This is a genomic window from Undibacterium sp. TC4M20W (assembly GCF_049340245.1).
Lineage (GTDB): Bacteria > Pseudomonadota > Gammaproteobacteria > Burkholderiales > Burkholderiaceae_D > Undibacterium.
Map to the genome: position 1 here is coordinate 1 of NZ_JBMPPI010000041.1, position 46,060 is coordinate 46,060.

The window sequence follows — 46,060 nt, forward strand, 5'->3', positions numbered from 1 at the left end:
AGCAAGTATTGGCAGTAATCCAGTCGGCTCGGACGTTTTGATGTCATGTCCCTTAGTTTACTGACTTGAAAGCTGCTTTGGGTTTACATCATTTTTAAAATAGCTCACTTTTTTTGCGTAAGTCCTATTAATGATTGGAGTGATGGTGGAGTTGTTTTCGCCATTGCTGATAACAAGCCAGATAATGAGTACGAGATTGTATGAACAGATTCCTCGGATTTGTATCGGCTTATAGATGGCCAACAATTGCCGAAAGATATCTCTCGATTCGACAACTTCAGTGTGTGGGTTGCAGATCGGGTGGAATTCGAAAGAGAAAATACGTTTTAACGTACCGATGTTACTGTCCCCTCATTTTGCCATCACAACTGGTGCGTTGTAAGAACCTCACCTACCAGTTTCGGTGTAAGCATCTCGGGACAGGCATAGTCATATCATTCATATCCTTGCTTGTTAAAACAGCTTCGCGCACGTAGTACTCACTGTTAGAATTCTCAGGCAGCCCAGGCATACTTTAGCGTTGCTTCATTTAAGCGTTCACGGCGAATTAATGCGCTTTATTGCCTGGGCTTGCACCTTCTTTGCCATTTGCTTATGCATGGCTTCACGGGCGTAACTTGGCACCCTTGCATCTGGCAAGCTGACATGGGCCGCGCGTTCTGGTGAATTTCAAAAAATCCTCACTACGTCTCAATCGACGGTGGCAAATAATAATCATTTATCTTTATTGCCAAATAATAATCCTGTATATTTGCTTGCAAATTCCCCGTAAGACCTCCCTCCAGAAAGGATACCTGTATGCACCATGCATTGCGTAGTTCTTTGTTTCTGCTGGCTTTGATCGGTGGCCAGGCTGTTGCCTCGACCAGTCATTCTTTGGGTATAGAGCGCAAGCAGTATGGCGAGTCGATTGCCTATGACATGAATGCAGCAGGGCAGGTTGCTGCCGTCATCAAGGAAAAAGATGGTACGCCTCACGCCGTGTTCTTTGAAAAGGGTAAACTTGTCAAACTGGAGTTGCCGGGCGAAACCGAGAGCGAAGCCAAGCGCATCAATGATAAGGGCGAGATCGTCGGTTCATCAAAAAAAGGGGAAATATGGCGCGCATTTATCCGCACCCGCGATCATGGCACCCAGGACCTGGGCACTCTGGGTGGCCCCAATAGTTATGGTGCTGCACTCAATCAGACTGGCCAGGCTGCCGGGTTCTCTGATACGCCTGAACGTGACTGGCATGCCTTTCTATATACCCCCGGTGAAGCGCTAAAAGACTTGGGTACGCTGGGCGGCAGGGTTAGTTATGCGAGCGGCATCAATAACCAGGGGCAGGTAGTTGGTTCTTCCATGATCACCGATGGCACGCGCCGGGCATTCCTCTATGATGCTGCCAGCGGCATGAGAGACCTGGGCACTTTGGGTGGCCGCACCAGTTCAGCAACGGCTATCAACGACCATGGCATCGTCGTGGGGGCTTCGGAAATGAAAGACCGCCGCTGGCATGCCTTCATGCACGATGGCAAGCAGATGATAGACCTCGGTGCCAAAATCGGCTTTGGCGACAGCTTTGCCACCGGCATCAATAACGAAGGCCATGTGGTTGGCGTAGTTGATACTGCAGACCTGCGCCTGTCCTTTGTCTGGCGCGACAATAAGATGACGCTGCACGCGGCCGGCAAAAGCCTGTACCTGACCAATGCCATCAACGATGGTGGCCAGGTCATCGGCGCAAGTTATGACCGTGGCCTGTATGCCGCTACCATGCCCTCGAATGCCGTTCCTTTCGTGGATATGGGCGGCAATAAAATCCTCGGTTTTAATGTAGTCATGCTATTGGTGGCCCTGACTATCGCGATTTTCCGCAAACGGCTCAAGGGTTTGTTCTTTGAGAACAAGCTGTTTTTTGGGGCTTGAGATTGCAGCAGGCATGCAGCAAGCAGATAAGGCTTATCTGCCTGCAAGCCCCATAGCTGGTGAGTATAAAAAATGTCTGTTCGTGTCAGTTAAAGCAAACCAACAAGCTGATTTCACCTGGGCTGGCGATTAATTTGAGCCAGCTTTTTATTTAGTATGACAATATAGATTACGCATGCAAACCAAATATCAACTGACATTCGTATTAAGCATAGTATTGAGCGCGGCATTCTCTTTCCCGGCTTATGGCAGAGCGGGACCAGTGCGTAGTGCCGAATATGACAAATGTATAAAGAAAGCTGAAGCAGTGGATCCGGCAATTCTGGATTGCATTTCTGCCGAATATAGCCGTGCAGACAAACGCCTGAACAATGCATATAAAAAGTTGATGGGTACGCTCAAAGCCGATCGAAAAAAAGACCTGCAGGAAGTACAGCGTCTATGACTGAAATTTAGCGATGCCAACTGCCAGTTTTATTATGATCCCGACGGCGGTACCTCTGCCAGAATGAGTGCAAATGAATGCTCCGTCACGGCCAGGGTAAACAGAGCCGAAGAACTGGAATCACTTACCCAGTTTTAATCGCCTGCCAATAGGCAGAGTTAAAGACTGCATGCAGCTATGTAGTTTGGATTAGCCCCTGTCCATGCATCAACAGAGTTACAACTGATAATCAATGGGTATTAATCTGCATCATTTAAGTATCCTTGATGTGAGATTTACCTTGTCTGCGTCACCGGATAACAGGATGTACAGACAAGCTCACATGGGATAATCATCGCTGGATTCAATGATAAAAGAAATGATGAGCATGAATACACATTGGGAGGAAAGACTGGCAGCTCTGTGGGCAGAGTTTGACGCGACAGAAGCACAGACCTTCATTGCACGCATTGACGCACTGGCTGCAGAGTTGCCACCTGATGCCGCCATAGGGTTATTTGAACGCGGCGGCGCACGGGATTCTTGCGGTTTTACTGAACTGGCGATTCCCCTGTATAAAGCTGCTCTTGAAAACGGCCTGACAGGTTTGCGACGCCGCCGGGCGAATGTACAAATGGCCAGCTCCATCCGTCACCTGGGTGATCCGCAAACGGCGGCTGACCTGTTGTTTGTTGAAATGCAGCAAGGCAGTGATGAACTCGACGGTGCAGTGCGCGGCTTTCTGGCCCTGGCGCTGGCTGATCTGGGACGCGAACGTGAGGCACTTGCGCTTAGCCTGACAGCGCTGGCAGGATATTTGCCGCGCTACAATCGTTCGCTGGCGCGGTATGCTCAGGGGCTGGCAAAAAATACGGACGTTGCCTAATATCAGAGAAATTTTTACATAACATGCCGACGAAAAAACTAAAAACCTTGCTCGCAAGCTTGCTACTTGGCACTGTCTGCATCACCGCCTTTGCCGATACCAGACTCAAAATCATCACGCAAACCGGGGCGCTGGCTTTTACTGTGGATGATGACTGGGCTGTACTGAACATGCAATCCAAACTGCCAGTGGCTGCCGCAGTTTTCCAGTTACCCAATCCGGCAGACAGGCAAACGGCTGACTCGACCAATCTGATATTGAAATTTTATGACCTCAATACTGACGCAGGGCGCACTGCCTATGATGTGCCGGTAAAACAGTATGGTAGTAACGCACCCAAGACAGAAAATGTTGATGCATGGACTATATTCCGTCAAGAAGCCCTGCAAGGCGCGACGCGCTATACCATCCTCGATGCCCGAAGAGACCAGGTCGCAGATTCAACAAACATATCAGCGACGGCACGTTTGGCCTGGCCTCACTTGAAAGGCAATGCGAAAAAATATGATGCGTTGATGGAAGCCAGGTTTCGCAAATTTCTTCATTCTGTGCAAGGTGAATTGGGGCCATATAGACCACAAGAAAATGAAGTCATAAGAAGACCTGTGCAATAAGAATTTAAGCTCACATGAGGCGACAGTAAGGACGCGAATCTGAAATTGCCCCCTTACTTTGCAGTGCAAAATAATTGACTGTTATCGCGCCTCTAGGTTTTACAGCGGAAACATCTGAGCAGCAACTTGTTCCCAACTATTGCGCGGCCCGTCAGCAGGCACTTGCTGCATACAAAAAGTCACATCAGAGTCAGGCCTGATCAGCATATAGGCAGTCAGTTGGCGTTGCAGTTCTGCTGCGCTGATATTTGTTATTTCACCATAAGACTGCAACAGCGCCTGCAGCAGCAAGGGATTGCCTTGTGCCATGAAGATCATCGGTGTCAGGAGTTCAAACCTGTCGCTATTGCCGACGATGGCATCGCCAAAATCCAGCAGGCCCGAGAGCCGCCATTGACCCTGTTCCTGCTTTGCCATCAGGTTCCACGGATGGATATCCATATGGATAAATCGCAAGTCACCTGCTTTGGCAAAGTCTCCGGCAGCTTCGATATAGGGCATGACTTGCGCCAGCAATGTTTCCGGCATTTTCCTGCGCTGGTGTCTAGCCATGCAATCGGTAATCAGATCGCGTATATAGTTTGGCCAATCGACCTTGATGGCGATATCCGCGTCAAACTTCACACTGCCGAGTTCACGCACAAGCTGGCCAGTTTGCAGCATGATGGATCGCTTCTGTTCGATATCCAGCGATGGCCAGATGTCCGCAAGCAAAGTGCCTTGCAAGCGACTGAAGATCACAAACACCCAGTGATCGATTTCACCGCTGGCGATGAGCCTGGGTGTCTGCAATGACAGTTTGCCTTCCAGCAGCGGTGCCACCAGAATTTCTTTGTCACCCTGACGTCGCCAGTTCGGTGGCACGAGTTTGACTATCACGCCCTCACCCAATCCAAACAAGGCATTCGCACCCAGAGGGATTTTCTCCCAAGGTTCAGCAGGCAGGTCGAATGCCTGTTGCAGGTACTTCAACACAGGCATCCAGGCTGTCAAAGGCGCATTTGCTATGAAGTCGTTACAGGCAGCATTGTCGAGATTTTGTGGCAGGCAATTGAGGACTATTGTCATTGAACTTCAAGCGAAGAAAAGCGGTTGGTGGTGGAGTCAGAAGTACAAAATCCTCAAATCAAGGCTACTTGCTGTTAGACGGCGCTGAAGTTTTGGTTTGAGAATTTTTTAAGCCGTTTACATTGTCCGTATTTTATTTGATAAAGCAACCGAATAGACTATAGCCCCTAAGTCGATCCAAGATTTGCTAACACTTTCGACTGAAATATCTCGCAATATTTTTTCTGAAGAATTCTCAATAAATTCAGTCACTTTTTGTCGAACACTTTCGAAGAGGGGAGGACTAAAATAACCTTCGCAATCAATTTTGCAAGGACACTTGGATTTAATCGTAATATTTGCATAGTATTTTTCTATACCTTTTGCAGCTACCCAACTTTTGCAGGTGCCATTTTTTAAATCAATGTACTTGTAAATATGAGTACTTTCATCATCTTCATAAATAGATTTTAAAATGGCAATGCTATCTAAAATCGTGTCGCGATCTTTTGACGCAGGAAGTGACAATGTTCCGTGAATTAGGAGTGGAATAGGAATAATGTTCTCTAATTCACGTTCTTCCATTTGATGAAAGTAGGAAATTCCTTTCATTTGCTCAACGATATCATGACATTTACTTATACTTGGCGAGCCATTGTGATCCGGTGATATCTTGTCACTGTCAATAATGCATAGTATTGGTGCAACGCCATCTTTTATCCGCTGTGTTAAAACTACTGGAGCATTTCCACATCCACCTGACATTTCAGCTATAAATCGCTGCATTTTTGGGTCAAGTTTTTTTGATATTGCGAAGTATTTACTTGCTACTTGAAAAGTGTCTACGTCGCCGATATGTTCCCCAATTATTTTGGAAGGTTGAGAAAGCCAAGATACCGCATATTGAAGATCGCAAATCCATTTGAATGATTCGTCATTTTTCTCAATTGTTAAGCCAATTGAGGCTTTATTTTTAATTTCGACATAAAGTCTAGTTGCGCTTATCAAAGAAGATAAATTATCAGATTGTGTGGATATTGTTTTAAGCGTTTCTTGAGATCTATTGCTGATTTTCCCAAGAAAATTTTGAGAAATTAAGTGCACTGTTTTTTTTGATGCCGCAACGTAATGCAATAATTTTGAATGCAACATAAGCAAATCATCTAAATTACGAATATCATTTTCGGAGAAAGAATTTGATTCGACTGCCAAATTTTCGTTTAAAAAAATAAGCATAAAATTTAATTTAAACCGAAAGAAAACCGTATGGCCAATTCGTTAATTGACCATCCTCATCGTAACTAGATTGGGTAATTTTTGTTTCAAAAGATTCGCGTTGCTCAAATAATAAAAGTTGAATACTATTTCGATCAAATTTTTCTTCAATTATTAAATCACCAATTTCATTTATCATTGATTGACTGTGCGTTTCAATGATGAATGTGATGTTTCTGGTCGCATCGACTTTTGTTGTTTTCGCGATTAGGCGAGCAAGTTTTCTTTGCATTGCCGGATGTAGATGCAGTTCTGGTTGTTCCCATACCAGAATCGTATTTCCATGATAAACACGTCCGGCAATCCTAGCATGTGGTGACGATGAAACCCAAGCTTGAACTGCCAATGGCAGTACTTGAGAGAAACCAAATCCCATATCTGCCATGTTGTCTAATCGACCTGTGGTTAAGTCTAAGAGATTAACCATTACATGGCCTTGTTCTCCATCTTCTCCAGCTAATATTACATTGACGTCCAATGTTTCGCTAAGCCATTTGTTTAAATGTACTAATTTTTCTTTTGTGAGTGAAACTAAAAGGAACGCCAAATTTGAACCTTCGGGGTCAATATTGTCCACTGCTAGCTCTTGCTTCCTATAATACCGTTGTGCTGTAGCACGTATAGGTCGAATGTAGTTAACTGTGGAAAAATGTTGTCGCAAAGATAGGTCTATGTCTTTAATGAGTGATCCACTGGCGGCCAATAGAACTAACGTATGGAAATTTTGAAGTATCGTCTCATTAAGTTTGATCGTATATAAAAAATCTTTCCATGTCTTATAGTGATATGGCAGAGCATTACAATATGAAAGGAGATCGATTTCATCTCCAACGACATTTAATTTTGTGCAAATTTCATGAATTCGTTCATTCGCCAATCGTTGATGTAAGTGTCTTCTTAAAAAATAAAAGAGGCGCGTATGCATTGGCGAATATGCAGGAACTAATACATCATTTTGTTTTGAGAAATATTCAGTGGAGGGCGCCAGAAATCCGATTGTATTTTCTTGACTGTATTGGCTAGTAACTTTGATCGTAGTATCTCTACATTGCGCCTCGATCAATTGACCTGATGCGTCAAACGAATACAAAATTGAAACACTCGCAACAGAAATAATTAACTTATTACATCTCGATCTAGAGCTGTCTGTTTCTTCACTAATGAGTGTAATGTTAAAGCTTATTTCTCCATCTCTAAGGTGATGAACTCTGTTTCCATATCGGAGTGTGTTATTTTTAGGAGATAGATCTTTTTTTTCGATTTCAAGTAAGAAATCAAATATTACTTGTTTGTCAGTTGCATGACGAGACAGAATATTTTTGAAGGTACCAAAATCAACTAAATCACCGTTCCATAAGATGGGCGTTCTTTTTTGTACTTTTGCACCTTGATTAAAGATTGGCCACATTCTTGCAAATGAACTTTTCCCAATACTATTCTTACCGACTAACAAATTAATCGGTTTCAGCGTAATGTGACCTGTATCAAGAAAACTACGAAAATTTGTAGCTCGGAAGCTTTTTATTTTCATTTCTAATTTTTCCAGAAAGTTATTATTTGAGATAAAGGATCTTTTATATGAGCAATGTTATTGTGTTTTTGCCTAAGGATATTTGATCATACTGCATTTTTAATAATATGCAGATGATTAGTATTTGATGATCAAGTAATAGACGAATTGAACTGTAATGAACTCGATTTAAAATCATGTAAAGAGTGATATGTTAATGGTGAAATTGGCAATATCTCATATTTATTTAGACATCTTTAAAGCAAACGCATCTTCAGTGTCATAAAGTCCAAAAATCTTCTGGTATGGCCTAATGATTCATTGGTAATGGCATAGAACAATGCAGTGCTGACGACCTAATTGGGGACGTCTAATCTGACTAAGACTTTCATCTTAACTTGGGTAATTGCCCTAACTCAAACGCCTGTGCCTGACCAGCACCTGTTCCTGCGCCTTGAAATGCGCAGCGAGTTTTTCCACCATATACACTGAGCGATGCTGGCCGCCGGTGCAGCCTATCGCGACTGTCAGGTAGCTGCGGTTGTCGCGCTTGAAGGCGGGTAGCCATTTTGTGATGAATTGCTCGATGTCGGCAAACATGTCATCGACCATCGGCTGTTCTTTGAGGAACTGGATCACGGGTTCATCGCGGCCTGTCAGCGGGCGCATGATGGGGTCGTAGTGGGGATTGGGCAGCATGCGGACGTCGAAGACAAAGTCGGCATCCAGCGGCACGCCTATCTTGAAGGCGAAGGATTCAAACATCAGGGTCAGCGGAGTGTGGCCTATTTCTATGACGTCCTTGACCCAGGCGCGCAGTTTGTTGGCACTAAGATCGCTGGTGTCGATGACGTGGGCGACCAGTTGTATGCCTGAGAGAATTTCGCGTTCTTCCTGTATGCATTCAGTCAGGCTGAGCCTGTCGCCGGGCTCTTTGTCGAGACCCAGCCGGTGCGACAGCGGGTGGCTGCGGCGGGTTTCTGAAAAACGGGCGACCAGGGATTCTGTGCTGGCGGTCAGGAACAGGACTTTGACATCATGCCCTTCTGCACGCAATGTGCGTATGGAGTCTGGCAAATGCGTGAGCTGATTGGCGCTGCGGCTGTCAATGGCGATGGCCGCTGACGGCACGCCTTCCTTGATGAGCGTATTGACCAGGTCTGCCAATAAACTGGGCGGCAGGTTATCGACGCAATAGTAGCCTGCATCTTCAACCACATTCAGGGCGACCGATTTACCGGAGCCGGAGATACCAGAGATAAGCAGGATTTCCATGGGATGTACTCAACAGGTATTTAGTCACCGTTTTCCATGGCGCGGCGTTGCCGTTCCATGAAATCTTCCAGCGTATTAATACCACGTAATTGCAGGATGGTATTGCGCACAGCCGCTTCCAGAAGTACCGCGATATTGCGGCCTGCAGCAACCGGGATCACGACTTTTCTGATAGGCAGGCCCAGCACTTCTTCAGTCTGCGAATCTATCGGCAGGCGTTCGTAATTTTCTTCGAGGGTACTGCGGCGTACCAGATGCACGATGAGTTTCAGGCGCATCTTGCGGCGCACTGCGGTTTCACCAAAGATGGTCTTGATATCGAGCAGGCCCAGGCCGCGCACTTCCAACAGGTTTTGCAGCAGCTCGTGACAGCGGCCTTCTATCATGTTCGGGGCAATGCGCGAAAATTCGACGGCATCATCGGCCACCAGGCCATGGCTGCGTGAAATCAGTTCCAGCCCGAGCTCACTTTTGCCCAGACCGGATTCACCAGTGATCAACACACCTACACCCAACACATCCATGAAGACGCCATGCATGGTGATTTTTTGTGCGAGTTTTTTCGACAGATAGACGCGCAGATAATCAATGACCTGTGCAGATGGATAAGGCGTAGAAAACAGCGGGATATTATTGTCGTCGCAAGTCGTCAAAAACGCTGGTGGCGATTCCAGACCCTGTGCCACGATCAGGGCAGGTGGCGCACCGGCGACGAGTTCACGCATGAGGTTATTGCGCGACGCATTCGACAGGCGGTTGTAATACGACAGTTCCTGGTGCCCCAGCACCTGTATGCGGCCAGGGTGGATCAGGTTCAAATGCCCGACCTGGTCGGCAGAAGACGCCGCATCACCTGTAATTTGCTTGTCGGCGCCAGCAAAACCCGCAAACCAGCCCAGTTGCATGGTGTCGCGGTTATCGTCGTAGATTTTTTGTACCGTGAGTTCTGTCAATGATGGCATGGCTATGTGGGTTGAATCTGACGATGTCTTGGTTGTCTGGGGGTATTTTGCTTGCTTGAAGTATCAGGAAACGCAGGGAGCTTGAGCTTGATCAGACTGCCGCAGGCGAATACGCAGCGGGCAGCCCTGTCACAGTCTGTCATGCTGTGCCTGGCAGGTTCGGACGCCAGGCCATGATTTTTTCATATATCGCAGCGGCGCTGGTTTCAGTATTGAGTGTATCGCGGAAAGTTTCGTTCGACAGCATCTCTGCCACTTCAGACAAAATTTCCAGATGCTGTTGCGTGACATTGTCAGGCATGAGCAAGAAAATCAACAGGCTGACTGGCTGGCTGTCTGGCGATTCAAAAGGAATAGCTTCCTTGAGCCTGACCAGGGCCGCAATCGGTGCCTTCAGGCCCTTGATGCGGCCGTGCGGGATGGCTACGCCATGGCCGAGGCCAGTAGAGCCCAGGCGTTCACGCGCAAACAGGTTATCAGAGACAACCGAGCGCGCTATGCTGCAATTATTTTCGAATAACAGCCCGGCCTGTTCAAATGCTCTTTTTTTGCTGGAGACTTCCAGATTCAGGAGTACGTTGTTCAGAGGCAGGATTTTTGCAATATTCGTCATGGTGCAAGATCGTTTTACAGCGAAATGGTGCAATGCACAAAATTAGGTTTTGACAAATTATAGGCTTCTTTTGGCCGATTTGCGCAAAACTTGACAACACTTTTAACGAACGTTGTCTCTCAGTAATTTTTCAAATTTATCAACAGGCAGGGGTTGACTGAAATAAAAGCCTTGCATCTCCTGACAACCAGAGTCGGCCAGGAAGAACATCTGGTCGGCTTTTTCCACCCCTTCGGCTGTGACACTCATACCCAGCGCATTGGCCATGGCAATGATGGCGTGCGTCAGTACAACAGAATCGGGGTTGCCCGGGATATCGCGGATGAAAGAACGGTCTATCTTGAGGTTATCAATAGGGAAACGTTGTAAATAAGATAGTGAAGAGAAGCCTGTCCCAAAATCATCCAGGGAAATGCTGACACCGAGTTTTTTGATCGCATCAAAGACCGGCAGCAGCAAGTCTATGTCACCCATCAGCAAGCCTTCGGTAATCTCCAGCTGCAGTGCAGATGGTGGCAAGCCGATTTCTTGCAGGGTTTGTTCTATATATTTGGGCAGGCCAGGGTCCTGGAATTGCTTGGGCGAGATATTCACGCTGATGACCATGTCCGGCGAATATTGCTCGCGCCATAGCTGGGTTTGCAGACATGCCTGGCGCAAGATCCAGCGGCCCAGTGGCAGGATGAGGCCAATTTCTTCTGATATAGGGATAAATTCGTTAGGCGGTACCAGGCCAACGTCTGGCATTTGCCAGCGTATCAGCGCTTCTGCACCAACGATCTGCGAGGTGCTGAGGCTGATCTTGGGCTGGTAATACACCAGGAATTCATTGTCAGTCAGGGCGCGGCGCAGATTGGTTTCCAGCGCATAGCGGTGCTGGGCGCGTACATTCAGTTCTGTGGTGAAGAACTGGTAGTTGTTGCGGCCCAGTTCCTTGGCATGGTACATCGCCGAATCAGCGCAGCGCAGCAGCGTAGGGCCGTCTTCACCATCATGTGGATAAACACTGATGCCGATAGAGGTACCGAGGTGATATTCATTGCCCTCAATCACGAAAGGATCGCGCATACGGGCCAGTACACGCTCAGCCAGGTCCTTGAGTTGCATGGCATCTTCAAAGGCTTCGGCAACGATGACGAATTCATCACCACCAAGGCGGGCCAGCATGTCTGTCGTGCGTATGCACGAACTCAGGCGCGACGATACATCACGCAGGAGTGTATCGCCCGCAGCATGGCCAGCAGTGTCATTGACGTTCTTGAACCTGTCGAGGTCAAGAAAGAGCAAGGCCAGGCGGTGCTGAGTGCGTTTGGCACCGGCCAGTGCTTTGACCAGGCGCTGGTTCAGTTGATGGCGGTTCGGCAAACCAGTCAGGGCATCGTAAGAAGCCATGAAATGCAATTGCCTTTGCGTCTCGCGCACTTCTGTGGTATCGGTGAAGGAAATCAATACGGCAGATACCGTGGCGCTACTTTTTTTATTGATAGGCAGTACATTCACCAAGAGCCAGACAACGGAGCCATCACGCAACTCCACTCCCATGGATAAATTCAATATTGGGGTTTTACTGCGGAAGACCACGGAAGCCGGATCATCCCCCATACGTATCGCTTGTCCTTCGTCACCGAGTATGTTCTTGAAATAACGGTGACGCCTGCCAACGGTGCTGATGTCATCAATTTTAAGAATACGTTGGGCGCTGGGATTGCAGGTCAGGATCTGGCCGCTGGGGCCTATCACCATGATACCTTCACTGAGATTGGTGACCACGGAGCGATAGCGTTCTTCGCTTTCCTCCAGGCTTTGTTCCATGTTCTTTTTATCGATGGCCAGACCGATGAGGTCACATGCATCCATCATCATCGCCTGCTCATCTTCATTCGGGCTGTGTACCATCTGGTGATACACATCGACCGTGCCCAGCAGGGTGTTGAAAGCCGTCGTAATCGGCAAAGACCAGCATGAACGCAAGCCGTAGCGCAGCGCCGGTTCACGCAAATTTTTCCACAGCGGGCTGACTGCAATATCCTGGACTATCGTGGTGCGCTGGTAATAAATCGCGGCGGAGGCTGAGCCCGAACTGGTATCGACTGGCAGATTACCAAGCAAGGCGCAAAAACCATCTGGCAGCGAAGGGCCGGCACCAAAACTCAGTTGCTGGGTGCTGTCGTCATATAGCGTGATGGCGCACAAGGCGCCATTGTCGAGCAAGCGTTCCATACGATCGCAGACGTCTTCCAGAATATCGGTCAGCGGTTTGTCGAGCGCAATCATCTCGAGAATTTCTTTCTCGTGATGCAGGGCTTCATGGACGCGGCTGGATTTATAACGGACTTGGTCGATCAGGGGCAGGGCGGTGACGGTAGCGCTGGAACGTGAACTGCTGCGGGGAGTGATTTCTCGCGCCGTCAGCAAGATGGCGGTTTGTTCATTGAAATTGAATTGGGTAGCGCGGACTTCTATATCGAGCAATTGACCATCAAGCCGTATGCACTGGCAAGTGTGTTTGCTCTGTGCCCCGTCCTGCCGCAGTTTTTGCAGTATGGTTTTGGCACCTTCATGATGCCGCCCATGCAAAAAAGCTTCTGGCTTCAGGCCTATGAGCTGCTGCGGGTCACCGGCATGCATGAGTTCTGCACCTGCCGGATTGGCATACACGAGATTGTCGTCGATGAGCACATACATCGCATCCGGGTTATGTTCCAGCAAGGCCATATGCCAGTCTTGACTGGCGACAGGCTCGCGTGTACTAGTACTTGAAAACGGGACCGGAATTATCACGACGACAATCTATAAAACGAATAAGTCTGGATACTTTACATCAAGCAAGTTCTAAGGACAATGATGGTAATTAGCTAGCATATTAAAAACACATTAGCCTGCGGTAGATAAAAAAACACCTCTTGCAAAATTGTACTTCCCTGGCCGGACTTTATTTCAAGCGCTTATTTTAAATCGATACGCACGAACATGAACAAGACGTCGCCATTACCCTTGTTCTTGGAAAAGCGCGGGACATAGGTTGCCATCAGCTTGGTATTGCGTGTGCCTATCGACGCCACTGGCAAAATGACTGGAAAGGGTATGCCACCAAAGTAATCGGTGCGGCTAATTAACGAGCCAGTCAGGCCACCACCAACTTCGATCTTGTCACCTAGCGGCTTCATCCATTGATAGACATAGCCTGCCATAGGTTGTGGCTTAAAGTGTGAATCAGAAATCATCATGGCATAGACGGATTCTTCATTGTCTTCCTTGGTGCGTATGGCTTTGCTAAAGCCCAAACCCCAGGTGTTTTCATTGAGCTCTGCAATTCTTTCCCTGGTGTAAGTGCCGCGGCCATGGTGGGTATGGCCAGCCAGCATCAGTGACAAGTCGCCTTCATCCAGGATTTTATTGGCTTTGGCTTTGGCGCTATCCCACCAGCCCATATCTTCCTGGACTGGGGCGCCAGTTGTTTGCGCCTGGGATGCTGTGCACAGCAAAAAAGCGGAGGCGCACAAGACAGCGCGCAAGGAGAAATATTTGAATTTCAACATAATATTGCTTACAAATGGATACAAAAAATGAGTGTGAGAGGGATGCAGCCACACATACTGGTACGCTTACTGGCGTGCATTCCGGCGATTGTCCGGGCCCTGGCCCGTACTGAAATTGCTGCGCCATGGGTTGATGTCCAGTCCACCGCGACGTGTATAACGTGCATAGACTGACAATTTCTGCGGTTTGCAGTGGCGCATGATATCGACAAAGATGCGTTCCACACATTGCTCGTGGAACTCATTATGGTCGCGGAAGCCTATCAAATACTGCAACAGGCCTTCCTGGTTGATTTGCGGGCCTACATACTGAATTTGCACGCTGCCCCAGTCTGGCTGGCCAGTTACCAGGCAGTTGGACTTCAGCAAATGCGAGATCAGGGTTTCTTCTACCGGTGACTCATCAACATTGGCGGTCAGCAGCGATGGGTTGGGGGTATAGCTATCGACTTCAATATCTAACCTGTCGAGCAACTGGCCTTGCAGTTCATGCATGGCTAATTTGTCGAACTGGTCAGGCGTAGTCAGTTTGACCTGCACTGCCGCACCAAAACCTGCAGATAAATCTGCCTGCAACAGACTGACCAGCGCATCTGTACCCGCCAGGCGGGTCTGGTTGAAAGAATTCAGGTAAAGCTTGAAAGACTTTGATTCGATGATGTTCGGCGAATCTGCTGGTACTGTAATGGCAGCAATCGCCACCTGCGGTTTGCCACGCAGGTTTAGCCACGAAATTTCATAGGCATTCCAGATATCCACACCAAAGAAAGGCAGGCTGCTGCCAAGGCCTATTTCTTCCCTTTTTCCGGAACGGGAGATAGGGAAGAGCAGGCTGGCATCATATTCGGACTTGTAAGTCGCGGGCTTGCCCAGTAAAGAATGTTCAGGCGTATTTGGTGCGGAATCTGTCATGTTGTCTGCGTTGCGTAATGTATTACTTAAGATCTGCGTTACTTAAGGCTATGAGCTGTATCAGCCCAAAAATAATTGATAAACGGGATTCTTACTTTCATCCCAGTAACGATAGCCCAGGGTTGCCAAAAATTCGCGGAAAGCCTTCATTTCTTTCTTTGGAACCTGTAAACCAACTAAAGTTCTGCCGTAATCTGCCCCATGGTTGCGATAGTGGAACAAACTGATGTTCCAGTTCGGTGCCATGCTGTTCAAAAAGCGCATCAGCGCACCAGGGCGTTCAGGGAATTCAAAGCGATACAGCAATTCATCCTTGGCCAGGCTGCTCTTGCCACCCACCAGATGGCGGATATGCAATTTCGCCAGCTCGTCATGTGTCAAATCCAGGGTAGGGAAGCCGTGCTTTTCAAAATTCTTGGCAATTTTGCCAGATTCCAGCTTATCGTGCGTTTGAATGCCCACAAAAATATGCGCGGCTTTTTCATCACTGATGCGGTAATTGAATTCTGTGACATTGCGCGCGCCTATCAATTCACAGAAACGGCGGAAGCTGCCGCGTTCTTCTGGTATGGTCACGGCAAATACGGCTTCACGCGCTTCACCGACTTCGGCACGCTCGGCAACAAAGCGCAGGCGGTCAAAGTTCATGTTGGCACCGCAGGCGATGGTGACCAGCGTTTCATTCTTCAGCGGCTTCTTGCTGGCCTTGGCGCGTTCTATATAGGCCTTGCAACCGGCTACTGCCAGGGCACCGGCAGGTTCCAGTATGCTGCGGGTGTCCTGGAACACGTCCTTGATGGCGGCGCAGACGGCATCTGTATCAACCGTAATCACTTCATCAACATACAGCTTGGCCAGACGGAAGGTTTCTTCGCCCACCAGCTTGACGGCTGTGCCGTCAGAGAACAAGCCAACATCCGTCAGGGTCACGCGTTTGCCCGCTTTCAGGCTGCGTGCCATGGCATCTGAATCAGTCGTTTGCACACCGATGATCTTGATATCCGGGCGCACTGCCTTGACGTAAGCTGCCACGCCAGAGATCAGGCCGCCACCACCGATGGCGACAAAGATCGCATGGATGGGTTCAGCATGCTGGCGCAAAATCTCCATGCCAACCGTGCCCTGGCCAGCGATAACGTCAGGGTCATCGAAAGGATGGACGAAGGTCAGCTTGCGTTTCTTTTCCAGCTCCAGCGCATGGCCGTAAGCATCGGTGTAAGAATCACCAAACAGGACGATTTCAACCAGATCACCACCATGGGTGCGCACGGCATCAATCTTGACAGGCGGCGTGGTGGTCGGCATGACAATGACTGCCTTGCAACCCTTCTTGCTGGCGCTCAGGGCCACGCCTTGTGCATGGTTACCTGCCGAGGCACAGATGACGCCGCGCTTGAGTTGCGCTGGCGTGAGATGGGCAATCTTGTTATAAGCACCGCGCAGCTTGAAGCTGAACACGCTTTGCATGTCTTCGCGTTTGAAATAAATTCGGTTATCCATGCGAGCCGACAGGCTGGTGGCATATTCCAGCGGGGTTTCAAATGCGACGTCATAGACGCGCGCTGTCAGGATCTTCTTCAGATAATCGGTGCTCATGGATGTCTTATTGTTAGGTAAATATGGCTGATCTACTCGTGATCCAGGGCTAATTTAGCCCTAAGTAACGACATAGTGATTCGAAATTACAGCCGCCATTATAATGTATGCCTTTTACAGCCATATCAAACCACGATGATAGAAGCCGCAGTCCATTGGTTATTAAGCGTTCTGGCACTGCCTGAAATTGGTTTGAGTTCGGTATTCCTCATCAGCTTTATCTCGGCCACCTTGTTGCCATTAGGCTCAGAACCTGCCGTATTTGCCGTCATCAAGGCCAACCCGGCGATTTTTTGGCAAGTCATCATCGTCGCCACAATAGGCAATACCCTGGGTGGCATGGTCGACTATGGCATGGGCTATGCCGCCAAAAAAGCCTTTGACCGTGAACGCGAAAGTTACTGGTATCGCTGGCTACAGCATTTTGGCCCCAAGACCATGCTGCTGGCCTGGCTGCCAGGCATCGGTGACCCTATCTGTACCCTGGCAGGCTGGTTGCGCATGCCATTCTGGCCCAGTGTGTTTTATATGGCAGTGGGCAAGTGCCTGCGTTATATCGTCATCACCTGGCTGTTATTGAAAGTGCCAGAGGGGTTCTGGACCAAAATCGCCAATTTCATATTCTGATCAGACATGGGCAGAGGTAAATACTATGGCTGGTGGCGGCGCGCAGGTGAGGGGCTGGAAGCCGCTTTCTATCAAGAAAACTGGGCAGCACGCATTGCCTATGCCCTGAAGCTGCAAGGCGGCTTGCATATAGACAGGCGTGATTTTTACCTGCCCCTGCCTGCGGGCTTTCATTGCAAACTGGCCTTCATTTCAGATTTGCATGCAGGCCCGTTGACGGACGTGCGCTTGCTGGAACAAGCCTTTGCCGCCATTGCTGCTTTTGCGCCGGATGTCATCCTGTTTGGCGGCGATTTCGTCTCGCTGCATGCCCGACATATGCAACATCTGATTAAACCATTGGGTTTGCTCAATCCAGCTACCCCCAAGTTTGCCGTCATGGGTAATCACGACTTGTGGCTCGATGATGTGCATATCAGCAATTGTCTCAGGGATGCAGGTGTCCAGGTCTTGATTAACCAAAACACACGCCTGCCCACCCCCTTTGATGCGATTTCGATTTGCGGCCTGGATGAACCCGGCGTCGGTATGCCAGACGCAGACCAGACTTTTGCCGGGGCAGGTGATGTACGTTTGTTGCTCATGCATTCGCCGCTGGGTCTCAAACTTGTGGCTGGGCATGATTTTCAAATTGCATTTTGCGGCCATACCCATGGCGGACAAATCGCCACGCCGAGTGGCAAGCCGCTGGTCTTGCCACCAGGCTCAGGTGAGCGCCGTTATGCCCGGGGCTTGTTTGTCTTGCCAGACGGGCGTCAATTGCTGACCAGCCAGGGCATAGGCATGAGTGATTTGCCAATACGCCTGTTTGCTCCTTCCGAAGTGCATTTATGTCATTTGTATTCTTCGCTGGATGTAGTAGAACAGAATGGCAGCCAAGCTAAATCAGGTCAGCAGGCCAGGTAGTTAATGTATAGACAAATTCGCTTAAAAATTTTGTGCCTTTTGTCGGGATGTCACAATGTTTGACTATAATGCTTGCCGGAAAGTAGTCAGAAAAGCGGTATCCGCACGATGACTCAGTGTAAGCCCAAAGCAAGCACAACGCAAATTTTATACGCTCACGCAGGTTTTTTAATAAAGATACATGCCCCAGCATGTGGCATGTCATGCGCTCAACAAGGAAATTAAATGCAAGATACTAAACAAACCAATCAACAACCACGCCGTGGATTTTTGCAAGGACTGGTTGCAACTGCGGCTGGTGCCACATTGGCAGCGCCTGCATTGGCAAAACCTGCCGCGGCAGCACCGGCGGTATTTCTTGATGCAGCCAAATGGTCACCGCGCAACCGTGACCTGGTAGCGGCCTTGATCGCCAAGCATGGCAATACCAGCAAAAGCTATTCTGCCAAGCGCAAGCCTTACGCTGTGTTTGACTGGGATAACACCAGTATCATGAATGACTGCGAAGAAGCGCTGCTGATGTACCAGATCAATCACCTCGCATTCAAGCTGAGCCCGCAAGAATTCTCTGCGACTATCCGTCAAAATGTACCAGTTGGCAATTTCACTGCTGACTACAAAAATGCCGCTGGCAAGCAACTGGACCTGGAAAGCGTTTGTACCGATCTCGACAGTGACTACGCTTACCTGCACGCCAACTACAAAGGCATGGCCGGTAGCCGCAGCCTCGAAGAAATCATGGAGACAGCACAGTTCCAGGACTTCCGCGCCAAGCTCTACTTCCTGTATGAAGCCGTCAATGACACGCATGGCGTGAACGTCGGTTATCCATGGGTCATCTACTTCTTCGCCAATATGACCGTTGGTGAAGTCAGCGCACTGGCAGAAGCATCGAATGACGCCAACCTCGGCATGAGCCTGACCAAGACCAAATATACCAGTCCTTCATCCCTTCCTGGTGTGGCCGGCGTCATCTCCACTGCCCACTTCCACGGCATACGCCTGTGTACCGAAGTCGCGACATTGATGAACACTTTCCGCCAGAACGGTTTTGACGTGTATGTCAGCACAGCCTCGCTGGAAGATGTGGTTGCCGTATTCGCGACCAATCCAAAATATGGCTACCACGTACAACGTGAAAACGTTCTGGGTCTGCGCCTGGAACAAAACGGCGACGTGTATAAAAACGCCTACCGCAAAGACTGGCCTTTGAACTGGGGCTCAGGCAAGACTGTTGTCATCAAACGTGAACTGGTCGCCAAAAAAGGCTACGGCCCTGTATTTGTCGCCGGTGACAGCGATGGTGACTACGACATGCTGCGCGATTTCAAAGAAACAGAAATTGGCCTGGTCGTGAACCGCCTCAAAAAAGGCAAGATCGGTGAATTGTCCAAAGCCGCTGCTGATGCTGCCAAAGAAGCCAACCCACGCTTCCTGCTGCAAGGCCGCCAGGAATCCACAGGTAACTGGTTGCCAGTGGAAACAACACTGAAACTGGGCAAGACTGCGCCTGCATTGTTGGGTTGATTTTTTCTGCATGAAGAACGGGCGGCTGAGGCTGCCCGTTTTTTTTATCTGACAATTGCAATAAATGTAATATTTTCATGTATTGAATGACCTGATTTATTGCTATATATAGTACTAAGTGCTATATTTGTGTCTTCATCAATACGATATCTTGCGTTATGCAAATCTTCCTGACGAAATGGTTTGCCCGCTGGGCAATCAAAGAAGGTTTGCCTGAGCAGGCATTATGTGCCGCAGTAGCTGAAATGGAACAAGGTTTAATTGATGCTTATCTTGGAGGATATGTCATCAAGAAACGGGTCGCTTTAAATGGGCGTGGTAAAAGTGGTGGCGTACGGACAATCCTGGGCTTTAAGCTGAAAGATAAGGCCTTTTTCCTGTACGGATTTGCCAAAAATCAGCGCGACAACATTGACGACAAGGAACTACAAGCCTTAAAAATGTTGGCATCTGAATTGATGAAATATGATCGCAAGGCGTTGGATAGAGCGATACAGGCGCAAGAACTCATAGAGCTGAAAGAAGGAACAAATGAGCAAACATGATAAATTACTCGACGTGCTGCAAGGTACAGCGCAAGGCTTGCATGCTGCAGGGGTTATGGATGCAACTACCATGCGCGAGTTTGATGCTCTTTGCCTGCCACCAGTGCAAGAGTACACGGCTGAACAGATCAAACATCTGCGCTTGCGCGTCAAGGCTAGCCAGGCGGTCTTTGCTGCTTACCTCAACACCAGTCCTTCGACAGTGCAAAAGTGGGAGCAGGGGCAAAAACATCCTAACGGTCCTTCACTAAAGCTGCTGAATTTGGTGGATCGCAAGGGTTTGGAAGTGCTGGCTTAAATTCCATCTTTTCTATTTTGTCTCAAACGATCACTGTCTGATCTGCACACAGGTGTAAAATACGACAAACGATGTAAATCAAATTTGCCCGCCTGATTTTTGTGCAGCGTTATTTGTGATGATTTTGCAATTTATCCACTTTTACGACAATTCTGTCGATTTTTGCCAAATTCCATTCGGAAAATTGCCACAATCACCATTCATTACCGTATAAACTTCAAGGCTGTTGGCGCGTGGTGCATCGCAATAAGTTAGAATGGACTTTTATATATCCGTCCAACCACGTCACTGATGAATGCTCCAGCCCAGATCCAGGCCTTGCTCGCAGATGCACCCCAAGGCGCCACACCGACCCGCGTGCGGGAAATTCCCTATAACTATACGTCGTTTTCTGACCGCGAAATCGTCATCCGCCTGCTAGGTGAAGATGCATGGCAATTGCTTGATCAATTGCGCGGCAAACGCCAGACCGGGCGATCTGCGCGCATGCTGTATGAAGTGCTGGGTGATATCTGGGTCGTGCAGCGTAATCCCTATCTGCAAGACGACATGCTGGATAACCCAAAGCGTCGTCAGGATTTGATTGATGCCTTGAACCACAGGCTGGCGGAAGTCGAGAAGCGCCGCCTGAGCACCGTCAACGATGATGCAGAACGCAGCAATAGCGTAGAAATTCTGGTACAGGCCGCCCGCAAGGCGGTGGCAGCGTTTTCCAAGGATTTTCGCGACACCTATGACTTGCGCAAGAAAGCCAACAGGCTGCTGGCGCGTTTCACTGCAAAAGACAATATCAAGTTCGATGGCCTGAGCCGTGTATCGCATGTCACTGATGCAACTGACTGGCGCGTTGAATACCCCTTCGTCGTGCTGACACCAGACACTGAAGATGAAATGGCTGGCCTCGTCAAAAGCTGTATAGAGTTGGGCCTGACCATTATCCCGCGTGGCGGTGGCACGGGTTATACCGGCGGCGCGATACCGCTGACGCCTTTGTCGGCGGTCATCAATACTGAAAAACTCGAACAACTGGGCGAAGTCGAAATGACACGCCTGCCTGGCGTCGACCGCGACTATGCGGTCATCTACTCAGGTGCAGGTGTTGTCACCAAGCGCGTTTCGGATGCCGCTGAAAAAGCTGGCTTTGTATTTGCCGTAGACCCAACCTCGGCAGAAGCTTCATGCATAGGCGGCAACGTCGCCATGAATGCAGGTGGCAAGAAGGCGGTATTGTGGGGCACGGCGCTGGACAATCTGGCTTCATGGCGCATGGTTGATCCTAATGGTGACTGGCTGGAAGTGACAAGGCTTGAGCATAATCTTGGCAAAATCCATGATGTGGAAATCGCCAAGTTCAAGCTTGAATGGACACATCCTGGCGAGAAGCAGCCCTTCAAGACTGAGCAACTCGATATCAAGGGCCGCGTCTTCCGCAAAGAAGGCCTGGGCAAGGATGTGACTGACAAATTCCTCGCGGGTTTGCCAGGTGTGCAAAAAGAAGGTTGCGATGGTTTGATTACGTCGGCACGCTGGATCTTGCACAAGATGCCCAAGTTTGCCCGCACCGTCTGCCTGGAGTTTTTTGGCCAGGCGCGGGATGCGATACCGAGCATTGTTGAAATCAAGGACTACCTCGATAACGAAACCCGCAAGGGTGGCGCGATATTGGCAGGTCTGGAACATCTGGATGAACGCTATCTGCGCGCCGTCGGTTACACGACCAAATCCAAGCGTGGTGTCTTGCCCAAGATGGCCTTGTTCGGCGATATCGTCGGCGATGATGAAAACGCCGTGGCTCAGGCCGCGTCTGAAGTCATACGCATTGCCAATACCCGCGTCGGTGAAGGCTTCGTGGCCGTCAGCCCTGAGGCACGCAAGAAATTCTGGCTGGACCGCGCCAAGACGGCGGCGATTTCCAAACATACCAATGCCTTCAAAATCAATGAAGACGTGGTGATACCGCTTAACCGCATGGGTGAATATACCGATGGCATAGAGCGCATCAACATAGAATTATCGATACAAAACAAGCTGGCCTTGCTCGATGCCTTGAAAGCTTTCTTCGCCAAGCGCAATCTGCCACTGGGCAAAAGTGAAGATGCCGCCGGCGATGATATCCCCGCATCTGAATTGCTGGAAGAACGCGTCAATGAAGCCAATGTCTTGCTGCAGGCAGCAGAAGCACGCTGGACTTATCTGCTGAATAATCTCGACAAGCCACTCAGTGCAGCCAAGGCAGAATTGCTGGACCTGGGTCTGGACAAGCTGGCATTTGTCTTCGAAGAAAGATTAAAATCACAGCCTGATGTGACGGTATTTTCCATCGTCCAGGACAGGACAGTGCGGGTATCCTGGAAGACAGAAATCCGTGCGCAATTGCGCCAGATTTTCAGTGGCTCGGCCTTCAAGCTGATACTCGATGAATGCGTGGCCGTGCATAAAAAAGTCTTGCGCAGCCGCGTTTTCGTCGCCCTGCACATGCATGCTGGTGACGGCAATGTACATACCAACTTGCCTGTCAATTCTGACGATTATGAAATGCTGCAAGTGGCGCATCAAGCCGTTGCCCGCATCATGGTGCTGGCCCGCTCACTGAACGGCGTCATCTCGGGCGAGCATGGCATAGGCATCACCAAGCTGGAATTCTTGACTGAAGATGAGATCAAGGATTTCCGCTCGTATAAATTGCGCATCGATCCAGAAGGCCGCTTCAACAAGGGTAAGCTGCTGAACCTGCCAGACTTTGCTGCCGACCTGCGCAATGCCTACACGCCTTCGTTTGGCCTGATGGGGCATGAGTCGCTGATCATGCAGCAAAGCGACATTGGAGCAATCGCCAATAGCGTCAAAGATTGCCTGCGCTGCGGCAAATGCAAACCTGTCTGCGCCACCCATGTGCCACGCGCCAATTTGCTGTATTCGCCACGCAATAAAATCCTGGCAACTTCGCTGCTGGTCGAAGCCTTCCTGTATGAAGAACAGACGCGCCGCGGTATCTCCATCAAGCACTGGGAAGAATTTGAAGACGTGGCCGACCACTGCACCGTCTGCCATAAATGCGTGACGCCCTGTCCGGTCGATATCGACTTTGGTGATGTGTCGATGAACATGCGCAATCTCTTGCGCAAGATGGACAAGAAGTCATTCAACCCCGGCACGGCATCAGCCATGTTCTTTTTGAATGCCAAAGACCCGGCCACCATCAAGGCAGCACGCCAGGTCATATTTGGCTGGGGTGTGGCGGCACAGCGCATGGGTAATACGGTATTGAAAAAGCTCGCCAAAAAGCAGACCAAGGCGCCACCGGCTAGCCTGGGCAAGCCTGTCATGCGCGAGCAGGTGATCCATTTCATCAACAAGAAAATGCCGGGCAACCTGCCCAAGAAAACGGCGCGTGCCTTGCTGGATATTGAAGATGACAAGATGGTCCCCATCATCCGTAATCCACAAACCACGACAGCAGATACTGAAGCCGTGTTTTACTTCCCTGGCTGTGGCTCGGAAAGGCTGTTCTCGCAAGTCGGCTTGGCAACCCAGGCAATGTTGTGGAATGTAGGCGTTCAAACCGTGCTGCCACCGGGTTACCTGTGCTGCGGTTACCCGCAACGCAGCGCCGGCCAGTTCGACAAAGCCGAGAAGATGATCACCGATAACCGCGTGCTGTTTCATCGCATGGCAAACACACTCAATTATCTGGATATCAAGACCGTTGTAGTTTCTTGCGGCACCTGCTATGACCAGATACAGGGCTATGAATTCGACAAGATATTTCCTGGCTGCCGCATCATCGACATCCATGAATTCCTGCTGGAAAAAGACGTCAAGCTGGCGGCAGTGAATGGCACGCGTTATATGTATCACGACCCTTGCCATACGCCGATGAAATTGCAAGACCCGTTAAAAACGGTGAATGCGCTGATCACCACGGTCGATGCAGTCAAGATAGAAAAGAATGACCGCTGCTGTGGAGAAGCAGGTACGCTGGCCGTATCACGTCCTGATATCTCCACGCAAATACGCTTCCGCAAGGAAGAAGAAATGAACAAGGGCGCAGATAAACTGCGCGCTGATGGCTTTACCGGTGACGTCAAAATCCTGACGTCATGCCCTGCCTGTTTGCAAGGTTTGACGCGCTATGATGAAGATTCTGGCACGACTGCCGACTACATCGTCGTCGAAATGGCCAAGCATATCCTGGGCCCAAACTGGATGCCGGAATATGTCGCCAAAGCCAATAACGGTGGTATAGAAAGGGTGCTGGTGTAATGACAGTCGTTTGTGAATTATGTGATGCCAGTGCCGGCGATATCCTCATCAGCACCGATCAGTTACGCATCATCCTCGTTGATGACGCGAACTACCCCGGCTTTTGTCGCGTCATCTGGAATGCGCATGTCAAAGAGATGACGGATTTGTCCGCAGACGATAGAAACGTTTTCATGCAGGCCGTCTGGAAGCTTGAAGCTGCCATACGGTCAGTCATGCAGCCGCACAAGATGAATGTCGCCAGCCTGGGCAATATGGTGCCGCATCTACACTGGCATCTGATCCCGCGCTACACCGATGATGCGCATTTCCCTAACCCGATCTGGGCGGCTGCGCGTAGCGATGCGGTTGAGCAACCTGCACTGGATGCGCGTCGCAACTTGTTGCCGCAATTAAGGCAAACCATTATTTCGAATTTCGCATCATGAGCATAGGTAATCCACAACCCACTTCCCTGAATGCACGCACCCAATCGCGGGTGCTTGAAGTCGCCTTTGATGATGGCAAGGAGTTTTCGCTGCCGTTTGAATTACTGCGAGTGTCTTCGCCTTCTGCCGAAGTGCGTGGTCATGGGCCGGGGCAGGAGACACTGCAAACCGGCAAGCGCGATGTTGGCATTGTGGGCATAGAGCCAGTCGGTAATTATGCGATCAAGCCCATCTTTTCTGACCAGCATAGCTCGGGGATTTTTACCTGGGATTATCTGTACTGGCTGGGTGAAAACCAGGCGCAGGTATGGCAGGAATATCTGGAGAAATTGCAGGCGGCGGGGTTTGCCGGGGAGACGGGGCGGGATGCGCCTATGCAGGTGAAGGGTGGGGGGAGTTGTGGGACTAAGCATTGAGTGAGCATTTATCTCAGATCTCAATTCTCAGATTTCACGTCTAAGGTATAGACCAGCACCGCGATCTTTTGATATGCCGTACACACATTAACGTCATTCCAGCGTGCTTTAGCTGGAATCCAGCGGCGTTTGTAGCATGTTGTGTAGTTTACTAATATCAGAACCGTGAGATTTTGTGAGCTGATTTTATGATGATTGCATTCGTTAATTTACGATTGCACGCCGGGGAAAATTCGTAGGTTGGGCTACGCTTCACCAGCCCAACACTCAGCCTCCGATCAACGTATTTCTAAAAAACGAAACGATATTTCTGAATTCGTTTTTTAACTACCTGCATACACTATTTAAGATTGCAGGCCGGTGGTAGACCGGCGGCTACATCCCTTTTTGCTTCGCCAAAAAGGGATGCCAAAAAGGCGACCCAGGCGTCGCTGCCCCCTGAAGGGGGTCCCCTTTGCAGCAAGTCAAAAAATGGGAAGATCCGAAACTCGCTTCGCTCAGACAGCGGCTCTTCTTTTTCCATTTTCTGCCTTGCAGCAAAGGCATCGACACATGGGAACTGCAAATTTCAAAAGCAACCCCAACTTCAAAAGCGCTGTTAATAAGCTGTTTTTGTGAAATTATAGTTTCTACGTAATTGTTCGCGCATACTGAGCTGACAACTTACTCCAAATCCGCCTTATCAAGATAAATAGTCCCCTTCACCCCAGCCCGCTTATCCACCTTACCCTGCAATACCAGCAAAAACTCCGCATCACTCACCGCCTGCAACCCCGTCTTCTTCACCACCACATCCGCCATCGCCGCAGCCGCAGGCACACTGATCGCCAGCACATGATCAAAGTCAGGGCGGCTATCAATTTCCTTCAACAGGAAACGTTGCGTGCCTCTGCCTATCTGATGATAAATAGCCTGCTTGCTGTCACGCATTTGTGGTGATAGCTGGCGGAAGATCAGGGTTTTTTCTACGACTATCGGCACATCCTTGTACTCGGTTTTTCCACCCTGTTCAAAATGCCCAAGCACGATATTGGCCTTGAACTGTTTCAGCGGCGTCTTGCTGTATGCGGCCAGTCTGGCAATCTCGAATTGTTCTGGTTCCATGGTCCACAAGACCAGTTTTTGTTCCAGCCTGGTTTTGATAGCCGCATCCAGCTTTTGATCAAGGCAGCGTATCTGCAAGACGACCTGGTAATCATGCGGCGCATGGAACATCGGCAGGTGCGAGACATACATGCCTTCGCTGTTGCCAAACAAAAGCATGCCGTGCACGCCCCAGGTGGGGCCGTGTTTGTTTTCTGCATGGGTATTGAAGATGCAGCAAAAACTGAGTAGGAATAAGGACAGCAGGCGTTTCATGCGCTTCACACCTTTACCAGCAATTTGCCGCGATGTTCGCCGGTGAAGAGAGAATTCAGGGCGCTCGGCAATTGTTCAAAACCATCGATGATGGTTTCTTCAAACACCAGCTCACCCGCCTTGACCCATGGTGAGACGATGGCCAGCATTTCATCCATGCGGTGCAGGTAATCACGGGCGAGTATGCCTTGTATGGTGGCGCGCTGGTAGAGCATGTGTTGCAGCAGGCGTGGGCCCATTTCTGACACGTCGAGGCCGCCGTTGTACTGGCTGATCTGGCCGCAGATGATGATGCGGGCGCGGCGTTTGATGATGGGGATAATGGCATCGGTGATCATGCCGCCGACATTGTCGAAATACACATCAACGCCGCCTGTGAGTTTGAGTATCTCCTGGCTCAGTGTTTCGTCATTGCTGAAGGTTTTGTAATCAAGCGCCCAGTCAGCGCCCAGCTTGTCTTTCAGCCACGCGCATTTTTCTGCGCCACCGGCGATGCCCAATACTTTTGCGCCATGTCGTTTGGCGAATTGCACCACCAGTGAACCAACTGCACCGGCTGCACCAGATACCACCACCACCTCACCCGCGTGTGGTTTGCCTGCCTCGGTCAGGCCAAACCAGGCGGTGCGGCCGGGCATGCCTAGCACGCCCAATGCTGTGGATACGGGGGCGATGGTCGGGTCTATTTTGGTCAGTGCGCTGACATGCACGCGTGCATGGCTTTGCCAGCCTGTCATGCCAAATACCCAGTCACCTTCCTTGAGACTGGCAGCATTCGATGTCAGCACCTGGCCGACTACGCCAGCAGCTTGCACGGTATTGAGTGGATGCGGTTCCGGGTTATAGGTGGGTTTGGACGACTGGTTGATGCGCATGTAAGGATCTACGCTGATATAGCGGGCGGCTATCAATACTTCGTCACGGTCCAGCGAGGTATCGAGGGGTTGGCTGCGCAATTCATAGTGTTCATCGCTGACGACGCCTGTGGGATGGCGGCTGTATATCCATTGCTGGTGTATCTGGTTTTCAGTGCTGGTCATGGCGGGATCAAGATGAGTAAAAGATGCTGACATAGTAGGTCTGTTAAAATGTCTCGTAAAGCAATATAAATTCACTTTTAATGTCCAAATTGGAAATTTAAACGAGAAGCCTAAAAAAACCTAAGCAAGATGAACCTCATAGACCTTAAAATCTTTGCCTGCGTGGCAAGACAGCCATCGCTGGGAGCAGCGGCCTGACTCCTTCTACCATTTCCAAGGCCTTGCGCAGGCTGGAGGGCGATCTGGATACGGTGTTGTTTGACCGCTCTGCCAAGCAGCTCAGCCTGAATGCCAGCGGCCAGCGCATGCTGGACTTTGCCCGCAATATGCTGTCCTTGGCTGACCAGGCCAAGGCCGATGTACGGGGTGACGATGCCAGCATTAGTTGCCGCGTGGCAGGCCCGGCCATATTGTTGTGGCGGCATGCCGATCAACTGGCGCAAGCCATGGCAGCTTACCCGGCGGCAGACATGCATTTGCTCAGCATGTATGAAGAAGATGCTCTCGCAGCATTAGCCAGGGGCGAGGCCAGTCATGCCCTGGTCACCAGCGAAGTCTTGCATGGCCGCACTGCGCACTGGTCGGCGGACTGGGCCAGCATCTCGCTGGGTATGTTAAAGCTGCAACTGCTGGCGGGCAGGCAACATCCCTTGCTGGCTGATGCTGGCGGCCAGCAAGAACAGAGTTTTACCAGCGCACAGGTGTTGGTCCATGATTTTGTCAGCCCGGTGCGATCATTGTTTTGCGGCAAGCAACGTGGCAAGCATTCGGATGGTTGGCGAGATGACCAGTTCCCGCGTCGCATCGCCTACTGGATAGATGATTTGCAATTGCTGCTGGCCACGGTCAGGTCAGGCAAGGCGCTGGCTTACCTGCCTGATTTTGCCCTCGACGATGCTGGCCTGGTTCGCCTTGAGATGACAGACTGCGGTTTTCAATGCGTGGAAGAAGTGCATCTGGTCTGGAATACCCGGAATGCAGCGCAGTGGCAGCAGGCCGTAGGCAGGGTGTTGACAGAGGGGGCGTGATTTTTTTCAGCCGGGTGCGGAAATTTGCAGTGGTTGAGATACAATCCGTTACATAACAAGATGAATGTCAGCCAACGGAAATTTCTACAGTCGTCAGAAAACCGTGATAATTCAGGATTCTTGAAGAAAACAGGGCAGATAAGATGAGCAATACCACCCATTTTGGTTACACCACCGTAGAAGAAGACCAAAAGGTCCATAAGGTTGCCGAGGTTTTTCATTCCGTCGCCGCCAAATATGATGTCATGAATGACATGATGTCGGCTGGCTTGCACAGGGTATGGAAGATTTTCACGGTCGCCCAGGCAGGTGTGCGCCCAGGCTTCAAGGTGCTTGATATTGCGGGCGGTACGGGTGATCTGACCAAAGAATTCGTGCGTCAGGCGGGCAAGACCGGTGAGGTCTGGCATACCGATATTAACGAGTCCATGCTCAGGGTAGGCCGTGACCGCCTCTTGAATAAGGGCCTGATCACCCCCACCTTGTTATGCGACGCAGAAAAATTACCTTTCCAGGATAATTACTTTGACAGAGTGACCGTGGCGTTTGGTTTGCGCAATATGACACACAAGGATCAGGCACTGGCAGAAATGCAGCGTGTACTGAAACCAGGTGGCAAATTGCTGGTGCTGGAATTTTCCAAGGTACCGGAAATCCTGCAAAAACCTTATGACCTGTATTCTTTCAAGGTCTTGCCATGGATGGGGCAAAAGATAGCTGGCGATGCTGACAGTTATAAGTACCTGGCTGAATCGATACGTATGCATCCTGATCAGGAAACCCTGAAAACGATGATGGAAACAGCAGGGCTCGACAGCGTGCAATATTTTAATTTGACGGCAGGTGTGGCCGCTTTACACACCGGTATCAAGTACTGAAAACTTGATACTGAAGTAAATGATGAAGTAAATGATGAAGTAAATGAGTTTTGTAGCAAACCTTGAAACAAACAGGAGTCGAATGATGAAAAAGTTTCTGATCGCCATGCTCGTCGTAGCCAGTACGATGACAATGACAGTGTTTGACGCAGAAGCCAAGCGTCTCGGTGGTGGCGGCTCTATCGGTCGTCAATCCAATAATGTAACGCGCCAGGCGACACCGCCTGCACCAAGCAATGCTGCCAGGCCGGCCGCAGCACCTGCGCCTGCTGCTGGTGCGCCTGCGGTAGCCGCACCTAAACCAGGCATCCCCTGGAAGGGTATTGCCGGTGGTTTGATCGGCGGTGCCTTGCTGGGTGCAGCCTTGTCGCATTTTGGCCTGGGTGGCGCAGCTGCCAGCATGCTGGGTAGCTTGTTGACCTTTGCCCTGATCGGCTTTGCGATTTTCTTCGTGATCCGCCTGTTCCGTAACAAGAATGGTCAAAACACGGGCAATAGTTTTAATCAGCCAGCGTTTGCCGGCGCAGCTGCACTTTCGCCAGTAACACCGCAACCTATGGCTTTCCAAAACAATGCCCCGGCTTCTTCAGGCGGCAATGCTGACACCAATGCCACCTGGACTATTCCGGCTGACTTTGATGTACCGGGCTTCCTGCGTAATGCAAAAAGCTATTTCATCCGCTTGCAAGCAGCTTGGGACAAGGCTGACATCAATGATTTGCGTGAATTCACGACAGCAGAAATGTATGCTGAACTGAAACTGCAAATCCAGGAACGTGGTGCATCTTCCAATGTTACTGATGTCGTGACTTTGAATGCAGATATGCTGGGCGTAGAAACCGTAGGCGCTGATTATCTGGCAAGTATCAAGTTCACAGGCATGATCAAGGAATCTGCCACGGCACCGGCAGAAGCCTTCAGTGAAGTATGGAACTTGTCCAAGCCAGTCAATGGTCAGGGTGGTTGGGTATTGGCCGGTATCCAACAAATGTAATGACGGACTCACGCAAAACCGCTCCAGCGGCCTTACAGCGCCTAGCCGTACAATTGTACTGTCGTCGGCGCTGCAAGATTGCTGGAATAATTTTGCGAGAGTCCTTAAAGTTTGATACGTCGCAGGTATGTCCATTGCGATAAGCTGTTAAACTGGAACCGCCCTGCAAATGCCGGGCGGTTTTTTATTTGCACGATATATCTGGTTGCCATTTCTAGTTGGCCGGTGTTTTGCAACAGCCCTGATTTGAACATGATCCCCTCCGCACCTTTTGTAACTTTTATCAATCATCTGCTGACGCAAGAAAGCTGGGCTAAAAACAAGCTCTTGCCACATGCCGGTAAAATTGCCTGTATAGACTTGCAAACCATGCAGTTGCGCCTCAAAGTGGCACCAGATGGTTTGCTGGAAAACGCCGCTACTGACGAGCCGGCGCAAGTGACCATCTACGTCAAACTCAGCGATTTGCCGCTGATCGCACAAAACCGCGAGCGTGCCTTTTCTTATGTCAAAATAGAAGGCGATGCAGACTTTGCCAATACCATTTCCAACCTTAGCCAGAACCTGCGCTGGGAAGCGGAAGAAGATTTGAGCAAGTTGTTTGGTGATGTCGCGGCAGTACGTATGGTTGGCTTTGCAAAATCTCTGCACCAGACTGCGCTGGAAACCCATCAAAAAATCCAGGAAAACCTGGCTGAATATTTTTTAGAAGAAAACCCCATGCTGGTCCGGCCCCAGGCCGTGCAGGGCTTTAGTACCGAAGTCAACAAGACGCGGGATGATGTCGAGCGTCTTATCAAGCGCATCGAAAAACTGGAAAGGATGCGCGGATGATATTGAAGTTTCTCAGGCTGGCGAAAATCATACGTATCGCCATCAAATATGGCATCGATGAAATCGCCATTTCCGGTCTGTCCGTTCCACGTACGGCGCGTCTGATTGATACCGTCATATTCTGGCGCGACATCTCTGCACCACGTGGTGAACGCCTGCGTAAAGCGCTGGAAGAGCTGGGCCCCATCTTCGTCAAGTTTGGCCAGGTATTATCAACCCGGCGTGACCTCATGCCGCCGGACATCGCCGATGAACTGACGCACCTGCAAGACCGCGTCCCTTCATTCGACCCTGATCTGGCAATCGCACAGATCAAGAAATCCCTGGGCTCACACCCTGATCAGTTATTCGCCAGTTTTGAACGCGTGCCAGTTGCTTCTGCGTCTATTGCGCAGGTACATTTTGCCACATTGAAAGATGGCCGCGAAGTTGCCGTCAAGGTGCTACGCCCCGGCATGAAAGAAGCCATTGATGATGACGTGGCCCTGATGCAGATTGCTGCAGGCTGGCTGGAAGCACTGTGGGCAGATGGCAAACGTCTCAAGGCCAAAGAAGTCGTGGCCGAGTTTGACAAGTATCTGCATGACGAGCTGGACCTCATGCGCGAAGCTGCCAATGGCAGCCAGTTGCGCCGCAATTTTGCCGACTCGGATTTGCTGCTGGTACCAGAGATGTATTGGGATTATTGCTCGTCTTCGGTCATTGTCATGGAACGCATGCAGGGCATACCGATTTCACAGCTGGATAAACTGCGTGAAGCCGGGGTTGATTTGCAAAAGCTGTCGCGCGATGGCGTGACCATTTTCTTTACTCAGGTATTTCGCGATGGTTTTTTCCATGCCGATATGCACCCCGGTAATATCCTGGTATCGACCGCGCCAGCGACTCTTGGCCGTTATATCGCGCTGGATTTTGGTATCGTCGGTACGCTCAATGATTTTGACAAGGATTATCTGTCGCAAAACTTTTTGGCTTTCTTCCAGCGCGACTATAAGCGCGTGGCAGAGGCGCATATAGAATCAGGCTGGGCACCCAAAGAGACGCGTGTCGATGAGCTTGAGGCGGCAGTACGCGCCTGTTGTGAACCCATCTTTGACCGGCCATTGAAAGATATTTCTTTCGGCCAGGTCTTGCTGCGCCTGTTCCAGACTTCCCGCCGTTTTAATGTAGAAGTACAACCGCAACTGGTGCTGCTGCAAAAAACCTTGCTCAATATAGAAGGACTGGGGCGTCAGCTTGACCCTGACCTGGACTTATGGAAAACCGCCAAACCGTATCTGGAGCGCTGGATGAGCGAACAGGTAGGCTGGCGCGGCCTGCTGGACAAACTCAAGGCGGAGGGACCACGCTATAGCCATATCTTCCCGCAATTGCCGCGCCTTGCACATCAGGCCCTGACACGCGCTGCCGAACCCCGGCATAGCGATGAGATGCTGATGGCGCTATTGTCAGAGCAAAGACGCACTAACCGCCTGTTACGCACCATTGTATATTTTGGTGCTGGTTTGTTCTCTGGTGTCGTGGTGGCGCAATTGCTGTTGCATTTTTATTTCAAAATCTGACGCATCAATTCATACAGAAGCATGGCTGATTTCATAAATCGCGACCCGCGCAATCCGCAATTCTGGGATGAGCGTTTTGAAAAAAACTTTACTCCCTGGGATAAGGGCAATGCGCCTGCTGAATTGCAGGTTTTTATGCAGGCTGCGCCGCAGCCCATGAATACGCTTATTCCCGGTTGTGGCAATGGCTATGAAGCCGCCTTTCTGGTGCAAGCAGGCTGGCCTGTGGTCGCCATCGATTTTTCGCCTGCTGCCGTGCGCAGTGCGCAGGCAGCGATAGGGGAGTGGGGCAAGCATGTTATCGAGGCCGATTTTTTTGCCTTCGCTCCAGCGCAACCGCTGGACCTGATTTACGAACGCGCCTTCTTTTGCGCCTTGCCACCTGCGACGCGGGTTGATATTGTCAAACGCTGGGCTGCACTGTTACCCGCAGGTGCTTTGCTGGCCGGGTATTTTTTCTTTGATGATGCGCCAGATGCATCGCTCAAAGGGCCGCCGTTTACTATACACAGCGCCGCATTTTGTGAATTGATGTCGCTGTATTTTGACTTACTGGAAGAGCGGGCTGTCAGTGACTCCATCCCTGTGTTTGCAGGTAAGGAAAAGTGGCAGGTTTGGCGGCGGTTGTAATATCGTAATCGCGGTTGGGTTAATCGTAGGTTGGGCTAGGGTGTAGGTTGGGCTACGCTTCATCAGCCCAACACACTCGGCCTTTGCAAATGTTTACGTGATTTAAATGCCGAGTGTTGGGCTGATACCCCGTAGCCTAGCGAGGCCCGGCCCAACCTACGAAGTTAACGCGCTCAATACTCACAGGCACACCCCTTGCTTGCCATTCCCTCACACTGACCACGTCATAAGCCGGTCACCTCTATGCTTCACTCTCCCTCATGGCGTATGCCTCTGGAAAGGGAATAGAATGAATAAAACAGTCACACTGGCATTGCAAGGTGGTGGTTCGCATGGCGCACTGACCTGGGGCGTGCTTGATCGTTTGCTCGAAGATGGACGTGTCAGCATAGAGGCGATCAGTGGTGCCAGTGCAGGTGCCATGAATGCCGTGGCGCTGGCGCACGGTTATCTTGATGGCGGGGCTGATGGTGCCAGGCAGGCGCTGAAAAAATTCTGGGATAGTGTCGCCAGCAGTTCTCCGTTTAGCGCGCCTCTGGACGAACATGCACTGACGGCGGATATCGCAGCGCAATCTGAACTGCCAGCCGCCATGAAACATCTGTTTGCCTGGACACGCTTCTTTTCACCCAGCCAGCTCAATCCCTTTGACATCAACCCCTTGCGCGACATTTTGGCGGCGCAGATCGATTTCCAGCGATTGCGCGAGCAACCGGGCATAGAACTTTTTATTGCCACTACGCAAGTCAGCACAGGCACATTGAAGCTGTTCCGCAACCGCCAGATGAGTCTGGATGTCTTGCTGGCGTCTGCCTGTTTGCCTATGGTGCACAGGGCGGTGGAGATAGATGGGGAGGCATACTGGGATGGCGGCCTGACTGCCAACCCGCCTTTATTTCCGCTGGTACACAAATGTGCTGCCCGCGACATTATTGCCATCCTGCTGCATGCCCAGCCAAGGGCACAAGTGCCTACATCTTCCAATGAAATATGGCAACGCCTGACCGAGATGGGTTTCAGCTCTACCTTCCATACTGAATTGCAAGGCTTGCTGCTGGCCAAGCGTGAAGCTGACCGTGGCTGGCTGACCTGGGGCAGGCTGGAACGCCGGCTACGCAAGCTCAACCTGCATGTGATTGCCGCACCTGAACTCATGAGCCAGTTGAGCAGCCATAGCAAATTGAACGCGCAGGCGACATTTTTGCATAGCCTGCATGCAGAAGGCCGGGCCAGGGCGCAAGTCTGGCTGGATCAGCATTTTGAGCAGCTGGGGCAGCAATCCAGCTTCAGGATGGCGCATCTGTTTCGTTAACTTCTGTGAATACCTCGCTTGTATTTCCTTAGCGGGTTTTTTGTATCTGGCTATGGACTAGTGTTACCATCATCAGGTTTTCACTGGTATTCATTAGACAGACATGCGCCTATTCAAGTCCGCTTCCGACCTTACGCATCTAAATGGCATTCCCCTGCAGGCAGATGACGTCTATACACTACATACCGCAGCAGATTACCGCACTACCTTGCTGAGCAGAATTGCCCAGGCAAAACACAGGATTTATTTATGCAGCCTGTATCTGCAAAATGATGAGGCCGGCGCAGAGATATTGCAGGCGCTTTACGATGCCAAGAAGATCAGGCCAGAACTTGATATCGCTGTGCTGGTGGATTGGCACCGGGCACAACGCGGCTTGATCGGCGCAGCAAAAAGTGGCGGCAATGCAGCCTGGTATCAAGAAATCAGCAAGGCCAATGCCTATACCGTGCCACTGTATGGCATACCTGTGCAGACGCGTGAACTCTTTGGCGTGCTGCACCTGAAGGGCTTTGTCATTGACGATGAAGTCATCTACAGCGGTGCCAGCCTGAATAATGTGTATCTGCACAAGCAGGATAAATACCGCCATGACCGCTACCTGCTGATCCACAATAAAGTACTGGCCAACAGCATGGTGCAATTTATCCGCGAGCATTTGTTATCCGCTGCCGCCGTACACCGGCTGGATATGCCCGAGATACCCGCTACCCGCAGCATACGCCGTGAAATCAAGTTATTCAGGAGCAAGCTGAAAAGCGCCCGCTATGACTGCAATGTAGTAGAACAAGAACACGACAGGCATGGCCTGAGCGTGACGCCGCTGGTGGGCGTGGGCAAAAATAATCCACTCAATAAAGTCATCTGCCAGTTGCTGGCTGCGAGCAAGACACAGATCACTATTTGCACGCCTTATTTTAATTTCCCGCTCGCTGTCACGCGTGAAATCAATCGCGCGCTGAAGCGCGGCGTGCGCATCTGTATCATTGTGGGTGACAAGACTGCCAATGACTTCTTCATCCCGCCAGAGGAACCTTTCAAAGTCATTGCTGCCCTGCCTTATCTGTACGAGGTTAACTTGCGCCGCTTTGCCAAATCCCATCAGGCAGAAATCACCAGCCAGCAATTGCAACTGCGCCTGTGGAAGGACGACGACAATACCTATCACCTGAAAGGCATGTGGATAGACCAGGATTATGCACTCATGACCGGCAATAACCTCAACCCGCGCGCCTTCCGCCTTGACCTGGAAAATGCCTTGCTGATCCATGATCCCCAGCATCAATTGCAGCAGCAGAGGCAGGATGAGTTGAGCAGCATCATGGAGAATACGACTGTCATTTCACATTACCGGGAGCTCGAAAAGAATACGGATTATCCTGATCCCGTGCGTAAGTTGCTGGGGCGGCTTAGTGGTACGCGGCTGGACAGGTTGGCGTACAGGGTTTTGTAAAAAATTTATTTCAAGATACGCGCCGGGTTCTTTTATTCTCTTTGTTTTCCTCTGTGACATCTCTGTGTCTCCGTGTCTCTGTGTTGAGAGGTCTTAGCTGCTTTTATCAAGGGAATATGTTCGGCCAGACACTATAGAAAAACAAAACAGGAGACCGCATGAACCTGGCATTATTACTGCCGCTGATAGGCATACCTCTGGTCGTCATCGGCTTTGCGCTGCGCTTCAACCCCTTGCTCGTTGTCACCGTTGCCGGCCTCGGTACAGGCTTTGCTGTCGGCATGGATTTCATGAGTCTGCTGGAAACTTTTGGTGAAAAATTCCTCAATAGCAGGCAACTCACCAGTTCATTATTGATACTGCCCATCATCGGTTTGCTGGAACACTATGGTTTGCGTGAACGCGCCCAGCAATGGGTGGCGAGCATACGCAGCGCAACGACGGGCCGTATCCTGATGCTGTACTTTGTCGTACGTGAAGCCAGTGCCGCCATGGGTTTGCTGAGCCTGGGCGGGCAGGCGCAGACTGTGCGACCTTTACTGTCGCCTATGGCTGAATGGGCCGCCACTAATTTGCATGGCGACTTGCCACCTGCGATACGCGACCGTATTGCCGCCCATGCTGCGGCATGCGATAACGTCGCCCTGTTCTTTGGGGAGGATATCTTCATCGCCTTTGGTGCCGTTCTGCTGATGACTGCCTTTTTGAAGGAGAATGGTATCAATGGTATTGAACCACTGGCGATAGGTATCTGGGGCATACCAACGGCATTGTGTGCCTTGCTGATCCACCTGTTCCGCCTGTCGCGGCTGGATGCCAGCATTGCCAAAGACATTGCGGCCTGGCAGAAGACCAATCAGGCAAATCAGGCAGACCAGACAAATGCGGTGGTGAACGCATGAACAGCCTGGTCAGCATTAATCTGGTTCTTTATCTCATCGGCATCATCGTCATGCTGGTGGCTTTCATGACGCTGCGCGATACCAGTAACCCGCGCCGTATCACAACGGCTTTATTCTGGTTCCTTTTCGGCTTCAGCTTTTTGTTTGGTGACCTCATGCTGGCTACGCTGGGCAAGCCGCTGACTTACCGTATTGTTGGCATCACAGTCTTGTTGATGGCAGCGCTGGCAGGAGCGAATTTGCTGGGTATGGGCAAGCATCCCGACCATGACAGACCAGCGCGCCTGCGCATTGCCAGCAAGCTTGGTAACCGCATCTTTATCCCGGCGCTGACGATACCCATCGTTACTGTGATATTGACTGTGGTGGTGAAAGACTTTCAGATCGGTAACTGGTTTTTGCTGGACCAAAAGAACCTGACCCTGACTGCGTTATGCATAGCCTGTATCTGCGCTCTGGGCCTGGCTTGCCTGTACACTCGCGGCACGCCGCTGCAAGCCGTGCGCGAGTCGCGGCGCCTGGTAGATGCCATAGGCTGGGCGCTGATCTTGCCGCAAATGCTGGCCATGCTGGGTGGTGTGTTTGTTGCTGCCAAAACCGGGCAATCTATACAGGACATCGTCAAACTTTTCATCAACCCTGACAGCCGCCTGACCCTGATCATCATGTACTGCACAGGCATGGCCTTGTTCACTATGATTATGGGCAATGCTTTTGCGGCTTTCCCTGTCATGACTGCCGGTATCGCCCTGCCATTCCTGATCAACCAGCACCATGCCAACCCGGCGGCGCTGGTGGCGATAGGCATGTTCTCTGGCTATTGCGGCACGCTGATGACACCGATGGCCGCCAACTTCAATATTGTGCCCGCCGCCTTATTGGAGTTGCAAGATAAGTATCAAGTGATTAAAGTGCAGATACCGACAGCGCTGCTGGTGCTGACCTGCAATATCCTGTTGATACATTTCTTTGTCTTTCCCTGAGTGGCCCGGAGGCTGGCATGAAACGCATTTTACTGACGGGATTTGATCCCTTTGGCGGCGAACAAAGCAATCCCTCCTGGGAAGTGGTGCGCAGGCTGGATGGCTTGCTTATAGGTGACAATCACCAGATCGTCAGCGCCCGTCTGCCATGTGAATTCACGAATTCCCTGCACATACTGGAAGCAGCACTTAGGCAGCATCATCCCGCGATTGTGATAGGCCTGGGCCAGGCGGGTGGACGTGCCGACATCAGCCTGGAACGTATCGCCATCAATATTGATGATGCCCGCATACCCGACAATGTCGGCGTGCAACCCGTAGATGTACCTGTGGTAGAAGGCGGCCCTGCCGCCTATTTCACCAGTCTGCCTATCAAGGCCATAACGCAGGAACTGCATTTGAGCGGTATACCCGCATCGGTATCACAGACTGCCGGCACCTTTGTCTGTAACCATGTGTTTTACGGTCTCATGCATCTGGCAAGCAAGGCAGACAGCGGCATACAAAGAGCTGGCTTTATCCACATCCCTTATCTGCCTGAACAGGCCGTGGCCCATGCAGGAGCCGCCAGCATGCCGCTGGAAATGCTAAAGACAGCGATCTTGAAAGTGCTGGAGAGTGTATTGAAGACCGACAAGGATTTATGTATCGCTGGTGGCGCGACACATTAGGCGGGAGGGCTCAAGCGAAGTTACAACTGCGTTGCAGCTTCGCGCTTGATTGCCTGGTACTAAGTGAAGATGGTGATGCTGACGGTGACAGGAACAGTGATACCGACAGCCATCGCTTAACGCAGCTTCGGCATGTCAGACTGCTTGCCCTGCAAGCCTTCTGCTTCCAGATTCTTGTCTGCCTCACTATCAACGCACACTTGCGTGTCATTGACAGTTTTGTTTTTGGACTTGGCCGTAGAGTCGCTCTTATCTGTGGGCAAGTTTTTCTCTACCTTTTTGACCAGCACTTCAGCTGCAGGTGCGTACGGGCGGAAGTAGGAAATCAATTGGGCATCCAGGTTGGATACTGCCAAAGGTGCGGCGCTGGCGACCAGCATTACGCCCAGCATGCAACTGGCGATGCCCAGTTTGACCAGTAAATTCAATCTCGTTTTCATTTTTATCCCTTTTACGACGGCGCAGCTGTTTCAAAGTGACAGTCTGGCAAGACTCAGTGCAAAGAACATGCCAGCACCTAAAACAAGTAAGAATTCAAATTTCAGGGGCGATATGTGTTGCAAATCAGGCAGTAAAGTGTCCGCTTGTGCACAGATGGGCGGACACTTCGGACACTTCGGACACTTTTCTCGGACTTTTCAGACAGGCCTGTGATGGATCATTTTAGACCATCATTGAACTTCATGAGCAAACCTTTTGGACCCACTGCCCAGCCACTTTTGGAATTGGCAAAAGCGACTGTATTGACTGGTGTCTTATCCAGCACCTTCCAGGTCTTGCCTGCATCATGTGAGATGCCTGAACCTGCCAGACCTGCTGCGACATAGGTCTTTGCTGCGCCGGGTACGGTGGCAATGACAGACATGAAGCCTTGAGGTAGTACCTGTGCCGGCTGCCAGGTCTGGCCGCCGTCCTCGGTACGTGCACCATTGAGGCTGTTGAGTTGCGGGAGTTTGTAATCACCGCCTACTGCCATGCCAATTTTTTCATCCAGAAAAGCCACCGAGAACGCACCTTTGCTGGCTGCATTGGCAGGCAAGGGTAAAGTTGCGGCTGACCAACTGATGCCGCCATCTGCACTGGCATAAGCACGCGCCTGGCTGGCTCCACCAGTGACTATCCAGGCATGCTGACTGCCATAAGTAGCAACACAGGTGCCGCTGGCGGCAAATGCGCCTTCATTGGGGAGGGAAGTCAAACCGGGGTGTTTGTTTTCTTGCCAGTTCAGGCCGCCGTCTGCCGTCAGCAGTATCTGGAATTGGCCATCGACCGGGTCGCCAAACAAGATGCCCTGTTTGGCACTGGAAAAAGAGATCGCATCCCAGAAGCCGGTCTTGGCTTCATTGGTTTTCAGCAATTGCCAGCTGTTGCCACCGTCTCTGGTTTCATACAGACGCGACAGGGCACCCGGCCCGGCGCTCATGATAATCGCGTGCCTGGCATCAAAGGCATGGATGTCACGAAAATCCAGGCCTTCTGCGCCTACTACCTCCATGACTTGCCAACGTTCACCATCGGTAGTACGCAACACCGTGGCCTTGGCACCGCTGGCCCAGGCAACCTTGGGGCTGACTACAGACAGGCCACGCAATTCGACGTCAGTACCACTGGTCTGCGCTACCCATGCATCGGCAGCAAAGGCAACATTAGCGATATTGAATAAACTAAACAGGATTACGCAGCTAACACGAGCAAGTTTCATGAGGAGATGAACCAGGAATAATCGTGCAGCTATTGTAATCCTTGCATTCCTTATTTATTCACCAGCAAGCGTAAAAAATTCGCATTCATGGTGTTCAGGGTTTCTTGCAACAGAGACCGCAAGCCTGACGGGACGTTGCTGGAACTGATGCTGGAACTAAGCTCGGCCTGTTGCTCCAGTTGCTGCATTTGCCTGATGGTCGCCAGTGCAGCGGCACTGATACCGTCATCCGCCTGCAGGGCGGCACGTTCACCCTTGAATGCCGTCATCTCGCGCAATTGCCCGACTTCAATTTGCTCCCGGCGCAAAGTGAAATTGCTGCTGATGTCGAACTTGAGCAAGTGTTCATCGGCATTCAATCGTGCATCGACATCGGTATGGCTGGTGAACTTGACGATGATGGCGACCAGTTCTATCGTCAAAAACCATAGCAGCCACCAGATGAATTGCAAGCGCCTGTGCATGTCGTTTTGCAGCATGTCCCAGGTGGCGGCGAAATCGGCTGCAAAACCCGCATGGGATGCTGCCTGTATATGCTCTGTCTGGTTTTTTTCCAGCACTTGCGCATCGGCCCTGGCTTTGCTGGCGATGGCATTGGCCTCATGACGTTCTTCTGCGACCTGCGCTTTCTCAGCCAGTTTCTCTTTGCGCCAGGCGATAAGGGTCGTGTTAATGTCTTGCTCTTGTCGCAGGCATTTGGCTTTGGCCGCGTTGATACGGTTTTGTGCGGCGCTGATTTTTTGTTCGAGCAAGACAGCCTGCTCAGGCAAAGCGACAGTCAGGGCTTTGCGCCAGTTGGCGATCTGTGCATTGGCACGGCGCTCCTCGGTTTTTGCCTGCTCACGCATGGTCTGTAATTGCTGGCGCATCTCTGCTATTTGCGGTGGCTCGCTGTGCAGTTTGTCTTCTGCTCTTTGCAGCTTGTCATCCAGCGCTGCGACATCCTGTTGAAGCGTTGGCAAGCCAGTTGCCAGTTGTGCACTTTGCAGGTTTTGTATCAGGCGTGTGCGTTCCAGTTCGCCGGTCTTTACCGTGATCTCGGCACGGTTGCTATCGACAAAAAAAGGATAGACCATGGTAATTGCTGACAGCAGTGCCAGCAGGCTGCGCCAGAACAGGCCCATGCTCTTTGCTCGCCAACCGGCATCTGATTGTATCGACATGATCATCTGCCGCTCCAGACACCACTGGAATACCGCCCACAGACAACCGGCAATAATCGCACCAGTGCTGCTGACATTCACCATGCTGGCCAGCATATGCGCCATGCCATAACCGGCAAACAGGGCAAAGAAAATCACCAGCGCACCTATGCCAAAATACTTGTGGCGGCCACGTGCATACAGGTAATTGCCATTGCTGTCCTGCGCATCCAGCACTTTAAGGCTGACTGCTGCTGACAAGGCCAGCAGGGCTTTGCCTGTCTGCACCAGACTACGGGGATGTAAGTAAGACATGGCTACATATTCCTGAACAAGACCATGAAGGGCTGGCTGACGCTCAGCGTCTCTGGCCTGGTCTTGAGTTTGACCAGACCCTTGCCACTATCGTCACGGCTGATCGAGGCAATTGCCCGCAGGTTGACGATGGTGGAGCGGTGTATCTGCTTGAACATGCTGTTGTCCAGCACCTGTAGCAAATCGCGTATGGGTTTGCGCAGCAGCGATTCACCCTCGGCTGTCATGACCACCGTGTATTTGCTATCGGCCTGAAAGTAGGCAATATCATCAACCATAATGAGCCGGGTTTCATTGCCGACACTGGCGGTGATCCACACCAGTGGCGCAGGTTTAGGTACGTCCGCCGGGCCACCGCTGAGCTGGCGCACCAGGGTGCTGATGGCCTGCAAATCAGCCGTGCCGGTCAGCGCACGCATCTGCAGGCGTTTGACGGTGGCGAGCAGCCTGTCCTGGGTAATTGGCTTCAACAGATAATCGACCGCACCTTTTTCAAAGGCATCAATCGCATACTGGTTATAGGCTGTGACGAACACGATCTGGCTTTGCGGGCTGACCTCGGTCATGGCAGCGGCTACTTCCAGTCCACTCAAACCCGGCATGCGTATATCGAGAAACACCACATCTGGCTGATGCGTGGCAATGGCTTCCAGCGCACTGCCACCATCATCGCAGGCAGCGGCAATTTCCAGGTCCGGCCAGGCCAGGCTCAGTTGCTGCAGCAGGGCTTCGCGCAACAGACTTTCATCTTCTGCGACAACGCACTTAGGCATGTTGTTCTCCCTTGGCAGTTACAACAGGTACGGTGATGGTCGCAGCAACCCCGCTGGGGAAATTACCTACCAGTACAAAACTCGCCGCATTGCCATGTGCCAGGCGCAAGCGCTCACGCACATTCTTCAAGCCTATGCCAGTACCGCCAATTTCTGTACCCAGACCATTGCCGTCATCAGCTACCGTGACGGCGACATTGCCTTCATGTTGTCTGGCGATGATCCATATCGTACCGCCGCCGGTCTTGGGTTCCAGGCCATGCTTGATCGCGTTTTCCACCAGGGTTTGCAACATCATCATGGGGAAGGGCAGGGCTTTCAATTCTGACGGCACCTGGATTTGTATATTCAGACGTGTGCCCATGCGTATCTTCATGATGTCGAGATAGGCGATGGAGCGTTCCAGTTCTTCACCTATGGTCGAGGCAGTATCTTCAGTGCGTGGTAAGGAATGGCGCAAGTAAGTGATCAGGTTGCCCAGCATCTGGTCAGCCGCTGCCGGATCAGCGCGCGTCAATAATTGCGCACTGGCCAGGGTGTTGTACAGGAAGTGCGGCTCTACCTGGGCATGCAGCAAGTTGAGTTTTGCTACCGTCAATTCTTTTTCGGTCACAGACTGTGCCGCACTGGCTTTTTCCTTGCGCCTGCGTTCTGCAATGCGGCGGGTAATGGCGCGGGTGATGGCTTCTGCATTTTCCAGATTGGTTCCATTATCGACGAGGAAGAAATCTGTCCACGCCGGGCGCTCAGGTTCACAAATCAGGGTCAGACTGCCTATGCCATCGCCGGGTGTGATGGTCGCGAGAATCTGGTTGCGTTTGGTCGTCAGAAAATCCAGTACTTTCAACTCGTCAATGAAGTTAGCCTGGTAAGGGTCTATGCGCTTGATCTTGGCACGTATTTGCAGGCTGTCTCTGGCGCTCTCTGTATCTTCTGCACCCGGCAACTCGCGGATGGCAGCATCGACCAGTTCAAAAGCTTCACTGGCTTCCAGCGGGATTTCTATCTGGCGGCGCTGGCGGTTGGCCAGCGTATTGGTATCGACCTTGCTGGCAATCAGGCGCACCCGGCGCACATGCGAGAAGCTGATGCCCATGACCAAGGCCACGAGACTGAAAGGGATGAGAATAAACTCACCTGGCATATGGTTCCTGAAAATACCATTCACGATGAATATCGTCGTGAACAGGATCAGCAGTCCCCAGCCAAAACTGGAGCGTAAGATAAACCAGATAGTCGTGAACATTGTTATTTCCTTCTTATTTGCGATTGCTGCCAAGAATAATTGCCTGCGCGGCTTTCGTCTCGCATTTTCCGACGAAAGCAAAAAAAATCTGATGAATACGGGAAATGAAGGCACAAAGCCAGCTTTGCCATGAACATGAAATAGGGCTTGTATTTTTACTGTGTGGCGCATAGTATTATGCTGTGTACAACACAGTATGACTAAAAACAAGGAAATGAAAGACATGTCAGAAGACAGGCTGGACAAAATGCGTCTGGAATTACGGCGCGGGGCCCTGGTGCTGGCCGTGCTGGGTTCATTGCGGCAGGCGCAGTATGGTTATTCCCTGCGCAAAGCCTTGCTCGACCATGGCCTCGATATAGACGAGGGCACTTTATATCCCCTGGTCAGGCGGCTGGCTGACCAGGGTTTGCTTGACAGTGAATGGCAACAGGGAGAGGGCCGCGAGAGGCGCTATTACATCCTGTCGCCAGCTGGCATGGAATTACTGGAAAAACTCACGCAGGAATGGCAGGCCTTAAATGGCACGCTGACGACTATTTTGGAGACTGGACGATGACTCTGCTGCAAAAATACATACATGCGGTGAAACAGGAATTACCGCAGGCGCAAAAAGAAGACATAGGCCGTGAATTGCAGGCCAACATTCTTGATCAACTCGATGCCATCCAGGAGCAAACCGGCAGGGAGGCGACCGAGCAGGAAGTCGCAGGCATATTGGAAAAACTCGGTCATCCGGCGCAGGTTGCCGCACGTTATAGCCCTGTCACACCTTTGGTCAGCAGTGAGCTGATGCCTGCCTACAAGCTGGTCATCAACTATGTGCTGGGTCTTGCATTGCTTTTGCATACCTTGAAAAGCGCGATGGTATTTTTACAGGCAGAGCATTACAAGATCTCGCAGGCATTGATGCAGTTAATTTACGGTTTTATTGACCAGGCGACGATGATTTTCACCTCGGTGACGATTGCGTTTTATCTGGCAGCAAAAAGTGGAATGTTATCCACCTGGGGGAATAACAGGAACTGGCGGGCGCAAGACTTGTCTGAACAGGAGTATGACTGGCAAAAGATACGCGGCAGCGACATTCTCACGGACTTATCTTCTTGTGGGTTTATGTTGCTGTTGATCTGGCACAAGTTCTGGATGTCAGATGCCAGCCTGCAGCAGTTGCGTGTAGATTTTTCGCCGGCCATTGCCAGTTATCTGCCCTGGATGACAGCACTGCTGCTGTGCTCTGTCGCATTTTATATCTGGTGTGCAATCCAGCCCGTGTGGAGTAAATTGAAATTACAATTGAATATCGTGCAAAATACCATGTATGCAGCGCTGTTCTTTTTTTTCAGTCAGCTTGATGCATTGATACATAACATAGGTCTGCCAGCCATATTGGACTTGCAAAGGCTGGACCGTGGCATACGCCTGGCTTGTTTTGCTTATGTCTTGTACTTGCTGTATGAATGCGTGCGGGATGGACGTCGTTTGCAGCAACTCGGCAGCGTGCCTACTGGTACCCGGCTGACCGATTGAGTTTGGTAAATAAATAAGGTAATCCCCCGGCTCTGCCGGGGGACTCCTCAAGGTTTGACCTATACGGCGGTCGGTTTGAAACTTCTATCTCTACCAAAAGAAGGAGTTTCAAGATGAAAGAGTATCAAAGTT

At 50.8% G+C, this 46,060-nt stretch carries 42 protein-coding genes; 25 read left to right on the plus strand and 17 right to left on the minus strand.

All coding sequences use genetic code 11. The features are described from left to right. The first annotated feature begins 798 nt into the window (after window positions 1–798). The 4 genes from ACO0LL_RS27970 (at window position 799) to ACO0LL_RS27985 (ending at window position 3,835) form a co-directional block, all read left to right on the plus strand. The gene (locus tag ACO0LL_RS27970; protein WP_422954101.1) at window positions 799–1,911 is read left to right on the plus strand and encodes an HAF repeat-containing protein; all 1,113 of its coding nucleotides are present in this window, start codon (window positions 799–801) and stop codon (window positions 1,909–1,911) included. Between the two features lie 175 nt (window positions 1,912–2,086). Further along, window positions 2,087–2,356, plus strand: coding sequence for a lysozyme inhibitor LprI family protein (locus tag ACO0LL_RS27975; RefSeq protein WP_422954102.1), 270 nt, complete (start codon window positions 2,087–2,089; stop codon window positions 2,354–2,356). Window positions 2,357–2,717: 361 nt separating this feature from the next. After that, a complete protein-coding gene (locus ACO0LL_RS27980; protein ID WP_422954103.1) occupies window positions 2,718–3,221 on the plus strand; it encodes a tetratricopeptide repeat protein in 504 nt (167 codons plus the stop codon). Window positions 3,222–3,244: 23 nt separating this feature from the next. After that, window positions 3,245–3,835, plus strand: coding sequence for a hypothetical protein (locus ACO0LL_RS27985; protein WP_422954104.1), 591 nt, complete (start codon window positions 3,245–3,247; stop codon window positions 3,833–3,835). 99 nt (window positions 3,836–3,934) lie between these two features. On the opposite strand, the gene ACO0LL_RS27990 is transcribed toward ACO0LL_RS27985, so the two are convergent. The 10 genes from ACO0LL_RS27990 to ilvA form a co-directional block, all read right to left on the minus strand. Beyond that, on the minus strand, window positions 3,935–4,903 hold the full coding sequence (locus tag ACO0LL_RS27990; protein ID WP_422954105.1) for a phosphotransferase family protein: 969 nt from the start codon (window positions 4,901–4,903) through the stop codon (window positions 3,935–3,937). 117 nt (window positions 4,904–5,020) lie between these two features. After that, a complete protein-coding gene (locus ACO0LL_RS27995; RefSeq protein ID WP_422954106.1) occupies window positions 5,021–6,118 on the minus strand; it encodes a hypothetical protein in 1,098 nt (365 codons plus the stop codon). Between the two features lie 10 nt (window positions 6,119–6,128). After that, entirely contained in the window at window positions 6,129–7,688 is a 1,560-nt protein-coding gene (locus ACO0LL_RS28000; protein ID WP_422954107.1) for an AAA family ATPase, read from the minus strand. A 390-nt stretch (window positions 7,689–8,078) separates the two neighbouring features. Then, the gene (gene rapZ / locus ACO0LL_RS28005; protein WP_422954108.1) at window positions 8,079–8,942 is read right to left on the minus strand and encodes an RNase adapter RapZ; all 864 of its coding nucleotides are present in this window, start codon (window positions 8,940–8,942) and stop codon (window positions 8,079–8,081) included. 20 nt (window positions 8,943–8,962) lie between these two features. Beyond that, window positions 8,963–9,904, minus strand: coding sequence for an HPr(Ser) kinase/phosphatase (gene hprK / locus ACO0LL_RS28010; RefSeq protein WP_422954109.1), 942 nt, complete (start codon window positions 9,902–9,904; stop codon window positions 8,963–8,965). Between the two features lie 139 nt (window positions 9,905–10,043). After that, on the minus strand, window positions 10,044–10,517 hold the full coding sequence (locus ACO0LL_RS28015; protein WP_422954110.1) for a PTS sugar transporter subunit IIA: 474 nt from the start codon (window positions 10,515–10,517) through the stop codon (window positions 10,044–10,046). 102 nt (window positions 10,518–10,619) lie between these two features. Further along, a complete protein-coding gene (locus tag ACO0LL_RS28020) occupies window positions 10,620–13,298 on the minus strand; it encodes an EAL domain-containing protein (RefSeq protein ID WP_422954111.1) in 2,679 nt (892 codons plus the stop codon). Window positions 13,299–13,462: 164 nt separating this feature from the next. Then, window positions 13,463–14,056: a hypothetical protein gene (locus ACO0LL_RS28025; protein WP_422954112.1), complete on the minus strand. Its 594-nt coding sequence runs from the start codon at window positions 14,054–14,056 to the stop codon at window positions 13,463–13,465. 66 nt (window positions 14,057–14,122) lie between these two features. Beyond that, on the minus strand, window positions 14,123–14,968 hold the full coding sequence (gene queF, locus ACO0LL_RS28030) for an NADPH-dependent 7-cyano-7-deazaguanine reductase QueF (RefSeq protein WP_422954113.1): 846 nt from the start codon (window positions 14,966–14,968) through the stop codon (window positions 14,123–14,125). A 60-nt stretch (window positions 14,969–15,028) separates the two neighbouring features. Beyond that, the gene (gene ilvA, locus ACO0LL_RS28035; RefSeq protein WP_422954142.1) at window positions 15,029–16,618 is read right to left on the minus strand and encodes a threonine ammonia-lyase, biosynthetic; all 1,590 of its coding nucleotides are present in this window, start codon (window positions 16,616–16,618) and stop codon (window positions 15,029–15,031) included. Window positions 16,619–16,699: 81 nt separating this feature from the next. On the opposite strand from ilvA, the gene ACO0LL_RS28040 reads away from it, so the two are divergent. The 8 genes from ACO0LL_RS28040 (at window position 16,700) to ACO0LL_RS28075 (ending at window position 25,574) form a co-directional block, all read left to right on the plus strand. Continuing rightward, window positions 16,700–17,191: a YqaA family protein gene (locus tag ACO0LL_RS28040; RefSeq protein WP_422954114.1), complete on the plus strand. Its 492-nt coding sequence runs from the start codon at window positions 16,700–16,702 to the stop codon at window positions 17,189–17,191. Between the two features lie 6 nt (window positions 17,192–17,197). Continuing rightward, a complete protein-coding gene (locus tag ACO0LL_RS28045; protein WP_422954115.1) occupies window positions 17,198–18,097 on the plus strand; it encodes a metallophosphoesterase in 900 nt (299 codons plus the stop codon). 225 nt (window positions 18,098–18,322) lie between these two features. Further along, on the plus strand, window positions 18,323–19,624 hold the full coding sequence (locus ACO0LL_RS28050) for an HAD family hydrolase (protein ID WP_422954116.1): 1,302 nt from the start codon (window positions 18,323–18,325) through the stop codon (window positions 19,622–19,624). A gap of 158 nt (window positions 19,625–19,782) precedes the next feature. Continuing rightward, the gene (locus tag ACO0LL_RS28055) at window positions 19,783–20,169 is read left to right on the plus strand and encodes a type II toxin-antitoxin system RelE/ParE family toxin (RefSeq protein ID WP_422954117.1); all 387 of its coding nucleotides are present in this window, start codon (window positions 19,783–19,785) and stop codon (window positions 20,167–20,169) included. After that, on the plus strand, window positions 20,156–20,467 hold the full coding sequence (locus ACO0LL_RS28060; RefSeq protein WP_422954118.1) for a helix-turn-helix domain-containing protein: 312 nt from the start codon (window positions 20,156–20,158) through the stop codon (window positions 20,465–20,467). Before ACO0LL_RS28055 ends, ACO0LL_RS28060 begins: the two co-directional genes overlap by 14 nt. Window positions 20,468–20,758: 291 nt before the next feature. Continuing rightward, window positions 20,759–24,730, plus strand: a complete 3,972-nt coding sequence (locus tag ACO0LL_RS28065) for a DUF3683 domain-containing protein (protein WP_422954119.1) — start codon at window positions 20,759–20,761, stop codon at window positions 24,728–24,730. Then, window positions 24,730–25,158 (plus strand): HIT family protein, encoded by a 429-nt coding sequence (locus tag ACO0LL_RS28070; protein ID WP_422954120.1) that lies wholly within the window; start codon window positions 24,730–24,732, stop codon window positions 25,156–25,158. Before ACO0LL_RS28065 ends, ACO0LL_RS28070 begins: the two co-directional genes overlap by 1 nt. After that, the gene (locus ACO0LL_RS28075) at window positions 25,155–25,574 is read left to right on the plus strand and encodes a gamma-butyrobetaine hydroxylase-like domain-containing protein (RefSeq protein WP_422954121.1); all 420 of its coding nucleotides are present in this window, start codon (window positions 25,155–25,157) and stop codon (window positions 25,572–25,574) included. The genes ACO0LL_RS28070 and ACO0LL_RS28075 overlap by 4 nt, the downstream gene beginning before the upstream one ends. A gap of 663 nt (window positions 25,575–26,237) precedes the next feature. Here the strand turns inward: ACO0LL_RS28075 and ACO0LL_RS28080 are convergent. Together ACO0LL_RS28080 and ACO0LL_RS28085 are read right to left on the minus strand one after the other, a co-directional pair. Continuing rightward, window positions 26,238–26,933, minus strand: coding sequence for a hypothetical protein (locus ACO0LL_RS28080; RefSeq protein WP_422954122.1), 696 nt, complete (start codon window positions 26,931–26,933; stop codon window positions 26,238–26,240). 5 nt (window positions 26,934–26,938) lie between these two features. Beyond that, the gene (locus ACO0LL_RS28085) at window positions 26,939–28,006 is read right to left on the minus strand and encodes an NADP-dependent oxidoreductase (protein ID WP_422954123.1); all 1,068 of its coding nucleotides are present in this window, start codon (window positions 28,004–28,006) and stop codon (window positions 26,939–26,941) included. A 188-nt stretch (window positions 28,007–28,194) separates the two neighbouring features. Here ACO0LL_RS28085 and ACO0LL_RS28090 point away from each other — a divergent pair, with 188 nt between their 5' ends. The 11 genes from ACO0LL_RS28090 to pcp all read left to right on the plus strand — a co-directional run bounded on the left by ACO0LL_RS28090 (window position 28,195) and on the right by pcp (window position 39,220). Further along, window positions 28,195–29,001, plus strand: a complete 807-nt coding sequence (locus ACO0LL_RS28090; RefSeq protein WP_422954124.1) for a LysR substrate-binding domain-containing protein — start codon at window positions 28,195–28,197, stop codon at window positions 28,999–29,001. 143 nt (window positions 29,002–29,144) lie between these two features. Next, the gene (ubiE, locus tag ACO0LL_RS28095; protein WP_422954125.1) at window positions 29,145–29,879 is read left to right on the plus strand and encodes a bifunctional demethylmenaquinone methyltransferase/2-methoxy-6-polyprenyl-1,4-benzoquinol methylase UbiE; all 735 of its coding nucleotides are present in this window, start codon (window positions 29,145–29,147) and stop codon (window positions 29,877–29,879) included. Window positions 29,880–29,964: 85 nt separating this feature from the next. Next, window positions 29,965–30,873 (plus strand): Tim44 domain-containing protein, encoded by a 909-nt coding sequence (locus ACO0LL_RS28100; protein ID WP_422954126.1) that lies wholly within the window; start codon window positions 29,965–29,967, stop codon window positions 30,871–30,873. A gap of 252 nt (window positions 30,874–31,125) precedes the next feature. Beyond that, window positions 31,126–31,707 (plus strand): ubiquinone biosynthesis accessory factor UbiJ, encoded by a 582-nt coding sequence (locus tag ACO0LL_RS28105; RefSeq protein WP_422954127.1) that lies wholly within the window; start codon window positions 31,126–31,128, stop codon window positions 31,705–31,707. Continuing rightward, window positions 31,704–33,269: a ubiquinone biosynthesis regulatory protein kinase UbiB gene (gene ubiB / locus ACO0LL_RS28110; RefSeq protein WP_422954128.1), complete on the plus strand. Its 1,566-nt coding sequence runs from the start codon at window positions 31,704–31,706 to the stop codon at window positions 33,267–33,269. The genes ACO0LL_RS28105 and ubiB overlap by 4 nt, the downstream gene beginning before the upstream one ends. Window positions 33,270–33,290: 21 nt before the next feature. Beyond that, on the plus strand, window positions 33,291–33,899 hold the full coding sequence (locus ACO0LL_RS28115; RefSeq protein WP_422954129.1) for a methyltransferase: 609 nt from the start codon (window positions 33,291–33,293) through the stop codon (window positions 33,897–33,899). Window positions 33,900–34,188: 289 nt separating this feature from the next. Next, entirely contained in the window at window positions 34,189–35,211 is a 1,023-nt protein-coding gene (locus tag ACO0LL_RS28120; RefSeq protein ID WP_422954130.1) for a patatin-like phospholipase family protein, read from the plus strand. A gap of 103 nt (window positions 35,212–35,314) precedes the next feature. Next, a complete protein-coding gene (gene pssA, locus ACO0LL_RS28125; RefSeq protein WP_422954131.1) occupies window positions 35,315–36,664 on the plus strand; it encodes a CDP-diacylglycerol--serine O-phosphatidyltransferase in 1,350 nt (449 codons plus the stop codon). 158 nt (window positions 36,665–36,822) lie between these two features. Next, window positions 36,823–37,566 carry a DUF969 domain-containing protein gene (locus tag ACO0LL_RS28130; protein WP_422954132.1) on the plus strand — a complete coding sequence of 248 codons (744 nt, stop codon included), beginning with the start codon at window positions 36,823–36,825 and terminating at the stop codon, window positions 37,564–37,566. Further along, a complete protein-coding gene (locus ACO0LL_RS28135; protein ID WP_422954133.1) occupies window positions 37,563–38,549 on the plus strand; it encodes a DUF979 domain-containing protein in 987 nt (328 codons plus the stop codon). Before ACO0LL_RS28130 ends, ACO0LL_RS28135 begins: the two co-directional genes overlap by 4 nt. A 17-nt stretch (window positions 38,550–38,566) precedes the next feature. After that, complete coding sequence (pcp, locus tag ACO0LL_RS28140; RefSeq protein ID WP_422954134.1) at window positions 38,567–39,220, plus strand: pyroglutamyl-peptidase I; 654 nt, start codon at window positions 38,567–38,569, stop codon at window positions 39,218–39,220. A gap of 116 nt (window positions 39,221–39,336) precedes the next feature. Here pcp and ACO0LL_RS28145 read toward each other — a convergent pair whose 3' ends face one another. The 5 genes from ACO0LL_RS28145 to ACO0LL_RS28165 all read right to left on the minus strand — a co-directional run bounded on the left by ACO0LL_RS28145 (window position 39,337) and on the right by ACO0LL_RS28165 (window position 44,398). Beyond that, window positions 39,337–39,660 (minus strand): hypothetical protein, encoded by a 324-nt coding sequence (locus ACO0LL_RS28145; protein WP_422954135.1) that lies wholly within the window; start codon window positions 39,658–39,660, stop codon window positions 39,337–39,339. Window positions 39,661–39,878: 218 nt separating this feature from the next. Next, a complete protein-coding gene (locus ACO0LL_RS28150) occupies window positions 39,879–40,922 on the minus strand; it encodes a WD40/YVTN/BNR-like repeat-containing protein (RefSeq protein WP_422954136.1) in 1,044 nt (347 codons plus the stop codon). A 50-nt stretch (window positions 40,923–40,972) separates the two neighbouring features. Beyond that, complete coding sequence (locus ACO0LL_RS28155) at window positions 40,973–42,379, minus strand: DUF4407 domain-containing protein (RefSeq protein ID WP_422954137.1); 1,407 nt, start codon at window positions 42,377–42,379, stop codon at window positions 40,973–40,975. Window positions 42,380–42,381: 2 nt separating this feature from the next. Continuing rightward, window positions 42,382–43,152 (minus strand): LytR/AlgR family response regulator transcription factor, encoded by a 771-nt coding sequence (locus ACO0LL_RS28160; protein WP_422954138.1) that lies wholly within the window; start codon window positions 43,150–43,152, stop codon window positions 42,382–42,384. Continuing rightward, window positions 43,145–44,398, minus strand: coding sequence for a sensor histidine kinase (locus ACO0LL_RS28165; RefSeq protein ID WP_422954139.1), 1,254 nt, complete (start codon window positions 44,396–44,398; stop codon window positions 43,145–43,147). Before ACO0LL_RS28165 ends, ACO0LL_RS28160 begins: the two co-directional genes overlap by 8 nt. A gap of 196 nt (window positions 44,399–44,594) precedes the next feature. On the opposite strand from ACO0LL_RS28165, the gene ACO0LL_RS28170 reads away from it, so the two are divergent. Together ACO0LL_RS28170 and ACO0LL_RS28175 are read left to right on the plus strand one after the other, a co-directional pair. Continuing rightward, the gene (locus ACO0LL_RS28170; RefSeq protein WP_422954140.1) at window positions 44,595–44,957 is read left to right on the plus strand and encodes a PadR family transcriptional regulator; all 363 of its coding nucleotides are present in this window, start codon (window positions 44,595–44,597) and stop codon (window positions 44,955–44,957) included. After that, window positions 44,954–45,928: a hypothetical protein gene (locus tag ACO0LL_RS28175; protein ID WP_422954141.1), complete on the plus strand. Its 975-nt coding sequence runs from the start codon at window positions 44,954–44,956 to the stop codon at window positions 45,926–45,928. The genes ACO0LL_RS28170 and ACO0LL_RS28175 overlap by 4 nt, the downstream gene beginning before the upstream one ends. Window positions 45,929–46,060: the final 132 nt, after the last annotated feature.

What these genes read in the sequence shown, in the direction of transcription:
- ACO0LL_RS28120 (WP_422954130.1), top strand. Translation starts at nt 34,189, where the DNA reads ATGAATAAAACAGTCACACTGGCATTGCAAGGTGGTGGTTCGCATGGC.
- ACO0LL_RS28085 (WP_422954123.1), bottom strand. Translation starts at nt 28,006, where the DNA reads ATGTCAGCATCTTTTACTCATCTTGATCCCGCCATGACCAGCACTGAA.
- ACO0LL_RS27975 (WP_422954102.1), top strand. Translation starts at nt 2,087, where the DNA reads ATGCAAACCAAATATCAACTGACATTCGTATTAAGCATAGTATTGAGC.
- ACO0LL_RS28080 (WP_422954122.1), bottom strand. Translation starts at nt 26,933, where the DNA reads ATGAAACGCCTGCTGTCCTTATTCCTACTCAGTTTTTGCTGCATCTTC.
- ubiB (WP_422954128.1), top strand. Translation starts at nt 31,704, where the DNA reads ATGATATTGAAGTTTCTCAGGCTGGCGAAAATCATACGTATCGCCATC.
- ACO0LL_RS28025 (WP_422954112.1), bottom strand. Translation starts at nt 14,056, where the DNA reads ATGTTGAAATTCAAATATTTCTCCTTGCGCGCTGTCTTGTGCGCCTCC.
- ACO0LL_RS28175 (WP_422954141.1), top strand. Translation starts at nt 44,954, where the DNA reads ATGACTCTGCTGCAAAAATACATACATGCGGTGAAACAGGAATTACCG.
- ACO0LL_RS27980 (WP_422954103.1), top strand. Translation starts at nt 2,718, where the DNA reads ATGAGCATGAATACACATTGGGAGGAAAGACTGGCAGCTCTGTGGGCA.
- ACO0LL_RS28105 (WP_422954127.1), top strand. Translation starts at nt 31,126, where the DNA reads ATGATCCCCTCCGCACCTTTTGTAACTTTTATCAATCATCTGCTGACG.
- queF (WP_422954113.1), bottom strand. Translation starts at nt 14,968, where the DNA reads ATGACAGATTCCGCACCAAATACGCCTGAACATTCTTTACTGGGCAAG.
- ACO0LL_RS28000 (WP_422954107.1), bottom strand. Translation starts at nt 7,688, where the DNA reads ATGAAAATAAAAAGCTTCCGAGCTACAAATTTTCGTAGTTTTCTTGAT.
- ACO0LL_RS28145 (WP_422954135.1), bottom strand. Translation starts at nt 39,660, where the DNA reads ATGAAAACGAGATTGAATTTACTGGTCAAACTGGGCATCGCCAGTTGC.
- hprK (WP_422954109.1), bottom strand. Translation starts at nt 9,904, where the DNA reads ATGCCATCATTGACAGAACTCACGGTACAAAAAATCTACGACGATAAC.
- ACO0LL_RS27995 (WP_422954106.1), bottom strand. Translation starts at nt 6,118, where the DNA reads ATGCTTATTTTTTTAAACGAAAATTTGGCAGTCGAATCAAATTCTTTC.
- ACO0LL_RS28135 (WP_422954133.1), top strand. Translation starts at nt 37,563, where the DNA reads ATGAACAGCCTGGTCAGCATTAATCTGGTTCTTTATCTCATCGGCATC.
- ACO0LL_RS28055 (WP_422954117.1), top strand. Translation starts at nt 19,783, where the DNA reads ATGCAAATCTTCCTGACGAAATGGTTTGCCCGCTGGGCAATCAAAGAA.
- ACO0LL_RS28065 (WP_422954119.1), top strand. Translation starts at nt 20,759, where the DNA reads ATGAATGCTCCAGCCCAGATCCAGGCCTTGCTCGCAGATGCACCCCAA.
- ACO0LL_RS28115 (WP_422954129.1), top strand. Translation starts at nt 33,291, where the DNA reads ATGGCTGATTTCATAAATCGCGACCCGCGCAATCCGCAATTCTGGGAT.
- ACO0LL_RS28130 (WP_422954132.1), top strand. Translation starts at nt 36,823, where the DNA reads ATGAACCTGGCATTATTACTGCCGCTGATAGGCATACCTCTGGTCGTC.
- ACO0LL_RS28045 (WP_422954115.1), top strand. Translation starts at nt 17,198, where the DNA reads ATGGGCAGAGGTAAATACTATGGCTGGTGGCGGCGCGCAGGTGAGGGG.
- pcp (WP_422954134.1), top strand. Translation starts at nt 38,567, where the DNA reads ATGAAACGCATTTTACTGACGGGATTTGATCCCTTTGGCGGCGAACAA.
- ACO0LL_RS28155 (WP_422954137.1), bottom strand. Translation starts at nt 42,379, where the DNA reads ATGTCTTACTTACATCCCCGTAGTCTGGTGCAGACAGGCAAAGCCCTG.
- ACO0LL_RS28060 (WP_422954118.1), top strand. Translation starts at nt 20,156, where the DNA reads ATGAGCAAACATGATAAATTACTCGACGTGCTGCAAGGTACAGCGCAA.
- ACO0LL_RS28100 (WP_422954126.1), top strand. Translation starts at nt 29,965, where the DNA reads ATGAAAAAGTTTCTGATCGCCATGCTCGTCGTAGCCAGTACGATGACA.
- ACO0LL_RS28050 (WP_422954116.1), top strand. Translation starts at nt 18,323, where the DNA reads ATGCAAGATACTAAACAAACCAATCAACAACCACGCCGTGGATTTTTG.
- ACO0LL_RS28160 (WP_422954138.1), bottom strand. Translation starts at nt 43,152, where the DNA reads ATGCCTAAGTGCGTTGTCGCAGAAGATGAAAGTCTGTTGCGCGAAGCC.
- ACO0LL_RS28040 (WP_422954114.1), top strand. Translation starts at nt 16,700, where the DNA reads ATGATAGAAGCCGCAGTCCATTGGTTATTAAGCGTTCTGGCACTGCCT.
- ACO0LL_RS27985 (WP_422954104.1), top strand. Translation starts at nt 3,245, where the DNA reads ATGCCGACGAAAAAACTAAAAACCTTGCTCGCAAGCTTGCTACTTGGC.
- rapZ (WP_422954108.1), bottom strand. Translation starts at nt 8,942, where the DNA reads ATGGAAATCCTGCTTATCTCTGGTATCTCCGGCTCCGGTAAATCGGTC.
- ACO0LL_RS28150 (WP_422954136.1), bottom strand. Translation starts at nt 40,922, where the DNA reads ATGAAACTTGCTCGTGTTAGCTGCGTAATCCTGTTTAGTTTATTCAAT.
- pssA (WP_422954131.1), top strand. Translation starts at nt 35,315, where the DNA reads ATGCGCCTATTCAAGTCCGCTTCCGACCTTACGCATCTAAATGGCATT.
- ACO0LL_RS27990 (WP_422954105.1), bottom strand. Translation starts at nt 4,903, where the DNA reads ATGACAATAGTCCTCAATTGCCTGCCACAAAATCTCGACAATGCTGCC.
- ACO0LL_RS28165 (WP_422954139.1), bottom strand. Translation starts at nt 44,398, where the DNA reads ATGTTCACGACTATCTGGTTTATCTTACGCTCCAGTTTTGGCTGGGGA.
- ACO0LL_RS28070 (WP_422954120.1), top strand. Translation starts at nt 24,730, where the DNA reads ATGACAGTCGTTTGTGAATTATGTGATGCCAGTGCCGGCGATATCCTC.
- ACO0LL_RS28015 (WP_422954110.1), bottom strand. Translation starts at nt 10,517, where the DNA reads ATGACGAATATTGCAAAAATCCTGCCTCTGAACAACGTACTCCTGAAT.
- ACO0LL_RS28075 (WP_422954121.1), top strand. Translation starts at nt 25,155, where the DNA reads ATGAGCATAGGTAATCCACAACCCACTTCCCTGAATGCACGCACCCAA.
- ubiE (WP_422954125.1), top strand. Translation starts at nt 29,145, where the DNA reads ATGAGCAATACCACCCATTTTGGTTACACCACCGTAGAAGAAGACCAA.
- ACO0LL_RS28170 (WP_422954140.1), top strand. Translation starts at nt 44,595, where the DNA reads ATGACTAAAAACAAGGAAATGAAAGACATGTCAGAAGACAGGCTGGAC.
- ACO0LL_RS27970 (WP_422954101.1), top strand. Translation starts at nt 799, where the DNA reads ATGCACCATGCATTGCGTAGTTCTTTGTTTCTGCTGGCTTTGATCGGT.